The 45598-nt window shown below is 66.1% G+C and carries 39 protein-coding genes, 1 tRNA gene and 2 pseudogenes (1 of these 42 running past the window's edge); 16 read left to right on the top strand and 26 right to left on the bottom strand.

Going from position 1 to position 45598, the window contains the following annotated elements:
• Window positions 1-1058: 1058 nt before the first annotated feature.
• Both HLH35_RS12865 and HLH35_RS12860 read right to left on the bottom strand, forming a co-directional pair.
• Entirely contained in the window at window positions 1059-1553 is a 495-nt protein-coding gene (locus HLH35_RS12865; protein ID WP_408870124.1) for a DUF192 domain-containing protein, read from the bottom strand.
• 47 nt (window positions 1554-1600) lie between these two features.
• Window positions 1601-2281, bottom strand: coding sequence for an MBL fold metallo-hydrolase (locus HLH35_RS12860; RefSeq protein ID WP_182979499.1), 681 nt, complete (start codon window positions 2279-2281; stop codon window positions 1601-1603).
• Window positions 2282-2466: 185 nt separating this feature from the next.
• Here HLH35_RS12860 and HLH35_RS12855 point away from each other — a divergent pair, with 185 nt between their 5' ends.
• From HLH35_RS12855 to HLH35_RS12840, 4 genes are all read left to right on the top strand, one after another.
• Window positions 2467-3540 carry an XdhC family protein gene (locus HLH35_RS12855; RefSeq protein ID WP_182979518.1) on the top strand — a complete coding sequence of 358 codons (1074 nt, stop codon included), beginning with the start codon at window positions 2467-2469 and terminating at the stop codon, window positions 3538-3540.
• A complete protein-coding gene (locus HLH35_RS12850) occupies window positions 3537-4211 on the top strand; it encodes a nucleotidyltransferase family protein (RefSeq protein ID WP_182979498.1) in 675 nt (224 codons plus the stop codon). Before HLH35_RS12855 ends, HLH35_RS12850 begins: the two co-directional genes overlap by 4 nt.
• 70 nt (window positions 4212-4281) lie before the next feature.
• Window positions 4282-4632 (top strand): RidA family protein, encoded by a 351-nt coding sequence (locus HLH35_RS12845; RefSeq protein WP_182968635.1) that lies wholly within the window; start codon window positions 4282-4284, stop codon window positions 4630-4632.
• A 316-nt stretch (window positions 4633-4948) separates the two neighbouring features.
• Window positions 4949-5701 carry a CHAP domain-containing protein gene (locus tag HLH35_RS12840; protein ID WP_182979497.1) on the top strand — a complete coding sequence of 251 codons (753 nt, stop codon included), beginning with the start codon at window positions 4949-4951 and terminating at the stop codon, window positions 5699-5701.
• 221 nt (window positions 5702-5922) lie between these two features.
• Here the strand turns inward: HLH35_RS12840 and HLH35_RS12835 are convergent, their stop codons facing one another.
• The 14 genes and pseudogenes from HLH35_RS12835 to rfaD all read right to left on the bottom strand — a co-directional run bounded on the left by HLH35_RS12835 (window position 5923) and on the right by rfaD (window position 18165).
• Window positions 5923-6378: a 23S rRNA (pseudouridine(1915)-N(3))-methyltransferase RlmH gene (locus HLH35_RS12835; RefSeq protein WP_182979517.1), complete on the bottom strand. Its 456-nt coding sequence runs from the start codon at window positions 6376-6378 to the stop codon at window positions 5923-5925.
• 14 nt (window positions 6379-6392) lie between these two features.
• Window positions 6393-6854 carry a ribosome silencing factor gene (gene rsfS / locus HLH35_RS12830; protein WP_246385066.1) on the bottom strand — a complete coding sequence of 154 codons (462 nt, stop codon included), beginning with the start codon at window positions 6852-6854 and terminating at the stop codon, window positions 6393-6395.
• 129 nt (window positions 6855-6983) lie between these two features.
• Window positions 6984-7601, bottom strand: a pseudogene (locus tag HLH35_RS12825) (nicotinate-nucleotide adenylyltransferase); the annotation flags it as partial.
• A gap of 2 nt (window positions 7602-7603) precedes the next feature.
• Window positions 7604-8863 carry a glutamate-5-semialdehyde dehydrogenase gene (locus HLH35_RS12820; protein WP_345148406.1) on the bottom strand — a complete coding sequence of 420 codons (1260 nt, stop codon included), beginning with the start codon at window positions 8861-8863 and terminating at the stop codon, window positions 7604-7606.
• Between the two features lie 360 nt (window positions 8864-9223).
• Window positions 9224-10318: a redox-regulated ATPase YchF gene (ychF, locus tag HLH35_RS12815; protein ID WP_182979495.1), complete on the bottom strand. Its 1095-nt coding sequence runs from the start codon at window positions 10316-10318 to the stop codon at window positions 9224-9226.
• Complete coding sequence (pth, locus tag HLH35_RS12810; protein ID WP_182979494.1) at window positions 10318-10896, bottom strand: aminoacyl-tRNA hydrolase; 579 nt, start codon at window positions 10894-10896, stop codon at window positions 10318-10320. Before pth ends, ychF begins: the two co-directional genes overlap by 1 nt.
• Before the next feature lie 34 nt (window positions 10897-10930).
• On the bottom strand, window positions 10931-11572 hold the full coding sequence (locus tag HLH35_RS12805; RefSeq protein WP_182968640.1) for a 50S ribosomal protein L25/general stress protein Ctc: 642 nt from the start codon (window positions 11570-11572) through the stop codon (window positions 10931-10933).
• Between the two features lie 110 nt (window positions 11573-11682).
• Window positions 11683-12279 carry a histidine phosphatase family protein gene (locus tag HLH35_RS12800; protein WP_182979493.1) on the bottom strand — a complete coding sequence of 199 codons (597 nt, stop codon included), beginning with the start codon at window positions 12277-12279 and terminating at the stop codon, window positions 11683-11685.
• Between the two features lie 79 nt (window positions 12280-12358).
• Complete coding sequence (locus HLH35_RS12795) at window positions 12359-13339, bottom strand: ribose-phosphate pyrophosphokinase (protein WP_182979492.1); 981 nt, start codon at window positions 13337-13339, stop codon at window positions 12359-12361.
• A gap of 119 nt (window positions 13340-13458) precedes the next feature.
• Window positions 13459-14421, bottom strand: coding sequence for a hypothetical protein (locus HLH35_RS12790; protein ID WP_182979491.1), 963 nt, complete (start codon window positions 14419-14421; stop codon window positions 13459-13461).
• Entirely contained in the window at window positions 14418-15209 is a 792-nt protein-coding gene (gene pgeF, locus HLH35_RS12785; protein ID WP_182979515.1) for a peptidoglycan editing factor PgeF, read from the bottom strand. Before pgeF ends, HLH35_RS12790 begins: the two co-directional genes overlap by 4 nt.
• 35 nt (window positions 15210-15244) lie before the next feature.
• The gene (locus HLH35_RS12780) at window positions 15245-16279 is read right to left on the bottom strand and encodes a class I SAM-dependent methyltransferase (protein ID WP_182979490.1); all 1035 of its coding nucleotides are present in this window, start codon (window positions 16277-16279) and stop codon (window positions 15245-15247) included.
• 7 nt (window positions 16280-16286) lie between these two features.
• Window positions 16287-17141 carry a prolipoprotein diacylglyceryl transferase gene (gene lgt / locus HLH35_RS12775; RefSeq protein ID WP_182979489.1) on the bottom strand — a complete coding sequence of 285 codons (855 nt, stop codon included), beginning with the start codon at window positions 17139-17141 and terminating at the stop codon, window positions 16287-16289.
• 43 nt (window positions 17142-17184) lie between these two features.
• Window positions 17185-18165, bottom strand: coding sequence for an ADP-glyceromanno-heptose 6-epimerase (gene rfaD, locus HLH35_RS12770; protein WP_182979488.1), 981 nt, complete (start codon window positions 18163-18165; stop codon window positions 17185-17187).
• Between the two features lie 184 nt (window positions 18166-18349).
• On the opposite strand from rfaD, the gene HLH35_RS12765 reads away from it, so the two are divergent.
• The 5 genes from HLH35_RS12765 to HLH35_RS12745 all read left to right on the top strand — a co-directional run bounded on the left by HLH35_RS12765 (window position 18350) and on the right by HLH35_RS12745 (window position 21101).
• Window positions 18350-18673: an accessory factor UbiK family protein gene (locus HLH35_RS12765; RefSeq protein ID WP_182979487.1), complete on the top strand. Its 324-nt coding sequence runs from the start codon at window positions 18350-18352 to the stop codon at window positions 18671-18673.
• A 191-nt stretch (window positions 18674-18864) separates the two neighbouring features.
• On the top strand, window positions 18865-19368 hold the full coding sequence (locus HLH35_RS12760; protein WP_182950292.1) for a type III secretion system chaperone family protein: 504 nt from the start codon (window positions 18865-18867) through the stop codon (window positions 19366-19368).
• The gene (gene proC, locus HLH35_RS12755) at window positions 19365-20195 is read left to right on the top strand and encodes a pyrroline-5-carboxylate reductase (RefSeq protein ID WP_338029345.1); all 831 of its coding nucleotides are present in this window, start codon (window positions 19365-19367) and stop codon (window positions 20193-20195) included. The genes HLH35_RS12760 and proC overlap by 4 nt, the downstream gene beginning before the upstream one ends.
• 104 nt (window positions 20196-20299) lie before the next feature.
• On the top strand, window positions 20300-20950 hold the full coding sequence (locus HLH35_RS12750) for a TetR family transcriptional regulator (RefSeq protein ID WP_246385064.1): 651 nt from the start codon (window positions 20300-20302) through the stop codon (window positions 20948-20950).
• A gap of 76 nt (window positions 20951-21026) precedes the next feature.
• Window positions 21027-21101, top strand: a tRNA-Gln gene (locus HLH35_RS12745).
• Window positions 21102-21587: 486 nt separating this feature from the next.
• Here HLH35_RS12745 and HLH35_RS12740 read toward each other — a convergent pair.
• Window positions 21588-21857, bottom strand: a complete 270-nt coding sequence (locus tag HLH35_RS12740; protein WP_182968648.1) for an HU family DNA-binding protein — start codon at window positions 21855-21857, stop codon at window positions 21588-21590.
• A 247-nt stretch (window positions 21858-22104) separates the two neighbouring features.
• On the opposite strand from HLH35_RS12740, the gene HLH35_RS12735 reads away from it, so the two are divergent.
• Window positions 22105-23025 (top strand): rhamnan synthesis F family protein, encoded by a 921-nt coding sequence (locus HLH35_RS12735; protein WP_182979486.1) that lies wholly within the window; start codon window positions 22105-22107, stop codon window positions 23023-23025.
• Here HLH35_RS12735 and HLH35_RS12730 read toward each other — a convergent pair.
• Both HLH35_RS12730 and HLH35_RS12725 read right to left on the bottom strand, forming a co-directional pair.
• Window positions 22934-25651, bottom strand: a complete 2718-nt coding sequence (locus HLH35_RS12730; RefSeq protein ID WP_338029344.1) for a glycosyltransferase — start codon at window positions 25649-25651, stop codon at window positions 22934-22936. The two genes, HLH35_RS12735 and HLH35_RS12730, sit on opposite strands and share 92 nt — an antisense overlap.
• Before the next feature lie 9 nt (window positions 25652-25660).
• On the bottom strand, window positions 25661-27010 hold the full coding sequence (locus tag HLH35_RS12725) for a calcium-binding protein (RefSeq protein WP_182979485.1): 1350 nt from the start codon (window positions 27008-27010) through the stop codon (window positions 25661-25663).
• Window positions 27011-27209: 199 nt separating this feature from the next.
• On the opposite strand from HLH35_RS12725, the gene HLH35_RS12720 reads away from it, so the two are divergent.
• Together HLH35_RS12720 and HLH35_RS12715 are read left to right on the top strand one after the other, a co-directional pair.
• Window positions 27210-30068 (top strand): glycosyltransferase, encoded by a 2859-nt coding sequence (locus HLH35_RS12720; RefSeq protein WP_182979484.1) that lies wholly within the window; start codon window positions 27210-27212, stop codon window positions 30066-30068.
• Window positions 30069-30348: 280 nt separating this feature from the next.
• Window positions 30349-31164 carry a hypothetical protein gene (locus tag HLH35_RS12715; RefSeq protein ID WP_182979483.1) on the top strand — a complete coding sequence of 272 codons (816 nt, stop codon included), beginning with the start codon at window positions 30349-30351 and terminating at the stop codon, window positions 31162-31164.
• A 162-nt stretch (window positions 31165-31326) separates the two neighbouring features.
• On the opposite strand, the gene HLH35_RS12710 is transcribed toward HLH35_RS12715, so the two are convergent.
• The 4 genes from HLH35_RS12710 to HLH35_RS12695 all read right to left on the bottom strand — a co-directional run bounded on the left by HLH35_RS12710 (window position 31327) and on the right by HLH35_RS12695 (window position 37505).
• A complete protein-coding gene (locus tag HLH35_RS12710; RefSeq protein ID WP_220790663.1) occupies window positions 31327-32337 on the bottom strand; it encodes a YncE family protein in 1011 nt (336 codons plus the stop codon).
• A gap of 61 nt (window positions 32338-32398) precedes the next feature.
• Window positions 32399-35143: a TonB-dependent receptor gene (locus tag HLH35_RS12705; RefSeq protein WP_182979482.1), complete on the bottom strand. Its 2745-nt coding sequence runs from the start codon at window positions 35141-35143 to the stop codon at window positions 32399-32401.
• Window positions 35144-35397: 254 nt separating this feature from the next.
• Window positions 35398-36810 carry a HAMP domain-containing sensor histidine kinase gene (locus tag HLH35_RS12700; RefSeq protein ID WP_246385053.1) on the bottom strand — a complete coding sequence of 471 codons (1413 nt, stop codon included), beginning with the start codon at window positions 36808-36810 and terminating at the stop codon, window positions 35398-35400.
• On the bottom strand, window positions 36807-37505 hold the full coding sequence (locus tag HLH35_RS12695) for a response regulator transcription factor (protein ID WP_182979481.1): 699 nt from the start codon (window positions 37503-37505) through the stop codon (window positions 36807-36809). The genes HLH35_RS12700 and HLH35_RS12695 overlap by 4 nt, the downstream gene beginning before the upstream one ends.
• Window positions 37506-37590: 85 nt before the next feature.
• Here HLH35_RS12695 and HLH35_RS12690 point away from each other — a divergent pair.
• Window positions 37591-38393: pseudogene (locus HLH35_RS12690) on the top strand (IS701 family transposase); the annotation flags it as partial.
• A gap of 35 nt (window positions 38394-38428) precedes the next feature.
• Entirely contained in the window at window positions 38429-39043 is a 615-nt protein-coding gene (locus HLH35_RS12685; protein WP_182979480.1) for a cobyric acid synthase, read from the top strand.
• Between the two features lie 5 nt (window positions 39044-39048).
• On the opposite strand, the gene bluB is transcribed toward HLH35_RS12685, so the two are convergent.
• Both bluB and HLH35_RS12675 read right to left on the bottom strand, forming a co-directional pair.
• On the bottom strand, window positions 39049-39672 hold the full coding sequence (bluB, locus tag HLH35_RS12680; RefSeq protein WP_182979479.1) for a 5,6-dimethylbenzimidazole synthase: 624 nt from the start codon (window positions 39670-39672) through the stop codon (window positions 39049-39051).
• A gap of 60 nt (window positions 39673-39732) precedes the next feature.
• Entirely contained in the window at window positions 39733-39876 is a 144-nt protein-coding gene (locus tag HLH35_RS12675; protein ID WP_182979478.1) for a hypothetical protein, read from the bottom strand.
• 399 nt (window positions 39877-40275) lie between these two features.
• Between HLH35_RS12675 and HLH35_RS12670 the strand changes: the two genes are divergently transcribed.
• Entirely contained in the window at window positions 40276-42981 is a 2706-nt protein-coding gene (locus HLH35_RS12670; RefSeq protein WP_338029343.1) for a TonB-dependent receptor plug domain-containing protein, read from the top strand.
• Window positions 42982-43274: 293 nt separating this feature from the next.
• The gene (gene dacB, locus HLH35_RS12665) at window positions 43275-44819 is read left to right on the top strand and encodes a D-alanyl-D-alanine carboxypeptidase/D-alanyl-D-alanine endopeptidase (protein WP_182979477.1); all 1545 of its coding nucleotides are present in this window, start codon (window positions 43275-43277) and stop codon (window positions 44817-44819) included.
• Between the two features lie 4 nt (window positions 44820-44823).
• Here dacB and HLH35_RS12660 read toward each other — a convergent pair whose 3' ends face one another.
• Window positions 44824-45598, bottom strand: partial view of an NAD(+) synthase gene (locus HLH35_RS12660; RefSeq protein ID WP_182979476.1) — the final stretch only. 1268 nt of this gene lie beyond the right edge of the window; only the last 775 of its 2043 coding nucleotides appear in the window; its start codon lies beyond the right edge, outside the window — the gene reads right to left on this strand; the stop codon is at window positions 44824-44826.

Genomic DNA, 45598 nt, shown 5'->3' with positions numbered 1-45598 from the left:
AAACTCGAAGCTATAAAAACGCATAAATCAAAGAAATATGCATCACAGCGTCCAAGCAGGCATCAATCAAACCCAGGCTAAACCCAGATCAAAACCAATCCCTAACAACCCATTCTCACAGGCCGTCAGAACGCCGCCAACATATCCCTTCCATTCCATATTCTATTGTCAAAGAACAACTTCTAATCTCAAACACCCCAGAAGGGCCAAAGAAACTAGCAGGTCATCCCCACCAGGTCAAGAACCTCAGCCCCGGCGGTGAAGAGCGATCTACACCCCACCCCTAACACCGTCAACAGCCGACTTTCGTCCAAGGGCATAAAAAATTCATCCCGACACCTCCCAGCCCGCCGCAAGGCGCAGGAAACCGGGATTTTTCCCGATTCAAAAAAATCACGTGGATGACTCAGAACTCCCCGGATACGCCCACCCGTGATTCGCCCTGCCGCCTTTCTCCGCGACATCCTGCGGCCAGCACCCGACTCATAGCTGAAGAAAACAGCGAATCAGGCGATCAGCGGCGCCACCGTCGCCTCCCGGTCGCATCAGCCCGACAACAGGATGGCCCTCTGGCATCTTGTCGGCCAACATCCCGCCAGCACCCTCATGATAAGGGGAGGCAGGCAGCCGGACTGGATGGCCGGCGCCAACGCCACCATGATCCCAATCCGCCAGAATTGCAGGGGAACGATTACGTCAGTTCCAGGTGGTCACCGAATCTGGGGCGACCGGGCGCCGGGCCGCGATGCCATGCACAAGAGGCACGGCCCCCGATCGTCACTTGCCGCAGCATGCGCGGCCAGCCGACCGTCTTCGCAGCCCCAGGGCAGCCCATTGCGGGACGGACCACCAATCCCGCCAAAAACCATCACAACCGCATCCGAGTCTGATCACCGATCGTTACCAGACCCGGCCCCATCGGACTTTGCGGCGCCATAACAGCGATTCGGCGCATGCATCCCAACATCGGTGCGGAACGGCCTGATCGGCCGCAGCCCCTCCAGAAGCGCAGGAAACACGCGTCGAATCGCCGGCAGAACAGCCCTGTCAGCTGTCTCTCAGCCCGCTGGGGCCGCGAGCGTCTTGCTGTCCACCTTGTCACCAACGACGATGCCCAGCTTTTCGGTCAGGCCGCCCTGCAATTCCAGCGTCGCGCGCACCGGACCATGGCTGCTGATCCGCGCCAGGCTCTGCGGCACGGCATTTTCGGCAATCGCCGAAATCCGCCCATCCTCGCCGATGAAGACGATATCCAGCGAGACCAGCGTATTTTCCATCCACATGTCGCTCTGCTGCGGATAGGGCCAGACGAACAGCATGCCGCGATCGGCCGGCACCGAGGTGCGGAACATCTCGCCGATGCGCTGCTGCTCAGGAGTGGTGGCCAGCTCGACGGAGAAGACATGCTTCGCCCCCTTCCCGCCCGTGATGGTCAGCGTCTCGCGCGACAGTTCAGACTGCGCCTTGGTCGGGGCGTCATCCTGGGCCCGGGCCGTTCCGACCATCTGCCCTCCGGCCAGCGCCACGACCAGACCGCACGCAGCGGCACACATGCGCATATCCCACATCATTCATTGCTCTCTTCTGTTTGTCGGCGACATCAGCGCAGGAACGGGTTGGTACGCCGCTCGGCGCCAATCGTGGTCATGTCCCCATGGCCGGGCAGGATCGTCACCTCGTCGCCCAGCGGCAGCAGACGATCGGTGATGGCCTGAAGCAGCTGAGGACCGTTTCCATAGGGAAAATCGGTGCGCCCGACCGATCCGCGAAACAACGTATCCCCCACGAAGGCAAAGCCGGCTTTCGGGTCGTGGAACACCACATGGCCAGGCGTGTGACCGGGAACATGCAGCACCGCCAGCGACCGGCCCAGCACCGGCAGGATTTCACCGTCGGTCACATAACGGTCCACCGTCACGTTGCCCATGCCCGTCAACCCATACCGGGCCGCCTGCGCCGCGATATCGGACAGCAGGAACGCATCGCGCTCATCCGGCCCGATGATCGGCACCGTTCCACCCTGGAGACGAACCAGTTCGTTACGCAGCGCATCCGCCCCACCGGCATGGTCCAGATGGCCATGCGTCAGCAGGATGCAATCCACCGTCAGGTCACGCGCCGCGAGCGCGTGCAGCAGGACAGGAACATCCCCGCCCGGATCGACCACCACCGCATGGCGGGTGACGGGGTCCCACAGGATCGCACAATTCTGCCCGAAGGCGGTCACCGGCACGACAGCCAGTTCCAGCCCGGCCAGATCCGGCGTGGAAGACAAAGACATGATGACGACTCCTGGCCTTACGCGCCGCGAAGGCGGGTTCCGGGCTGGTTTCCGACCTCCGGCCCGCACCCGGCACCAAAGGTTTCCGTTGTGTACGAGCCGGCGGCCAGTGGAGCAAGACTGCCCTGCCCCGCAGCGGGCACCGCTGGCCTGTCTATATCCGCGCTGATAGAGTGGCCGACATGATGTCGCAGCCCCTCCTTCACGATCCGCTGGACCTGGCCGTCGCCTGGGCCGAAGCCGGGCAGCCGGCGGCGCTGGCCACCGTCATCGCCACCTGGGGCAGTTCCCCCCGCCCCCCCGGCAGCATGATGGCGGTCAGTGGCGGCGGGCGCATCGAAGGATCGGTCAGCGGCGGCTGCGTCGAGGCGTCCGTCCTCGATGCGGCCATGACCGCGATGCATGATGGCCGGCCCAACCTGCTGTCCTATGGCGTGACATCGGAACAGGCATGGACAGTCGGCCTGGCCTGCGGCGGCGAACTGGACGTGCTGGTGGAAGCGATCGGACCAGGCGGCACCCTTCCCATGGCCATATTGCGCGCGGCGGTCGATTTGCGGCACCAGCGGAAACCGGCGCTGCTGGCGACGCGCCTGTCCGACATGCACCACATCCTGATCACACGCACGGCCAGGAATGAACCCACAAGCGTCGCGGGCGGCCCGATCGATCCGCACCTGGCCCCGATGCTGGAGCAGGTGTTCCGCGATGGCCGCAGCCGCCGCGTCACCAGTGCAGACGATGAATCCTGGTTCCTGCACCTGCTGACGGCACCCTATCGGCTGCTGATCGTCGGCGCGGTCCATATCGCCCAGGTCCTGGCCCCGCTGGCGACAACGATGGGCTTCGCGGTGACCGTCATCGACCCGCGCACACAACTGGCCACCCCGGAACGCTTCCCCGGCATCGCACTGGTCACCGAATGGCCGGACGAGGCCTTGGAAACCCTTGCCATCGACACCCATACCGCGATCGTCACCCTGACCCATGACGCCAAGCTGGACGACCCCACCCTGCGGACGGCATTGGACAGTCCTGCCTTCTATATAGGTGCGCTGGGGTCGCGTAAGACGCAGGCATCGCGACTGGCCCGGCTGGCAGCCGACGGTATCGGCCCCGAACGAACGGCACGGATCCACGGACCGGTCGGGCTGGCCATCGGCGCGATCGGCGCTTCCGAGATCGCCCTGTCGATCCTGGCAGAAATCGTGGCCGTGCGCCGCGACGCAGCCCTGGGCCGCCACCCCGGCTGGACATGATTCCGGCTCCAGCCCCCATCACCGCATTGATTCTGGCCGCCGGCCAGTCGTCACGCTCGGCCCCGCACCACAAGCTGCTGGTCGCCGACGCTACGGGCACACCGATGATCGCCCGCACTGTGCAGGCCGTATGCGCCAGCACGGTCGACCATGTCGTCGTCGTGCTGGGCCACCGCGCGGCAGAGCTGCGGGCCGCGATCGACGCCCACGCACCCTATGCCCGGCCCGTAAGCATCACCGTCGCGGCCAACCATGCGACAGGCCTGTCCGCCAGCCTGCGCGCCGGCCTGCAGGCAATCGCCGACCGGCCCGCCGCAGGCGTGCTGGTCTGCCTGGGCGACATGCCGCACCTTCGCCCCGACCTGATCGACCGGCTGATCACCCGCCATCGGCGCGACACACCACCCGTCACCATCCCCGTTCACGCCGGGCGACAGGGCCATCCCGTCCTGTGGGACCGGACGATGATCCCGGAGTTGATGACCCTGGACGGCGACCGGGGCGGCGGCGCCCTGATCCGCACCCTGGACGCCCACGCGGCCACCGTGCCGGGCGACGAGACGATCCACGAGGATTTCGACACGCCCGCCCGGCTGGAACAGTTCGCCGCGTCAATGCCGTCCCTTGGGCCGCCCCCTGGGCCTTCCCCGGGGCCACCCCAGGGCGGTTGACCGCCCCCGGCCCGGTGTCGGAGAAGGGCAGGCGCGGCCCGGGTGGCCGCCAACATGAAGGACTGGCCCAATGAGCAAGATCATCCGCACGGAACCGAACGCGATCCTGTCCAAGGTCGTGGAATATCACGGCTTCCTGTTTACCCAGGGTTTCGTCGCGCGCGACCTGAAGGGCGACGTCTCCGCCCAGACGCGCGATATTCTGGAGCAGATCGACGAAGCACTGGAACTGCACGGCACGGACAAGACGCGCCTGCTCCAGGCCCAGATCTGGCTGAAGGACATCACCGACCGCGACGCCCTGAATGTCCTGTGGTCCGCCTGGCTGCCCAAGGATGGCGCCCCGGCCCGCGCCTGCGTCCAGGCCACCATGGCCAGCCCGGACGTCCTGGTCGAGATCATGCTGATCTGCACCAAGTAAGCCCTCGACCCGCTCGGGAGCGGGACCCGTCAGCCACATCGGCTGTCGCTTTTATGCAACGGGTCCCGATTCCGATTCTGCTGCCGCCTGCCTCGGGCCTTCCGTCCGCCATTCTCCCCGCAATTTCCATTTTCCATTGAAAAACTGCGGTCTGTGTTTTTTAATGAGGAATATATTCCTATTTTTTGAATCCAAACCGCCGGTTTTCTGAAAATGTCACCGATCGCGCATGAGAAATGCGGCGGCGTCTTGTCAGGGTTGCGACCTCATTGCTACGCCTGTCTGGGCAACGACAGTGCGTATGAGGTCTTGTGGGATGCGGGCAGGCGGTTTGGGACGTGCGTTCCTCTTTTCTGTAGCAGCGGCGTCCTTGGGCCTCGTCTTCTCCTCCAACGCAGATGCCCGCCAGTCGGTTCATCGCGCCACGCATATTACCCATGCCAATCATACGGCCTACGCTGCGCATCACGGACGCCACGTCGCGTTCCGCACCGGCAGGCATCATGAAGCAGGCCGGGTCATCCAGTGCGTGGCCTTCGCCAAGTCGGCATCCGATGTCATGCTGCACGGAAATGCCGTCAACTGGTGGTACAACGCCGCCGGTGTCTACGCCCGCGGTGCCGCGCCCGAAGCCGGCAGCATCCTGAATTTCCGCGCCAACCGCCGCATGCCGCTGGGTCATGTCGCGGTCGTCCGCCAGATCGTCGACAGCCGCACCATCGTGATCGACCAGTCGCATTGGGCCCAGCGCGGCATCAGCCGCAACGTGGCAGTGATCGACGTCTCGCCCAACAATGACTGGACGGCGGTTCGCGTCGCGCTGAACCAGAACGGCGCCTATGGCAGCATCTATCCGACCTACGGGTTCATCTATTCCCGTCCGGACACCAGCGGCCGCATCATGACCGCCAGCAGCGAGCGCTCGATCCCGCAGACCGTCAACAGCGCACCGAGCGACCTGCGCCACCCGATGCGGACGACCGAAGTGGCCGAAGCGCCCGAGAGCCTGCCGAGCATCACCTACGGCCACGCCTTCCGCGAAGACGCCCCGAACCGTTCCATTCGTTAAGACCTGATCGAAACACTGACGGATCACCGCCGCCGCGCATAACATTCGGGCTCCAAAAGCCTGCTTGGAAATGTGGGCTGGTAAGCGAGAGCGGCCCGGAACGGGTCGCGCCCGTCGTGTGTTTCCGAGCATCGGAGCGGAGCGGCCTCAATGGCCGTGAGCACCGAAGCACAGGAAACGCGCGTCGGATCGCCACCAGCGCGCATTTCCAAGCAGGCTTTTCAGGGGCGTCCGGCGCGGTGGTATGGGTGCCCTGACGCAATCGCCCGCGCGCGATAAAGCTGCTCGGCCAGCAACCCACGCACCAGCATATGCGGCCACGTCATGGGCCCCAGCGACAATGTATCGTCGGCACGCGCCAGCACCGGCCCGTCCAGCCCTTCCGCTCCCCCGATCAGGAAACAGACCGGCCGCGACAGGCCCAGCCAGCGCTCGACATGCCGGGCAAAATCCAGGCTGGCATGCGCCCGTCCGCCCTCGTCCATTGCAATGACGAAGGCCCGGTCAGGCAGGGCGGAGAGCAGAGCCTGCCCTTCGCGCCGCTTGATTTCCGCGGCGGCCCCCCTGCCCTCGGCAACCTCGACCATATCCAGCTTCGGCGTCAGCCGATCGGCATAACGCTGGAACAGGTCGCGTTCCACACGGTCCTTCATGCGCCCGACAGCGATCAGCCGCATCATCGGACCGCGTCCTACTCAGCCTCCGGCGCCCCGCCGGGCGGCACGTCGAGATCGGCCCCCCACATGCGTTCCAGGCCGTACTGGGCCCGCGCCTCGGTCTTGAACAGATGCACGACAATGTCGCCGGCATCGATCAGCACCCAGTCGGACCCATTCGCGCCTTCGATCAGCACCCGCTTCAGCCCCGCTTCACCCAGCTTGCGCTCCAGATGCGTCGCCATGGCCGAAATCTGGCGGTCGGCAATACCGGTCGCGATCACCATCCGGTCGGCGAACGACGCACGCCCCGTCAGGTCCAGCACCACAATATCCTCGCCCTTGTCGTCGGCCAGGCTCTCGGTGATGACCGTCAGATATTTCTCGAGCTTGCTGATTTCCGCCGGTTCGCGGTTCACCGCCTTGCCGGGGCCGGCAACGGCCGCCTTCTTGCGCGGCGTGCCCGGCGCCCGTGCGGCACCGGGTACCGCGGCCAATCCGGCCGGAGTCTTTCTGCCGGTCGTGCCGGCTGTCTTCTTGGGTGCCGTGCGACGAGTGGTACCCGTATCGGCCGGAGGCTTCCTGGCGATGACTCTTACTCCTGCTTCATCCTGTGCGGGATCATCTTGCCGCGCCATCGCACTCTTCAACGCGCCGGCACGCAATTCCGTTGCTGATATACCGATCTGCGGGGCAGGAAGAAAGGCCCAGGCGCACGGCGCGCTATCCGCCAGGGTCGGCGCCTCCCGCGCCGGCCGCCGCCAGCGGCCGAGCGCCAGCGCCGCCCGCCCCCGCAAAGCCGCCGGATTGTAAGATGGCCGGGGCAGCACCGCGAACGGAACCATCGAGACAATACGCCGCCAGCGCCGCCAACGGGGCAATTCCGCCAGCCCATCCGCCCCCATCAGCCAGACGAATTCCACATTGGGAAAACGCCTGACCAGCAACGCCAATGTGTCGACGGTATAGCGTGTTCCGAGATGCCGCTCGATATCGGTGGCGATGATGCGCCGCCCATCGACCTGTGCCGCCACCGCCGCCAGCCTGGTCGCAAGCGGCGCCATGCCCTTGGCAGGTTTCAGCGGATTGCCCGGCGAGACCATCAGCCAGACCTGATCGAGCCGCAACAGCCGCAACGCCCGCCGCGCCAGTTGCAGATGGCCGACATGCACCGGATTGAACGATCCCCCCAGGAGACCGACCCGAATACGCCGCCCGTCCCCCCACACCGGAAGCGCTGTCATGGTCAGGGACGAAGCTGGCCCGTCCCGATGACTTCGTACCGAAAAATCGTCAACTGCTCCAGCCCGACCGGGCCGCGGGCATGGATGCGCCCGGTCGCAATGCCGATTTCCGCCCCGAATCCGAACTCCCCGCCATCGCAGAACTGGGTCGAGGCATTCCACATCACCACCGCGCTGTCGGTGCCGTTCAGGAACTTGGCCGCGACCTCGGCATCCTCGGTCACGATCGCCTCGGTATGCGCGCTGCCGAACCGCGCGATATGCGCCAGCGCGTCGTCCACATCATCGACCACCGCGATCGACAGGATCGCATCCAGCCATTCGGTACCGAAATCGGCGTCGCTGGCGGCCGGCAGATCGGGCAGAATCGCCCGCGCCCGCGCATCCGCCCTGAAGGCACATCCCTTGGCCGTCAGATCCGCAACAATGCCCGGCAACAGCGCCGGCGCCACCGAGGCATCGATCAGCAGCGTCTCGGTCGCACCGCAGATCCCCGTCCGACGCATCTTGGCATTGATCACCAGCCCCCGCGCCATCTCCGGATCGGCGGCTTCATGGACATAGGTGTGGCACAGCCCCTCGGCATGCGCGAGCACGGGCACCCGCGCCTCGCGCTGCACGCGCTCGACCAGCGACTTGCCGCCACGGGGAATGATCAGGTCGATCTGCCCGGCCGCCCCCAGCATGTCCGCCACATGCCGCCGGTCGGCATCGGGCGCGATCTGCACCGCCGCCTCCGGCAGACCGGCAGCGCGCAGGCCGGCCGCCATCGCCCCATGAATGGCCCGCGCGCTATGCAGGCTTTCCGACCCGCCGCGCAGGATCACCGCATTGCCCGACTTGATGCACAGGCCCGCCGCATCGGCCCCGACATTGGGCCGGCTTTCATAGATCATGCCGATCACGCCCACCGGCGTGGCCACCCGGCGGATCTGCAATCCGTTGGGCCGCGTCCAGTCCGCCAGCACCCGCCCGACCGGATCAGGCAGCTGCGCAATATCTTCCAGCCCCGCCGCCATCGCCTCCACCCGCGCCGGGGTCAGGGTCAGCCGATCACGGAACGCGGCGGTCGCGGTAGATGCGGCAAGATCAAGCGCATTCGCCGCCAGGATCTCGTCCTGCCGCTCCCGCAGGGCAGCCGCCGCATAGCGCAGGGCGGCGTTGCGCGTCTCGGACGAACTCTGCGCCAGAACCCGGGCAGCGGCACGGGCCCGCGCGGCCAGCTCCGGCATGGCCGGGACCCACTGGCCCTCTGCTTCCATGACGGACGTGACTGCGTTCATAGCCGGCCTCCCTGCCTCGATAACGGCTCATTTTCGAACCGCACGCCCGGCATGGGCAAGGGAGAAAAAAGCCGGGCGATCGTTTCTCGTTCTTTTTTGCAAAAAAGAACCAAAAAACTCTGATTCGTTCAGGAGCCTTGCGCTTGCACCGTGCAAAGCTCCTGAACGGAAAAAGTCTTTTTGCTTCTTTTTCTCCAGAAAAAGAAGCAGACACCGACACCCCTCAGAGCCAGACCGAAAATGTGGGCTGGTGAGCGAGAGCGGCCTTATCGGCCGTGAGCACCGAAGCGCAGAAAACGCGCGTCGGATCGCCACCAGCGCGCATTTTCGATCAGGCTCTCACACATTAAAGCGGAACAGCAGGACATCCCCATCCTGCACCACATAATCACGGCCTTCGATCCGCAGCTTGCCTGCTTCCTTGGCCCCGGCCTCGCCCTGATACCGGACATAATCCTCATAGGCGACGGTCTCGCAGGCAATGAAGCCCCGCTCGAAATCGTTATGGATCACCGCGGCGGCCTGCGGCGCGCGGGTGCCGGCCGTAATCGTCCAGGCACGGGTTTCCTTCGGCCCGACCGTGAAATAGGTCCGCAGCCCCAGCAGCCCGTACCCGGCGGCGATCACGCGATCCAGCCCGCTATCGGTCAGGCCCAGCCCTTCAAGGAATTCCTTGCGGTCCTCGGCGCCCAACTGGCTCACCTCGGCCTCGATCGCCGCCGAAACGACGACCGTGGCAGCACCTTCGGCCTCGGCCCGGGCGCGCACGCGCTCGGAGAACGCATTGCCGGTGGCCGCCGAAGCCTCCTCGACATTGCACACATACAGGACCGGCTTGCTGGTCATCAGCTGCAGGCGGCGCACGGCCTCCTCCTGCCCGGCCGGGATCGCCTTGCGCGCCGGCTGTCCCTCGCGCAGGGCCGCGATCAGCGGCTCCATCAGCGCGACCTGGGCGGCGGCCTCGCGGTCATTGCCCTTGGCCTTCTTCTGCAGCGCGACGATCCGCTTTTCCAGCGACTCCAGGTCGGCCAGCATCAGCTCGGTCTCGATAATCTCCGCATCGCGGATCGGATCGACCCCGCCTTCGACATGCGTGATGTCGTCATCCTCGAAACAGCGCAGCACATGGATGATCGCATCCACCTCGCGGATATTGGCCAGGAACTGGTTGCCCAGCCCCTCCCCGCGCGAGGCGCCGCGCACCAGGCCCGCGATATCGACGAATTCCAGGCTGGTCGGCAGAATTTTCTGCGACTTGCCGATCGCCGCCAGCGCCGACAGGCGCGGGTCAGGCACCGCCACCCGGCCGACATTCGGCTCAATGGTGCAGAAAGGATAGTTCGCGGCCTGGGCCGAAGCCGTCTCGGTCAGGGCGTTGAACAGGGTCGACTTGCCGACATTCGGCAGGCCCACGATACCGCAATTGAACCCCATCAGCCCTTCTCCCCGGCCAGCATGGCCATTTTGGTCATGAACAGTTCGGGCTTCCCGTCCGCAAGGACCGGCGCCGTGTCGGACAGGCCGTCGAGCATCGGCTCCAGCCAGTCCTGATCGCTTTTCGAGAAATCACCCAGCACATGGCCCGTCACACGCTCGCGCGCGCCGGGGTGCCCGATGCCGAGGCGTACCCGCCAGTAATCCTGGCTGCCCAGCATCCTGTCCATCGACCGCAGGCCGTTATGGCCCGCCGCCCCACCGCCCCGCTTCACCCGCACCCGCCCGGGCGCCAGATCCAGCTCGTCATGGAAGGCAGTGATGGACTCGACCGGTATCTTGTAGAAGGCAGCCGCCTGCTGAACGCTTTCGCCCGAAAGGTTCATATAGGTCATGGGCTTGAGCAGCAGCACCTTGTGCGTGCCCACCCGCCCCTCGGCGACCTCGCCGCGAAAGCGTTTCCGCCATGGCGTGAAGCCATGGCGGGACGCGATGCGGTCGACGGCCATGAAACCGACATTGTGCCGATGCCGGCTCATTCCCGGCTCAGGATTACCGAGCCCGGTCCAGAGCAGCATTACGCGTTCCTGTCGTCTGGCCGTCTGGCCGTTCTTACTTCTTCGCCGCGCCCTTGCCCGGAGCCGCCTTGGCCGGGGCCGCCGCTGCTTCGGCAGGAGCCGTGTCGTCGACGCTCGGCGCCGCGACGGTGGCGATGACGAAGTTCGGGATCTGCAGAAGCGGCGTCACATCCGCGGTGCCCTGCAGATCGTCCCAGCGCACGTTGTCGTGGATGTCGAGCTGCGACAGATCGACCGTGAACGAGGACGGAATGTTCGCCGGATCGACGCTGACTTCCACGCTGTGGCGGACGATGTTCAGCACGCCGCCGCGCTTGATGCCGGGGGACTTGTCTTCACCGGTGAAGATGATGCGCACTTCGACATGCACATGCTCGCCGGCGGCCAGACGCTGGAAGTCGACATGGACCGGCTGGTCGGTCACCGGGTGAAGCTGCACTTCACGCATCAGCGCGGTGGACGACACACCATCGACGGTGATGTCATACACGCGCGAACGCCAGCCGCCCTTGTGCATCTCGCGCAGCACCAGACGCGGGTCCAGCGCGATCAGCGTCGGTTCCTGCTTCGCACCATAGACAACGGCCGGCACCTGACCGGCACGCCTCGTCGCGCGCGCTGCCCCCTTACCAGCCTTCGCGCGCGAAGAAGCCTCGAGTTTCGTAAATTGGGTCACTGTAATGCTCCTGAAAACCTGTTCACGCAGGCCTCCAGGGGTGCCCGCGCGTGGGGGCGTTTAACGGAAAAGCCCGACCGAGGCAAATATTTCGGCACCAACCGGCGCCCTCAGCCCATCACGTCCAGGCTCCACACCGCAGCTCCTGCCGTCGGCGGCTGAACCCACAGGGGCGTGGCATTGGGCAGGCGCACATTGGCCGGCAGCCCCATCGCCGATCGCAGGGCACGGAACATCGCCCCATGGCAGACGATCAGCACCGTCCCCTCGCCATCCAGCGCCCGGTTCACGGCCGCCACCGCCCGGGCACGCAGCTCGGCGAACGGTTCGGCACCCTTCGGCGTATACTCTCCGGCAATCCAGCTATCGTACCAGTCGCCCATGGGCTGACCTTCCTGATCGCCGAAGCAGACCTCCTGAAGCCCGTCATCCACCGCAACCGGCAGGGCTTCCGCCCCTGGTGCCGCCATCGCCCGCGCCACGATCTGCGCCGTACGCAGGGCCCGGCAGAGCGGCGAGGACACGATCCGCGCCACCGGCGCATAGGCGGCCTCATCCCGGGCCAGCAGCGCACCCGCCGCCTCGGCCTGGGCGATCCCGCGCGCGTTCAGGGGAATATCGGACCGCCCCTGAGAGCGCCCCTCGGCGTTCCAGTCCGTCTCGCCATGACGCAGATACCAGTAAGGCCGGGCGATCATCCGGGTCATGTCCGGGGGCTCCTATTATCGATCCACCCATCCCGGATAGGTCGCCGGCACCCCACCGGTCAATCCGATGCGCGTCCCCTCAATCGAACAGAGAGGAAACCGAGCTTTCATCCGACACCGCCCGCATGGCGCGCGACAGCAGGTTGGCGGTGCTGATCTGGCGGATATTCTCCGCCTTCGCCACGGCTTCGGTCTCGGCGATGCTGTCGGTCAGCGTCAGCATGCGGATCGGCGACTGGGCGACGCGCGACACCGCACTGCCGGTCAGCACGCCATGGGTCACATAGGCCTCGACCGCCGCCGCGCCCTGGTTCATCAGCGCCACGGCGGCGTTGCACAGCGAACCGCCGCTATCGACGATATCGTCGACCAGGATGCAGTAGCGGCCGCGCACATCGCCGATCACATTCATCACCTCGGACACACCGGCCCGCTCGCGCCGCTTGTCGATAATCGCCAGGTCCACATTCAACCGCTGGGCCAGTTGCCGGGCGCGCACCACGCCGCCGACATCGGGCGAGACGATCATCAGATTCTCGAACCCGCCGGGAATATCCAGCGCCGGCGCCGCATAGGGCAGCGAACCGGGCTCGATCCGCCCCTTGATGTCGCGCGTGAACAGCGGCGCGGCATAGAGATTGTCCACCGGAATATCGAAGAAGCCCTGGATCTGCATCGCATGCAGGTCCATCGTCAGGATACGGTTCGCTCCGGCCTCGACCAGCAGGTTCGCCACCAGCTTGGCGCTGATCGGCGTGCGGGGGCCGGATTTGCGATCCTGCCGCGCATAGCCGAAATAGGGCATCACCGCCGTGACCCGACGCGCCGACCCGCGACGCAGTGCGTCGAGCATGATCAGCAGCTCCATCAGATTGTCATTGGTCGGCGAGCAGGTGCTCTGAATGACGAAGACGTCCTCGCCACGCACATTCTCGTGGATCTCGACGAACACTTCCATGTCCGCGAAACGCCGGACCGAGACATTGCACAGCGGCATCCGCAATTCCGCCGCGACCTTCTCGGCCAGGGGCAAATTGCTGTTACAGGCGACGATCTTCATCTGGCAACGCTCCCGGACGGCGCACTCATGGCTGGCGCGCGGGTTCTAGCAATCGCGCCCCGTCCTGTCATCCGTCTCGCGTATCGATCGCGCATGTCGGCCATGCCGCGAACGCGGGATCATCCCTGGCGTTGCGCCTTCGCCACAGCAGGCACCCCGGCCGGCGGCGGCAGAGGCGCGTTATCACGCCCCGAATAGCGCGAAATCACCTGTCGGACCCCACCCGCTGCCTCCTGCGCAGCGGCAAGGGCCACCTCGCCCCAATGCCCGTCCAGCGAATGGGCATCGATGTCATGCAACTGCGTGGCAGCCCCCGATTCCTTGCCCTGCGCGTCCACCACCCGCCAGACCAGTTGCAGATGCTGCTGCGGATGGCCGGAGCCCCCGGGAATGACCTCGCTGACGCTCACCGCGCAGGCGACGGTGAAATCCGCCTCGCGCGGACTCTCCTGCACCGCATCCTCGGCATCGCGCAGCGACGCCACAAACGCCTGGGCCAGTGCCACGTTGCCATCGCCCGGCGCGCCCTTCACCCCGGCGAAATAGATCCGCGCGGCACGATGTTTCAGACTGTGCGGGTCCTGCGCCATCTGATCGGCCTGGATGCCCGTCAGGGCACCCGCGATCGCCAGTGCGAGCTGGCGCGCGGACTGGCGCAGCGCCTCCGCATCGCCGGCCGCCCAGGCGGCAGCGGGAACACCCACCCCTTCCCCGGACCCGCGCACCACGCCGGCCGGCGTCATGATGCTGTAGGTCGGGATCACCTGCCCGCCACGCGTCTCCGCGCCCAGCCGCAGCCACCAGTCGCCGGGGCGCACCGGCTGAGCCAGGGCCGGCACCGTCTGCTCCAGCAGGGCGGCCGCCATGTCGCGGCTCCATTCCCGTGCGGCATCGTCACCCAGCAAGGCCGCCGCCGGCAGCGGAATCGCCAGCCGCGCGGGCGGCGCATTGCGGGCCAGCGACCGCCCCACCTGCCCCGGATCACGGAACGGATGCGGCACGTCCAGACATCCGGACAGAAGCAGCAGGCTGGCAGCACCGGTCAGGCCAGCGAGACGACGAACAGGAAGCACGCGAATCATGCCAGACCTGTAGCACCAGCCGGCGCAATGACCGAAATCTGATGCCCGATCGGCCCACCCCCGGCCAGAGTCCGCCGCCGATGGCTGAAAAAGCGCACCTCGTCGCCCAGCGTGTCGACACCCAGCGCCACCGCCTGCCCCACGCCCGCACGGCGCAGGCGCGCCACGCAATACCCCGCCAGATCGAACTGGAAATGATCCGCCCGCCGGCCAGCGGCAAAGAACGATGCCGCCGCCGGATCGGCCGCCAGCGCCTGGGCGCGCATATCGCCCCCGACCTCGTAACTGTCCTGCGCAATGCACGGACCGACGACCGCCCGCACCGAAGACGCCGCCGCCCCCAGCGCCACCATGGCCGCCAGCGTCGCCTCCAGCACACCGCCGACGGCCCCACGCCAGCCGGCATGCGCCGCCCCCACCACCCGACCGTCCGCCGAGGCGAACAGCACAGGCCCGCAATCGGCGGTAATCACCCCGAGCGCCAGCCCCGGCCGGTCGGTCACCATCGCGTCGGCGGCCGGCCCCTGCCCCACCGGCCAGGGCACCGTCACCGTTGCCACCCCGTCGCCATGAACCTGCGTCACCCCCAGCAGATGCTCCGGCGCCACACCCATGGCCAGCGCCACCCGCCGCCGGTTTTCCGCCAGCGCCGCCGGGTCGTCGCCCGAGCGGGTCGAACAGTTGAGGCTCGCATAAGGCCCCTCCGACACGCCGCCCAGCCGGGTAAAGAACCCGTGCGGCACACCGCCCAGCAGGTCATGATGCAGGATCGCATCCGAGGGAATCATCCCCCCGACATCGTCACGGATCATGGCATCCTCCCTCATCGCACATCGCCCCCGGCCGGCTCGACAGCAAAGCCGGGGGGCGCGGGCAGACCCGGCGACGTGATCGCCAGAGCCTTGAACAGGCGCCCCATCCGGTCCGGCGCCGCCAGCCGCTGGGCGGCGTCATGTATGGCATGGGCTTCCACCGGCGGCCGGTTGCGGGCCAGTTGCTCCGCCCGCGCGAACAGGCCCAGCCCGGCCAGCAGCGCCCCCTGCGTCACGCTGCCATGGCAGGCCGCCCCCGCCGCCGCACGGGCAAGGGCCGCGAAATCGACATGCGCCGTCAAGTCGGCCAGCCCGGGATCGGCCAGCGGCCAGGCCGGCTGGCCATCCCGCAGGGCCTGCAACGTGTCGCCCCACAGCGCGCCGTCATACCCGTAATCGATGAACAGGGCCGTGCCGGGCGACCGGGCAAACCGCGCCGCCAGCCCCCGCGCCACCGCCAGCGCCTCCGGGCAGCATTCCAGGATCTCGCCCTCGGGCACGGGCCGGTCGAACGGCCCCTCCGGCAGGTCGCCCGCCGGCAGGGCCACAAACCCCACCCCGTCCACAAAGCGTTCGCTCCACCCCGCCCCGGTCCTCACGAACTGCCGGATCGGCAACGCATCGAGAAATTCATTGGCCAGCAGGATCACCGGCCCGTCCGACAGCGCCTCGATCCGATCATGCCACGCCACGGGCTGCGCCGTCCGCCCCGCCAGCGCCGCGCGCTGCACCTCCCGCAGCCGGGGCGAGGTCTCGACCAGATGCACCCGCGCAGCCGCATGGCAATCCGGGGCAACCCGCGCCAGCAGCCGCGTCATGTCGGCCATCAGCGTACCGCGCCCCGGCCCCGCCTCGGCCAGGATGAACGGGTCCGGCCGCCCCATCCCCTGCCAGGTGATGGCCACCCACGCACCGAGGATCTCACCGAACATCTGCGAGATCTCGGGCGCGGTGACAAAATCGGCGAACGGGTCGCGCCCAGCATAATAGGCCGCATTGGCCCGCGCCATGAACCGGTCCAGCCGCTCCGGCATGGTGCCGCTCATGGGCCGCTCACGGGCGCTCCGCCTCTTCCGTCCCGATTGCGGCCGGCATCAGCACCGGACGCGGCGGCCTCATCATCGCCTGCGCCATCAGTCCCGCCCCCGCGATCGCCATCGGAATGCACAGGATCTGCCCCATCGTGGTCCCGAAGGGCAGGAACCCGATAAAGGCGTCGGGCTCGCGGAAGAACTCGCAGAAACTGCGCGCCACCGCATAGCCGAACAGGAACAGCCCGGCGAGGAAGCCCGGCCGTTCGCGAATCCGCTCGCTGCGCGCCACCAGCCACATCACGGTGAACAGTACCGCACCTTCCAGCAGCGCCTCATACAGTTCCGAAGGATGGCGCGGCTCCGGCCCCGCCTGCGGAAAGACCATCGCCCAGGGCAGGTCCGCCGACGCGGCACGGCCCCACAATTCCCCGTTGATGAAATTCGCGACCCGGCCCAGCCCCAGCCCCATCGGCACCACGACGGTCACCCGGTCGGAAAAGGCCAGAAAACTCAGACCGTTGCGCCAGGAAAACAGCGCCAGCGCCAACACCACCCCCAGCGCGCCGCCATGAAAGGACATCCCGCCATGCCATACCTGCAAGGCAGACAGCGGATGCTCCAGGTAAAGCTGGGGCTGATAGAACAGGATATAGCCCAGCCGCCCCCCCAGCACGACGCCGAGCGTGGCCCAGGTCAGGAAGTCGTCGACCTGCTCCGGCGTGGCGGCCCGGGGCGCCAGGGTCACCAGATGGCGCACCAGCCGCCAGCCGACCAGCAGCGCGGTGATATAGGCCATGGCATACCAGCGGATCGCCAGCGGCCCGACATGCACCATGACCGGATCGAATTGCGGAAAGATCAGTACAGGCAGCATGCGGCGTCCTTCGACGTCGAAAGGGGCAGAGACCGGGCGGGCGTCACAGATACGCGTCGTCGGTGGCGAGATAATCGTGAACGTAACGGCGGATGCCATCCTCCAGCGACGTGAAGGGCCTGGTGTATCCCGCCGCCCGCAGCCGCGTCATGTCGGCGCAGGTATAGGATTGATATTGCCCGCGCAGCGCCTCGGGCATGTCGACGAAGGAGACCTGCCGGGGCAGCCCGGCGGCATCGCAGACCGCATGGGCCAGGTCCAGATAGGTCCGCGCGACGCCGGTGCCGCAATTGAACAGCCCGCTGACCTGCGGATTGTCCAGCAGCCACAGCATGACGTTCACCACGTCTCCCACCCAGATGAAGTCGCGCGCCTGCGCCCCATCGGCCAGCCCCGGCACGTTCGAGCGGAACAGCGTGGCCGGCTGGCCACGACGCACCTCGTCGTACTTCACCTTCACGACCGAGATCATGCCGCCCTTGTGGTACTCGTTGGGGCCGTAGACGTTGAAGAATTTCAGCCCCGCCCATTGCGCGGGCGCCGGCTCCCCCGCGGCGACCCAACCCTGCACATGGCGGTCGAACACATGTTTCGACCAGCCATACAGGTTCAGCGGCCGCAATGCCTCCAGCCGCGCCGGATCGTCGGAAAACAGCTCCGGCCGGTCGGCGCCGCCATAGGTCGCGGCCGAGGACGCATAGATGAACCGCGCCCCTTCCCGCGCGCACCACTGCCACAGGCGCGCCGACAGATCGACATTCGTGCGCCAGACCAGGTCGCCATCCCGGGCGGTCGTCTCGCTGATCGCGCCCATATGCAGCACGGCCGACACGTCCGGCCGACTGTCCAGGAACGCTTCCAGCGCCTCGGGGGCCACCAGCCGGTCGGGCGCATGGCGCGCCACGTTGCGCCATTTGTCGCCCGTCCCCAGCCAGTCGACGACCACCGTCTCCTCGCCCCGCGCCCGCAGCGCCGCCTGTAGACATGAGCCGATGAAACCGGCCCCTCCGGTGATGATGATCATGCCCTACTCTATAAAACAGATCGCAGCAGGTTCGAAGAGGCGCCACGTCAGCCACCCACCCATCCGCATTGGCGGATGGCCTTGCGGCGCCGGACTGTCTATATGCTGCGCATGCAATTCCCTGGTCCGTGCCGCCCCGGCGGGTGCGGGCACAGACCCGGCAGTGAACACAGGAGGACCCGCCATGTCCGACAGGCCACGTTTTTTTGACGATCTCGCCGGTGTCGCCGGCGGCGCGCTCTCGGCCCTGGCCGGCGTGCGCGAGGAGGTCGGCGCCATCGTCCGCGTGCGGGTCGACGAAGTGCTGTCGACGCTGAACCTGGTCCGGCGCGAGGAATTCGAGGTCGTGCGCGAACTCGCCGCCCGCGCCCGCGCGGCCCAGGAGGATTCCGACGCCCGCCTGGCGGCGCTGGAAGCACGAGTCGCGACGCTGGAAGCCGTCATCACCCCGGACCAGCCCTTCCCGGCCCCTGAACCGCCGGGCGGCCCGTTCGGCAATTACGCCTGAAAAATAAATTTTTCGTCTCCATTGTCCGCACGCATGCGCGTGCGCTTGCCAGCATGGCAAGACCGCCCATAGGGTTGGGGTGTGACCGCGTTCCCACCCGTGGCGGGAACGGCACACGGTCCGTTCTGCAGACGTACGGGGTCCGACGCACGACGCCGGCCCCCTCCCTCCACGGCCTAGGGGAGTCCCACATGCCTGCCCTCTCCATCTCCTCTCCCAAGCACGACGCCAACCCGCTCGACCTGATGGAACAGATCGTCGGCGGGTACGAATGGGCGTTCGAACGCCGCAACGATTCGGAAATGGCCGCCGAAGCCCCCGGGAAATGGTGCGACTACGGTCTGTACTTCTCCTGGTCGCGCGAAGTCAGCGCCATGCATTTCACCTGCACGTTCGACCTCAAGGTCCCGCCCCAGCAGCGCCGGGCCCTGTTCGAACTGGTGGCCCTGGCCAACGAGCGGTTGTGGATCGGTCATTTCGGGATGGACCTGGAAAGCGGGATGCCACTGTTTCGCCACGCCGTCCTGCTGCGCGGCGCGCCCGGCGCGTCGATGGAAAGCCTGGAAGACATGATCGACATCGCCATCACCGAGTGCGAACGCTTCTACCCCGCCTTCCAGTTCGTGCTGTGGGGCGGCAAGACCCCGACCGAGGCGCTCGAGGCCGCCATGCTCGACTGCGCGGGCGAGGCGTGACCGAGGGAAAGACCCCGGCAGGTTCGCTTCCCCCGCTGCTGCTCGTCGGATGCGGGCAGATGGGCGGGGCGATGCTGGCCGGCTGGCTGGCGGACGGGCTGGCCCCGTCCGTCATTCTCGACCGGCACCGCGACGATATCCCGGCACCGCACAGCGTGGTCCGGCAGGCCTCCGACCTGCCGGACGATTTCACGCCCGCCCTGATCATCCTGGCAACGAAACCGCAGAAGGCGGCCGAGATCCTGCCCTCCATCGCGCGTTTCGCCCGCCATGCGCCCATCCTGTCGGTCATGGCCGGCAAGACGGTCGGCGGCCTCACCGCAGCCCTTGCCGAAGCCGGCACTCCGGGCGCGACCGTCATCCGCGCCATGCCCAACACGCCCAGCGCCGTCGGCCAGGGCATGACCGTCTGCTTCGCCCCCCCTGCCGCGACCGAGGCCGACCGCGCGCTGTGCACCCGCCTCCTCTCGGCGGTGGGCGACGTGGCCTGGGTGGCGGACGAGGCGCAGATGGACGCCGTCACCGCCGTATCCGGCAGCGGCCCGGCCTATGTCTTCCTGCTGGCCGAACTGATGGAGCAGGCCGGCATCGCCCAGGGCCTGCCCGCCGACCTGGCCCGGCGGATCGCCCGGCGCACCGTCTCGGGCGCCGGCGCACTGATGGAGCAGTCCGGCATCGACGCGGCCGAACTGCGCCGCCGCGTCACCAGCCCCGGCGGCACGACCCAGCAGGCGCTGGAGGTGCTGATGGCCGCGCGGGCCTGGCCGGCGACGATGGAGCAGGCCATCGCCGCGGCGGCGCGGCGCGCGCACGAACTCGCATCCTGAGCGGCGAACTTGCACGCGCCTGCGCCGTAATTTAACCGCAATGAAGACCAAGCCTCCCGGATCGGCCGGACCAGGCCACAGACCAGATGACCGTCAGAAAGCTTATGGATAACGATCAGTTCGACGATGCCCTGCTTCGCGCCGCCATGGAGCGTGCCGCCCTTTACGGTTGGGGACGGCTGACCGTCGTCGATGCCGCGCGCGATGCCGGCGTGCCGCTGGACGAGGCCCGGCGCCGCTTTCCGGTCAAGACCGCCATCCTGCTGAAGCTGGGACGGCTGGCCGACGAGTCCGCCCTGGTCGATGACGGCAGCACCGGGGACGTGCGGGAACGGCTGTTCGACGTGCTGATGCGCCGCTTCGACGTCCTGCAGCAATATCGCGAGGGCGTGCGCGCGGTCATGCGCGCCCTGCCGTTCGACCCCGCGCTGGCCCTGTTCCTGGCCGCCACCACGGCCGAGAGCATGCGCTGGATGGCGGGCGCCGCCGGCCTCGACATCTCCGGCCCCGCGGGCGCGCTGCGCATCCAGGGCCTGATCGGCGTCTGGGCCTATACGATGCGCGCGTGGGAACGCGATGACAGCGAGGACATGTCCCGCACCATGGCGGCCCTGGACCAGGCGCTGGACCGCGCCGCCCGCCTGGGCAGCATGCTGACCCGCCGCCGCGCGGCCACGCCGGAGATCACGCAGCCCATGGAGCCGATCGATCCGTCGATCGACCTGCCGCTCGACCCGCTGCCCGACCAGTTCTAAACCCGCGATACAGAACCCCCTTTACGCGGCCCCGTCCTTCCCTCTAGAAGGGCGTGGCCGACATGATCGGGTCCAATGGGGCGTAGCCAAGCGGTAAGGCAGCGGATTTTGATTCCGCCATGCGGAGGTTCGAATCCTCCCGCCCCAGCCAATCCGACAACGCGATGACACGCTCCCCCGCCGATGCCCCCTCGAAAGAAGAGGTCGGGAACGGCAGGCCGTGCATACGCAACGGCACCCATTCCCATCGCCGCCGCGGCGGCCTCTTCATATTGATTTCGAAAAGAAATATGGTATTGAAGCATTCCGTTGCACGATCGCATCGTCAGCCGGTCATGACAATTGTCCCCGGCGCGCGGCCGGCCGCATGCAGCCCGTCCGCAACAGGTGACCAGTGGACCCGGATGTCGGGATTTCACAATCAGAAAGACATGCGCAGGATATTTCCGGCCTCGATCCTGACAGACCGAAATCGCGGCCACTCCTGGCGCTGACGACGCCATAATCGCGTCAAGACCGGGCATCCGAAGAACAGAACCGGCACGCCCTCTCCGACCGAGCAGAGAAAGCGGATCTTTCTACGCCCGTCTTGCGGGCGTGGGCCACGGCCGACAGGCGGCCGTGGCGGGAAGGCTGTTCAGACCGCCTTCTTCAGGTTCGGACTGGCCTTGAAACGAACGGTCTTGCCGGCCTTCACCTTCACCGGCTCGCCGGTGCGCGGGTTCAGCGCCTTGCGCGCCTTGGTCTTCTTGACCGTAAAGGTCCCGAAAGACGGCAGCGTGAACCCGCCTTCCTTCTTCAGTTCCTTGACGATCGCGGCAATCAGATCGGACGCGGCCTGGTTGGCGGCGACCCCCGTGCAGTCGATCGAATCCTGGATGACGGCTGCAATGAAGGCTTTGCTCATGTGTTCTCTCTTCTCCTGCCAGGTCCTGGAAATACATTCGCGACGGGGTGGACCGTCGCGACGCTCTGAATCAGCGGTCGCGGCTTTTAGCGCGCTGTTAAATATTATGCCACAAAATTCTTTGATGCATACGAATTCTTGCTGACACGCACTACGAAATAGCCACCCCTTCCCGAAACTGCCCGATTTCGCGGAAAACTGGACAAGAGACGATGAAAGATAACGGACTCGCACCACTTTTCGTCCGATGACCCGGCCGCGCGTCACCTGCCTGTTCGCCCAATACGACCCGGCAGGCCTGCTGCGCCCACATGTCCGCCATTACCTGGGCGAGCTCGCCGCCAGCGGCATGACGGTCCATCTCGCACTTTCGGGGGCCTGCGACCTGTCGGCGGATATCGCCCGCTTCTGCGCGGAGCGGGGCATCACGCCGCATCTCCGGCCCAATCGCGGCATGGATTTCGGCGCATGGCAGGATCTCCTGGCCGCCGGCTGCGCCAGGGGCGCCGAACGGATCGTCCTCGCCAATGACAGCGTGTTCGGCCCGCTGCGTCCCCTGGCACCGATCCTGGACCGCATGATGGCGCGCCCCGCCGATGTCTGGGGCCTCGTCGAATCCCGCTTTCCGGTCTGGCATCTGCAATCCTGGTTCCTGTGCTTCGGCGCCGATGCACTCGCCCACCCGGCCATCCGGCGCGTCCTCACCCTGCCATTCGCCGAGATGAACAAGGACGAGATCATCCTGCACGGCGAAATGGGCCTGGGCACCGCCATCCGCGCGGCGGGCCTGCACGCCGCCTCGGCCTGGGCCGACACTGCACGGGGGCCGCGCCGCCTCGTTCCCGTCAATCCGATGCATATCGACTGGCTGTCGATCGCGCGCGCGCCCGACACCCCCTTCATCAAGATCGAGCTTCTGCGCGACAATCCATGTGGAATCGGCTGGACAAACGCCTGGCGCGACCTGCTGGCAAAACGCGATCATTTCCCCGCCGCCTGGATCGACGACATGCTGCGTGGCCGGCCCGACACCGCCTGCATGGCCGGGTGGAAAAGCCGCCTGCTGTTCCTGCTGCTCAGCCGGGACCGGCCGGCAATCCTTCGGGCCATGACCCGGCGGCCCCCCGCAGCAGTTCCAGCAATGTCTCCGCCTGCTGTTGCCAGGTAACCAGCTGGCTCTTGCAGGGATTGACATGGCCCGCCAGACGGTCCGGCCGGTCCAGCAATTCCGTCACCGCCGCCACGAGTTCGCCCGTCTCGGCCGTCAGCCCGATCAATGTGCCGTTCACGCCGGCCACGATATCCTCCGCCTGCCCCCCCGGCGCCGAGGCAACAACCCATACATCGCGGGCCAGGGCCTCGCGTACGGTCAGGCCATAGCTTTCCGGCCAGCATGACGGAAACAGCAGGACGTCGATCGAATCAAAGAAGGCATCGATCGTCCCGTCATCATAGGCCGGCACCACCTCGACCGCGCCCCGCGTCCGCCAGTCGGCGACGTCGATCGTGTTCATGCCCAGCACCGTCTTGTTATCGACCAGGCGCAGCACCCAGTCTCCCCGCTCCAGCGCCTCGAACGCGGCACGGATCAGCGGATAACCCTTCACCGCCTCCACACCCCCGACATAGCCGAAACGCAGCGGGCTGCCGGCCGGCCGCCGCGATCTGCGCCCGACCGGCCAGCGAAAGCCGTTGCGATGCACCACGATCCGCGCCGGATCGACACCATTGGCCAGATGCAGGTCGCGATGCGTGGCGCTGGGGCTGAGCAGAAGTGCTGCATCGCGCAACGCGGCCCCCGCCAGCGCCGCGCGATCCTCCAGATACCGCGCCTCCGGCCGGCAGCGCTGGCAGGCCCGAAGATCGATCCGTTTCTGGCCGCAGAAACGCCCATCCGCGCGCACCATGAACTGCCGGTCGCACAACCACCAGGAATCATGCAGCGTGATGACATAAGGAATGCCCCGCGCCCGGCACACATCCACCAGCCCCACGCCCAGCCCCTGGGTGGCATGAAGATGGACCACATCGGGACGAAACGCCGCGACATGCTGCTCGAACAGCGCGGCGGCCGCCGGATGGTGAAACATCATGATGCCATCGGCCGTCGCCGGCAGATCGACCGCCACCACCGGCACGCCGCGATGCGTATAGCGCGCCGCCGCCGCCGGACGGTCCGGATCGCCCGCATGGCCCGGCCGGGCCGTGAAGACCGACAGCTCGGCCCGCCCGCCGGCCCGCAGCCGCTCGACCATTTCCACGGCAACATGCGTCGCCCCGCCGAAAGCCCGTGGCGGGTAATAGACATTCACGCACAGCACCCTCAACCGCCCGTCCCGGACCACGGGCGGCGGCGCACCGAATGCCGCCCGCAGCTGCGCCTGCGCCACCCGCGCAGGCGCATAGCGCGCCATGACATCGGCACGCGCCCGCTCCCCCACGGCGCGCCGCAGCGCCCCATCGCCCGCCAGCGCCAGCAGCGCACGCGTCCACTCCCCCTCGCTCGCGGCCAGACAACCGGTGTGGCCATCGACAATCACATCGGCAAAAGCCCGCCGGGGCGAACAGACCAGTGGCACGCCGACGGCAGCAGCTTCCAGATATTTGATGTTGCTCTTCGCATCATTGAAGACACTGTCTTCCAGAGGCGCGATCGCGATATCCGCGCGCGCCATCAGCGCCAGATAATCCGCATAGGGCCGGCCGGGCAGCACCACGACCCGCTCACCCAGCGCCCGCATCGCAGGCGGCAATGCCAGCTCGCCCACAATCCACAGCACCAGCCTTGCATCTTCCGCCATCGCCGCGATCAGCCCAGGCGCCGCCACAAGAAAATCGGCATCATGCGTACGCGTGCCCGATCCGTAGATCACGACGACCGGTCCACCCTCGTCGTCCGCACGCGGCGGCAGAGACGCAAGCGCCGACCGCGCCGCATCCAGCGTTTCCGCATCAAGCGCATTGTCGATAACGGCCACGTCCGCCACGCCGGCATCCCGCATCGCCTGTGCCAGGACCGGGGTGGAGGCAATGCCCTTTCCGCACCCCAGCATGCAGGCACGGAACAATCCGGCCCCAAACAGCAGGCGTCCGCGCTCCTGCTTCGACAGCATCGCCAGGTTGCCGTTCCGGGCATAGAGGTCACGATCGAAGATCAGATCGTCGACTTCCCACCAGGACGGAATGGCCAGGCGGCACGCCTCGTCCAGCATCCCCTGCACGGACGCAAAGGCCGGCACGCGGTAGAACACCACGCCGGAACAGAATTGCAGCGCGCCGAGCGCCTCGGCGGTATGGCGCCAATCCACCACCCGGCATGCCCAGCCCAGAAGCCGCATCTGTTCGACGCGCTGCCAGACACGATATTTCGCGCATTGCGACAGGCTGAGTTCCGCAATGACCAGGATCAGGGGCGTCCAGTCGGCCGGCGCCACCACGGGCAGGCTCTCTCCCTGCCCCCCGCGCAATGGGGCGCCGGCCGCGCGCGGAAACAGCGCGCGCCCGACATAGCCCAATGCCGGCCCGATTCCGTCACGCCCGACCCGGGCCCACAGGCGCGCCGCCGCCTCGCTCAACGGGCGGCCGAACGGATCGCGACCACGCGTCATCGCCCGGATAATCCGTGCCACACGCAGGAGGCGACCGGACAGGGCCCGATCCTGTATCGCCATCAGATGGCGCAACTGGTCCAGTTCCGCCCGCAGATCCGCCGCCCGCGCGGCCTGCAGCCGCACGCCGGCCTGCGCAAGACCAGGATCGTCGGACAGCGACAGGCCGGAGGCGGAACCGTCCACGTGCCGCGATCAGCTCAGGGTAAAGTCGCTGGCCTTCAGGTCCGTGATCCCGACGAACGTGATCCGCGTGCTGTCGCTCAACTGGATCGTGCTGTTGCCGCCCGCAACGGTCGCGGCGGACAGAATCCCCTGCAACCCGTTATTGTTCTGGTACCCGTATTGATACAGCGCGACCAGATTCCCGGCCGAGCTTCCGAAATCGGTAATGATATCGGTACCCCCGCTGCTGGGCCCGTTGGTGAAGGCGAACAGATTGTCGCCGCTGCCACCCGTCATCGTCGCGCTGCCGGTGCCGCCCACCAGCGTATCGTTGCCTGTCCCGCCGACAAACGTCACATTGCCGCCATCCGCAAAGGCATGCAGCGGGTTGCTGGCCTGCGCGCCGTCCAGCGTCTCGTTCCCCGCATTGGCCACGAACAGGGTCGGGCCGGACGCCCCCAGCGTCATGTTCAGGCCCGCTGCGCCGAAGATGGTGGACTGGCCGGCCACCACGCTCGTCATGCCGGTGCCGTTCAGGAAGGTCAGGCTGCCGGTCACGCTGATCGTATTGCCGACACCCTGGACGACCTGCAGGTCTCCGGCTGCGGAAATCGTGTCGGAGACCCCACCGCCGATCGTGCCCGACGACCCGGTGAACGAAACCTTGTCCTGCGCCCCGCCGGTGACGGTGCTGCCCCCGCCCACCGAGACGATGCTGCCGGCGGAATTGTCGACGACGGTCGCATTCGCCCCCAGCAGGACCAGCGAACTGCCGGCATTGATGGTCACCGACTGGGTGCCGAGTGCACCGACAATGGTATCCGTCCCCATCGAGACGACATCGTTGTTGCCATCACCGAGGAAGATCCGGTTTTCACCCCCTCCCGCATTGACGGTATCATTGCCGCCGTCGGTCACGACCAGATCGTTGCCCGCGCCCATATTGATGGTGAAGTTACCTGTCCCGCCGATGAAGACATTGTCACCAGCCGTCGCCAGAAAGCTGCCGCCCGCCGGTCCGCCCAGAAAGGTCGTGCCGCCCAGCGTGCCGGAAATGACATCCACCGGGGTCGTGACCGCATGCGCGTCGATGGCCACCGGCGCCTTCAGCACGGCATCCGTCGCACCGCCCGACAGCGCGCCCGCCACGATGTTGACATAGGCGCCATCCAGCGCATAGGCGCCGCCGACCGTGATCATCCCGACCGCATTGGCGCTGCCGGCGGCGTTGAAGCCATTCTGCAGAGTGGAAAAATTCTTGCCCGCGGCACTTGCCCGCAGAGCCGCCGCATAGGCATTGGCCAGGGCAAGCGTATCGCCGCCATCGACCGTCACGTTCACATTGGTGCCCGCGGCACCCATCACGGTTACAATCGCCACAGCCCGCTCCCCGACGTTGCCTGGCCGGACGACGACATGTCATCAGCCATTCCAAACCGATCCGGAACCGCATCGCACGACGATGCCCGCCCGGAATGACGGGACCATGTAAGCGTGGAGACCTTCCCAAAATATTAACATCCTGTCGTGCAGGATCGAAAAATCATCGGCCACCGCAAGAGGGACGCACGATAATCCGATGGATGCAGACGATTGGCTCCCCATGGCCCACACGCTGCCGGACGCGCCCGGATTGCTGGGATGCGACGCGCTCGATCCCTATTTCCTGACGCCGCCGGACCTGGACCCCGATCCCGCCATCAATATGGTGCTGCCGTTCCTGGCCTGGGTGGTCACCCTCGCCCGCCCCCACAGCATCGGCCTGGCCCCCGGCCGCCCCGCCCTGCACGCGCTCCTGACGGAACAGGCCCACCGCCTGCGCCTGACGCTGACCGTCCACGCCGTCACCGACCATCCACGTCCCGGCACCTGCGACCTGCTGTGGGTGGCGTTGCCGCCGGCGGATATCGGCGACCAGACACCGGAACATCTCGCCCCGCTTCTGTCACCGCACGGTGCGCTGCTGCTGTACGGGCTGGATAACGCAACCGACCGGCATGCCGCATGGTCCCGCTGGCTGGCCGAAATCCCGCGCGCCACAATGCCGCTGGGCCATGGGCTGATATTAGCATTCCCTGGGGCATTCCCTGGAGCCTTGCCCGGGCCGGGCGCACCGCTCGCCGGCCTCTGCGACGCCCTGAACCGCGCGCAGGGGGATAGCGTGGCCGCCAACCTGGCCAGCCGCTTCGCCGCCATCGGCACGCATTGGGCAACCCGGCGCGCCCTGGCCGATGCGCGGGCGGAACTGGCCGAGACCCGCGCCTCCCTCAGCCGCGCCCGGCTGGACGCCATGGAATTGCGGCTCGAACGGAACCGGCATGCACCGCCCGCCGATCCACCGGCCCCCACCCCTCCCGACAGTCCAACGCCAGCCACCTCCGCGCCACCCCCCACACCCACACCCACCCTCCGGGCCCGGCTGGCCCGGCGGCTGGCACGCCCACAGCCCATCCCGGCGGAAACACCGCCTCCCGAACCAGCGCCCGCCCGCCGGCCCATCCGCACGGTCCTGTTCATCTCCGGCGAGCCCGCGACACCCGGCACGATCTACCGCGTCGACCGCAACGCAGCCGCCTGCCGCGCAGCCGGGTACGAGGCAAGAAGCCGCGACTGCGCCGCCGTCGGCCCCGACGACATTCTCTGGGCCGACCTGATCGTCCTGTGGCGCGTGGAATATAGCGGCCATGTCGATACGCTGATCCGGATGGCGCGCGCGCGCGGCGCCCTGCTGGCCTTCGACGCCGACGATATCGTGTTCGAACCCGAACTGGCCCGCGGCGACCTGATCGACGGCATCCGCACCAGCCCCGCCCCCGTGGCGCGGATCGAACGCATGTATGCCGACATGCAGCGGACCCTCCGCCAGTGCGATCTCGCCATCGCCACCACCGAGACCCTGGGCGACCGGATGCGCCCCTACACGCCCCTGACGGTGATCGTGCCGAACATCCACGACCAGGGCACGCTGGAGCGGTCGCGCCGGGCCGCCCGCCGCCGCGCGGCCACCCCATCCGACGGGCTGGTACGGATCGGCTACGCCACCGGATCACGCACCCACCAGCGCGATTTCGCCCGCGCCCTGCCGGGGCTGCTGGCGGTCATGGCCCGGCGGCCGGACGTGCGACTGGTCCTGTTCCGCGAACCGGGGGGCGGCCGCCCACTGCTGCTGACCGAGGAATTCCCCGCCCTGCACGCCTGCGCATCGCAGATCGAATGGCGCGACATGGTCGCGCTGGACGCCCTGCCCGGCGAGCTGGCGCGGCTGGACATCTCGATCGCCCCGCTGGAAACCGGCAATCCGTTCTGCGAAGCCAAGAGCGAGCTGAAATTCTTCGAGGCCGCCCTGGCCGGAACCTGCACCATCGCCTCGCCGACCGCCCCCTTCCGGGCGGCAATCCGCGATGGCGTCACCGGCCTGCTGGCCGACAGCGACGCGGAATGGGCAGGGGCACTGCTCCGGCTGGTGGACAATCCATCCCTGCGCGCCCGCATGGCGCGCGACGCGCTGCATACGGTCCTGTGGGAATACGGCCCCCAGCGTCAGGCCACCCTGCTGGGCCTGACGATCGCGGGCCTGGCAGGCGGCCAGGCCACCGCACAGGCCGGCGCGCTGGCGCTGGCGCTGGCACGCGGTACCACCCGCGTGCGCGCCGTGCCCACCATCCCCGACAGCGAGACATTGCTGCACCAGGACCAGTTGCAGGATGCCGCGGTCACAATCGTCATCACCGCGTACCAATACGCCGATCACATCATCGAGGCCCTGGAATCGGTCCGCCACCAGACGCTCGAACCGCTGGACCTGATCGTGGTGGACGATGCCTCGACCGACGATACGACGGCCCTGGTCAGCGGCTGGATGGCCCGGCATGGCAGGCGCTTCAACCGCCTGCTGCTGCTGCGCGCGCGCCACAATGCCGGGCTGGGCGGCGCCCGCAATATCGGCATGGCCGCCGCCGAAACCCCGTATGTCATGCAGCTCGATGCCGACAACCGCCTGCTGCCCGACGCGTGCGCCCGCCTGCTGGGCGCCATCCGGCAGGCGGATGCGGGCTTCGCCTATCCCATCATCCGCCGCTTCGGCCGGGCGGACAGCGTGATGGGCGATATCCCCTGGCATCCGGGGCGCCTGGTCGGCGGCAATGTCGTCGATGCCATGGCCATGGTGGCAAAATGGGCGTGGGCGGCGGCCGGCGGCTATTACGTGTCCCGCGACGCCATGGGGTGGGAGGATTACGATCTCTGGTGCAGCCTGGCCGAACGGGGCATCGCCGGAGCGCATGTGCCCGAAATCCTGGCCGAATATCGCGTCCATGACGCCGCCATGACCGACAGCGTGACCGAACGCGCGGCCCACAAGCAGCGCGTGGTCGCCCTGCTGCGCGCCCGCCATCCCTGGATACGCCTGACGGCGCCGGAGGCGAGAAGCCGGGCCTGACGGGCGCCCGCGCCGCGCCCCGGACCTGCGTCAGCATCATGCACCTGCCATCCCCGACCGCAACCGGCCATTCAGGCCGCTCTCGCCCGCCAGCCCGCATTTCCAGGCTCTCATCGGCGCCCCGAGGGATCGGCAGTGAACCGCCCCGGGATTGGCGGAGACGACCGGACGCCACCTTCATGAACCCCGGCGGAGACATACCAACTATTTAATTCTGGGCATCTCATTTTCATGGCCTGTTCGCGCGCGTACAGGCCATGAACTGGAAGAGGATATCTCCATGGTTGGTAGTGCATTCCCCGTCGGCAGAAGAAGCGCATGGGGCACCCGTATGGCAGCGGCCTTGCTTGCCCTGGCAACGGTAGCCACATATGATGCGGCGTATGCCGCCGAAAGCGACGTACAGTCCCAGTCCACGCAATCCCTGATCATTTCCTATCGCAGCACTCCTGCCGGGCGACCGGCCCTGCTGCACACGCTGCGCACCCAACTGGCACCACGCCTGCATGCGTTGCAGGCCCAAGGCAGCCTGGCACATTACCGCATCCTGTTCAGCCGCCTTGTCGACGCGAACACCTGGGACGCATTGCTGATCCTCGACTTACGCAACGATGCACAGCTCGCCTCCTGGCGGACGATCGATGCCAGAACCCCCGCCGGGCTGAGCGCGACTGACTTGACGAATGTCACAGCCGTGGAAAGCACGCTCTCCGATCCGGTCGGCCATGGCGGCCCTGCCGATGACGGTCCGGACGCGGTCTACATGGTGGTTCCCTACGATTATTTCGTGCCGACGAAGGACTACACTGCCTATGTCCGATCCTATGTCTTTCCGCAGACCGACGGGTGGATCGCGGCCGGCGCTCTCAATGCCTACCAACTCTATGCCGCCCGCTACGGTGCCGGCCGGAACTGGATGTCGATGCTGGTGCTGGCCTATCACGGCGATAACGGGCTGGACCAGCGCAACGACGTCATCGCCGCTACCCGCAAGACCTTGAGCGCGAACCCCGGCTGGGCGGCAACGGCTAGCGGAAAAGGCCATATCCGTACAGAGAAAGCAGCCATGATCGCGGACCTGATCGCCGGCGGCTGAACCCGGGCGCCCGGCTCGCCATTGGCTGATCCCGCACGGGCGCCATGTCTGCAAGCCGCCGCCCCATATACCGGCGCGGCCCCGCGGGGGAGCCGTGCCGGTATGGCGCCCAAGGTTCCGGCGCCAGCGACCGGCTGAACGCGGCACGCCGGCGCGCGGCGTTCAGCCGGCGCGTACGACCAGAACGTGAAAGCTGCCTGGGATCATGGCCCCGTGCGCCTGCCCGGGCGCGGGGGGCGAGAAACGCGCGGCGGGCAGATACAGCGTGCCGGTCCGGGCGTCCAGGGCGCCGGTGCGTGCGCCCGTTTCGGTCGGAATGCGCTTCACGCCCCCGGGCACGCCGGCACCCGCCAGCGAGATCTGGTCCAATTCCCCGCTGGCGCCGCATGGGATGTAGGCGCGCCGCCGCATGGCATCGAGGATGACGGCATCGGGCCCGCCGCCGATGGCGACCAGGCCTTCCAGCGTCTTCCGCCCAGCCGAGACGATTGCGGCCTTGCCATTGGCGCAGGCCGCGATCAGCCGGTCCGATGCCTTGTCGTACGCCAGGCCGCTGGGCCCGGCGCACGCGCCCAGCGCGATGGCCGGCCCCGCCGCCATGGCGGCGGTGTCGACCGTCTCGATCTCGTTGGCGTCCTCGTTATTGACGTACAGCGTCCCATCCTGGCCCAGCGCGGGGAATTCCAGCCCCGGCTTCAGCGTCACGGTGGCCGTGACCTCCCTGGATGCCAGGTCGATGACCGACACCGTGCCTCCTTTGGCGTTCATCACGAATGCCCGTCCGTGTCGCTCGTCGATGACGGCGCCATCCGGCTTGCGGCCGACGGCGACGCGGCCCGTTTCATGTCCGTCCGTCCTGTCGATGAAACGAACGGTATCGTCGTCACCGCTCGTCACCAGCAGATCCGTGCGGCCCTTCAAGGGCAGCACGGCATGGCCATGCTGGATCTGCCCGATGCTGACGGCGGCCTTCCCGTTCTTCAGGTCGTAATCCGTCACGGAGGTCGCCCGCGCGACATACAGGTGGCCCGTCCCGCGATCGAATGCCGCATAGTCGTAATTGCCGTCCGGCCCCGGCAGGTCGCCGGCCCGGGCAGCCGGCGCCGCGCAGGCGCATGCCGCGACCATGCCGGCCACGAAGCCCCATCCGATCGATTTCAATCCACGCTTCATGTCATATTCTCCAGATTTCCGATATACTGCCGTACCGTGACGCGTCGACCGACGCCCCGGCTCAGAAATGTCCGCGCACGCCGCCCAGCACGGTCTCGTAATAGACCTCGCGCTGGATGGGCCGGCTGTCGCTGGTGCCTTCGATGAACTTCAATGGCGTATTGGTCAGATTCTTGACCGAGGCATAGAGCGCCAGGTTTTTCGTGATGGAATAGGACGCCGACATGTCGACGCGCAGGCGGTCCGCCGTCCAGATATCGGTGGCCTGGGAACCGCCGATCGCGAACAGGTTGCGCGAGACATAGTTGACGCCGACGCGGATGCTGAATTTCGGGTCCTCGTAATAGAGCGCCGCATTGATATTGTTGTTCGAGGTGGATGGCAGCGGCGCGTCGATACCGGGATGGACCTGCCCGGTCGAGATGATCCAGGTATAATTTCCCTCGAACCCCGTATATTTCAGGATGCTCGGCAGGAACGTGAATTTCTGGTTATAGACGGCCTCGAAACCGTAGGCCTGGGCATGAGGAATATTTTTCCAGCTGACGACGTTCACGATGCCGGCCAGGCCGCCGTAATTCACGTAACGATCCTGCCGCGGCATGATGTAGTTGCTGATTTCCTTGTCGAAGGCACCGACGGAGATCAGCCCTCCGTTGCCGGTATAATATTCGAGCGATGCATCGAAGGCGTCGCTCGTCATGGCCGGCAGGCCGGGATTACCGCGCGAGATGGTGCCCGTGCTGGCATCGACGGTCGTGGAGGCGGTATTCTGGTTGAATCCGGGACGCGCCAACGCGGTGGAATAGGACAGCCGCCCGATCAGGCGCGGCATGAAGGTGTAACGGAATTCGACATCCGGCAGGTAATTGAAATAATTCTGCCTGACTGTCGTCGGGGAGAGCACTGTATTGCCATTGGCGTCGATCGTCGTCAGAACGCCCTGGTAATGTCCGTTCGTCGCCTCGAAACGCATGCCGGCCATGACATGTAGTGCCTCGGAGATGTTCCCTTCATACTGGAAATAGCCGGCATAGACATTTTCGTGGTCGAGCTGCGTTCCCTGCAGGCTGGAAATCGCGTCGCCCGCCGGGTCGGACTGGGGCAGGGCGGGCGTGCCGGCAAGGGCGTAAATCCCGGCGCTGTCCACGAACGGGCCGATATTATATTGGTTCTTGTAATAAAGATTGTCCGGACCGTAGGCGAAGCTGGACAGCGGGATCGTGCCGTCGCCGGTCCAGTTCCTGTTATCCTGGGACGTGGTGCGACGACGCAGACGGACCAGGACGCCGACCTTCAACGAACTCTGATTGCGCAGGACGTCCAGCGGGATCAGGGCGTTGGCACCGCCCGACCATTCATTGTCGGAATTTTTCTGCATATTGTCCGCGAGGCTGGTCAGCCTGTAATCGCGGTTCGCGTAGCCTGTGCCATCCAGTGCGGCAAGCGTCGGTTGGTTGGGAGTGGCCATATTGTTGTAGGCGACGGCGGTCGGGCCGGACATGTCGGTGAAGGTCGCCGTCCGGGCCAGCGGGAAATTGCCGTCGCCATGCGACCAGGCTCCATGATAGTCGATCCTGACCCGGCCGATCGTGTTCCGCCCGCCCCAGGTCGCCATGTCGTTCTGGACCGTGTTCAGGCGTTCGACAGCCTGTTTCTGAAAGGTCGCCTGCGGGGCGACGAATCCGGCCTGGTTCGTACCGGCAAGACAATTATAGGGCGCGGGACAATTGCCGTCCCCGGCGCCTGAATCCAGGCCGTTCGCGATCAGGCTGTACCGGTGATAACCTTCGTGATAGCCCGATTCCGCGAACCGGACGAAGAAATGATTGTCTCGGTTCGGATCGAAATCCAGTTCGCCGCCCCGATTGTAGCGGCGGCGAAAATACTGATAGCGCCGCATGTCGATCGTCGAGAGCAGCTTGTCCGGATAGCCCAAGGATTGCTGGTCGGAATAGGCCTCTTCCACATCGTCGACGCCGCGCTGGTCGTTATACATGCCGGCCGTGGCGAAGATGGAAAACGGCCGCGGGTTGGAAACCCAGCCCCCACCCACGCCCGACCCGGCCTGGCCATAGGGGCCCGGATGCCCGCCGAAGCCGAAGCTGGCTCCGGCGGTGATCTGGCCGTTGACCACCGGCGTGCCGCGCAGGGGTTCGGCGCCGCCGCCGATGTCAAATTCGACGAACGGCTTGCCGTTGGGTTCCTGCGTGCGGGGCACGAGGTCGATCGTACCGCCCATGGCCTCGCCATCCTGGTCCGGACGCATCGTCTTGGTCAGGACGACCGAGGCCACCATGCCGGCCGGAATCGCGTCCAGCGCGACCGCGCGGGCACCGCCGAAGACCGAAGCTTGGTTCGACGGCATCACGCGCACGCCGCCGAACGTGACGCCGCTCAAATCCGCGTCGAGACCGCGAATATTGACGAATCGCCCTTCGCCGGTATCGGTCTGGAGCGAGACGCCCGACATGCGCGAAATCGCCTCGGCCATGTTGATGTCAGGGAGTTTGCGGATTTCTTCCGCCGTGCGGACGGTGATCGCATTCGGCGCGTTGCGTTCGGACGCATTCGATGCCGCAATGCCGGTCAAGGCGCCGATCACGTCGAACTTCTCGCCCGCCCCCCCATTGCGGGCCAGCGCATCGTCGTGGATGGCGGCGGCCGTGGCTGGAGCAGCGGCGGCGGGTTGGGCCGTGCGGTGGGCATGGCGGGCCACCATGTGTTTGCGCGTCCCGGCCTTGCCGCCCTTCGCCTGCGGGTCCTGGTGACTGGTGCCGTCGCCGGCGCGCGCGGATGCCGGCATGGAAACTCCGGCCATCAAAGTCAAAGAAATGGCAAGACTACCGTACCGACACGCCTTGCGATGAGCAGAATACTGCATAAGACACCTTTTAACCGGTAAATATAGAGTGCGGCGCTCTCTGACGGCGCCTTACCGGTCTCCGCCAAAACCATATCCGCGAACAGCCAATTACAATTTTTTACAATATTTGCGCATGAAGATTGGGTTACAGTCCAAAGTGTAGCAATACTTAATCTATGTTGGGTATTATTAACTTACCAGCCATTCCGGTGCGCGCCTGTGGTGGCCGGCATGGTCACTTCGCAGCGCAGGCCATGCGGCGCATTGTCCAGCAGCCTGATCTCACCACAATGAAGACGGACGATCGCGCGCACCATGCTCAGCCCCAGGCCCGTTCCCGGCGTGGCACGGCTGCCGTCCAGACGGACCATCTTGCCGAACACACGCTCGCGCTCATGCGCCGGAATGCCCGGGCCGGTATCGGCGACGGCCAGGACGACCTTCCCAGCCGCCCGCCGCGCGGTGACCGTGATCCGGGTTCCCGCGGGGGAATGGTTGATCGCGTTCTCGATCAGGTTCGCCAGCACCTGGGTCAGCAGGACGCGGTTGCCGTCCAGTTCCAGTCCGCCTTCCGGAGGGACCAGGACCAGCGTTTGTCCGTGATCCTCGGCCACCGGGCCGTAGAGACCGGCGAGAGACGCCAGAAGATCGGCGACCGGCAGTCTCTGGGGGTCAGGCGCCCTGTCGTCGGCCTCGATCTGCGCCAGCTTGAGCAGCGTGGAGAAGATCTCCAGCGCCTCGTCGAGACAGGCCATCGACCGCGTGATCGCTCGCACGCGGTCCTGCGGCGCCGTGGCCTCGGCGGCCATGTCCAGTTGCTCGCCCAGGCGCGCCAGCGGACGACGCATGTCGTGCGCGATATCGTTCGTGACCTGGCGGATGCTGGCGATCTGCGCCTCATTCCTGTCGAGCATGGCGTTGAGGCTGCCGGCCAGATGTTCGAATTCGTCGTTCGTCGCGTTCAGGACGATGCGGCGCGAAATGTCGCCGCGCATGATATCGCGCGCAGTCTGGCTGATGGTCTCGATCCGCCGCAACACCAGGCGGCTCAGGACGAAGCCGCCGCCAAGGCCGATCAGGAGGAACCCCCCGCCGCTCCAGACCAGTGTGAGCCATACGTCACGCCGCATGGAGCGCAGGGACGCGCCGTCCATGCCGACGAAGAAATATCCGCCGTCGTCCAGCACCTGTCCCTGGCCAACGACCGGATGTCCGTCCGGCGGCAGCGGAAACCAGGTCCAGGACAGATGACGCGGGCCGTCGATGCGCGGCAGGTCGCGCATGTTGCCGGCCACGGTCCGCCCGTGCGCGTCCTGCAGAAGATAATAGACGGTGGGATCGGACCGGATCGCCGAGCGGATGGCGGACGTGAGATGCGCGACGTCACGGCTGGATACACCCGACAGTGCCTCATCCCGTTCATTGGCGATGGCCTCGTGGATCTGCCGGGTCAGCGAATGCAGGCTGCGATAGCCGGACAGCGCGGTGACCGTCATTCCGCAGATAAAGCAGCAAGCGGCAAACAGGGCGACGATGCGGAAGGACGAGCTGCGCAGGACGGACAGCCTCGACGGGGTTCCATCCGCCTGCCCGTCCATCCATGTCATTGGCCTCGCAGCATGTAACCCTGTCCCCGTACAGTATGGATCAGGGGCGGAGCGTCCCGGCCCAGCCGGTCCCGAAGACGGCTGACATTCGATTCCAGCAGGTTGGTGCGGATCGGGAAATCGATGTCCCAGACGGCCTGCAACAGCATCTCGTGCGACAGGACAATATTCGGATGGCGCATGAAGTATTCGAGGAGTTTCAATTCCTGATCCTGAATGAACAGTTTTTTTCCCGCGCGGTACGCCTGGCGTGCGACAAGATCGACCTCGATATCCGCGAAAATCAGCCGCATCGCCCGGGACGGGGGCCGCAACCGGCGCATCAGGACGTCCAGGCGGGCCGACAATTCGCGGATCGAGAACGGTTTGACAAGATAATCGTCAGCCCCGCGTCGCAGTCCCGTCACACGGTCCTGGATACCGTCCATGGTCGTCAGGACCAGGACGGGCACCAGCATTCCCATAGCGCGCAGGTCGGCCAGGATCGCCAGACCGTCGCCGCCAGGTAGGCGGCGATCCAGAATGATGCAGTCCCACCCGCCCGCCAGCGCCAGTGCCCGCCCGCGTTGCCCGTCCTCGGCCACAGTGATCGCGATATGGGCAAGATGCGCGGATCCAGTGACATAGGCGACGGTCTGCCGATCGTCCTCCACCCAAAGGATTTCCGGAGCGGCAGCGGCCCATTCATTGGTCATGCAGCCGATCGGCATGGGATGGTCACAATCTGATTTCCGACGTGGCCATGATTATGAACGCGAGGATAAGGGACACAAGAGGCTCCCAGAAAGATTGGGTATTGTTAATTCGTCGTCCGCGGCATCCCCCGATCGCGCTTTGATAGGATCGTGGTCGCTGGGACGCGGATGCGTTGCGTGACGTGGTGCGCGATCATGTTGTCGAGCATCTGGGGAATGCGGAGGCGGTGCTGGTGGTCGACGAGACCGGTTTCCTCAAGAAGGGTTCTGCATCGTGCGGGGTGGGACGGCAATATACCAGGTCTGCCGGCAAGATCACCAACTGCCAGATCGGGCTGTTCGTGATCCACGTTTCATCCAGAGGGCACGCTTTGCGCCCCGCGGGCAAAGGCTTCGTCCTTGGTGTCAACGCCAATCACTGGTTCCATTCCTGGCGTCCGGACATCCACTGGTCCGGCGAGGCGCGCGAAATCATCAAGACCCTGCCGGACGAGGCTTGGGTCCGCTGTTCCGCCGGACGCGGCACCAAGGGCGAGCGGCTGTATGACTGGCTGCATTGCCCCATGGCCGATCTCGAGGCCGACGAATATTCAGACACCTCAACGGGGATATGGACCCGTGGGTTGCTGGCGCGGCGCAATCCCGTCGAGGGCGTGCGCTGGCGTATTGAAGAGGGCTTCGAGACCGCCAAGAACGAATTCGGCCTCGACCACAACGAGACCCGATCCTGGCATGGCTGGCACCGTCACATCTCGCTCGTCATGCTGGCTTACGCCATGATGACCGCTGTGCGGTCTCGGGCGAACGTCATGGCGCTAAAAAAAGCCAACCGCACAAACGTGGCACTTATCCGCTAGTCGACCCAGGAAATCCGCCGCCTTGCTGTAAAGATTACCCAAAACCGCATCTCGATCGAGCATATCATGGTCGGCCCGGGGCAAGCCGTTCCCGGCGATACCGACCTGGTCATTCTGCCGGGAACCAAATCCACTATTGCGGATCTCGCTTGGGTGCGAGGCCAGGGGTGGGATATCGATATCCGGGCTCATGTGCGGCGCGGCGGCCATGTGCTGGGCATCTGCGGCGGCTATCAGATGCTGGGTCGAACAATCCGTGACCCGCTGGAGCTGGAGGGCACGGCGGGCGACGTACCCGGCCTTGGTCTGCTGGACCTTGTCACGACGATGCGGCCGGACAAGCATCTCTCGGGCGTGGAGGCGGTCCATGCGTCCAGCGGCGTGCCGATGACGGGCTATGAAATCCATATCGGGGAAACGACGGGCGAGGCTCGTTCCCGCCCGTTTGCCCATGTCGCGGGTGCGCCGGAAGGGGCCATGTCCACGGACGGGCGGGTCATGGGCAGCTATCTGCACGGCATGTTCGCTGATGACGCGTTTCGTGGGGCATTCCTGCGCCAGCTCGGCGCCGCGCCCTCGACGCTGGCCTATGGCGAGGGGGTGGAAGCGGTCCTTGACGCACTGGCCGAGCATCTTGAAGCCCATTGCGATGTCGCCGGGCTGCTGGCGGTGGCGCGATAGAAAACTCAGCGTATCTCCCATGGGTGGGCGTGGTTCTCCTGCCAGCCGACGCGGTGCAGCAAGGGCATGTCATCATCGCATTCCGAATGGCCGATACAGAGATAGGCGGAAAACCGCCATTCGGCAGGGCAATCGAAGATCTGCTCCATGACCTTGGGATCGAGAATGGACACCATGCCTAGTCCCAGATTTTCCACTCTTGCGGCCAGCCATAGGGTGTGAATCGCCATGTTCGTCGAGGCGCTCAATGTGTCCGGCATGGACCGGCGCCCCAACGAGTGGCCTTCTGCGGGATCGGACACGGTGAAGACCGCGAGTTGCAGCGGCGCATGATCCAGCCCGGCGAGCTTCAGGCGTAGATAATCCTCGTGCTGCCGTCCGTCATAGGTCCTGGCGGCTTCGGCGTTACAGCGACTGAAGTCGGTGCGCACGGCGGCACGCAATGCGGGGCTGTCGACGCGAATGACGCGCCAGGGGCGGGCGTTGCCGACCGATGGCGCCAGATCCATCGCCGCGCGCAGTCGCGCGATGACCGGCTCGTCGATCGGGTCGGGACGAAAATGGCGAACGTCCCGGCGCCAGCGCAGGATACGATTCAGGGTTGAGACGTCGGAGGCCGTGAATTCCATCGGGTCAGTCTTTCAGGCCGGCGGGCAGGTCTGTCCAGCCATGCCCGCCCTGATCGTGCATCATGGTAAGCCGTTCAGAAGGATGATGAGGGCCATGAGGGTGGCCAGCATCACCATGACCCGGCGATACAAGGCCAGTCCGCGTGCAAGGTCGGCCGGCTGCGGCTCCGGCGCGGTGCCGTTGAGCCACGGTTCGTCGGCCACGCGATCGGCATAAGTGCGCGGCCCGGCGGGCGCGGCCCCTTCGGGCCGCTCTCGCTCGCCAGCCCGCATTTTTGGTCAGGCCCTTAACCCAGGGTTATTGAGTGCATGTAATTTCGATATCGACATAATCTATCCCCGAATTTACATTTGATATGAAATCACAATGAAATGGTACGCGGTCGCTGTGCGCGTGTGGGAGATATTTTTATGATCGTCACTCGACGTCTACGTAAACTATCACTTCTCGTCGGAGCAGCCGTTATTTCCCTCAACACGGCCTCTGCCGCGCCCGTGTCGGATACGGAGAACAAAGACACCAGGACCAGGAAAAGCGGAAACGCGAATACTTCATCCAAAGCGCCCATATCGGGAAAATCGGCGAACGATGAAGTGATCACAGTGACCGGAAGCCGGATTGCCAACGCGCATGCCAAGACCCCGACACCCGTCAGCACCCTGACGCTGAGCGACATCCTGAACCAGTCGCCGACCAACAATCTCGCGGATCTCGTCAACGAGCTTCCCCAGTTCGCGGGCAGCACGACGCCGCAGAACTCCCGCCTGGCGCTCAGCGGCGGGACGGCGGGCATCAATGCCCTCAACCTGAGAAACCTCGGCGCGGTCCGCTCGCTCGTCCTGCTCGACGGCCGGCGCACCGCGCCGTCCGCCATCACGGGCATCGTCGATATCAACACGCTTCCGCAGCAGCTCGTGAAGCGGGTGGACGTCGTGACGGGCGGCGCATCCGCGCAATATGGCTCCGACGCCGTCGCGGGCGTAACCAATTTCGTGCTCGACAAGACCTATACCGGCCTGAAGGTCAACGCCGATTCGGGCGTCTCGACCTACGGCGACGGGACCAATTACTCGACCTCGATCGCGGGCGGTTTCGGCTTTGCCCACGACAAGGGGCATGTGCTGCTGAGCGGTGACTATGCCCACCAGGATGGCATCTACAGCGTGACCCGCTCGTGGAACGAGAACAACAACCGGATCATGGCCAACCCCGCCTATAAGGCAGGAAACGGCCAGCCCTACTATATCGTGCGGGGGCCCGCCGGAACCAACAATGCTCTGCCGGGCGGCATCATCAACGCGTCGACCGGAACGGTCGCCAACTCACTGAGGGGCACCTATTTCGGACAGGGCGGCAGCGTCAATCACTATGATTACGGCTCGTTCTCGACCTCCACCACATCGCTCGGCGGCGATTATGCCCTCGCGGACAATGGTCGCAACATCGGCCTGTCCCCCGGCAGCGACCGGAAGAATCTCTATGGCCGCCTCAGCTACGACGTGGCCCCGTGGATGACATTGTATGGGGAAGGCGCCTACAACGAGAGCGAGTATATCTATAACGCCGGTCCGCAATATCTCACCTCCATCAAGCTGAATGGTGACAATGCCTATCTGATGGATGCGTTGGGTGCGAACGCGCTCCAGGGTGTCTCGACCGCGACATTGGGCACGACGGCCCATGACATGCCCTATCGCAGGACCGACAACAGGCGGAACGTGCAGCGCTACACGTTCGGCGGCGAAGGCAATTTCACCATGTTCGGCAAGCGCGCCTCCTGGAGCGCCTATGCCCAGTACAGCGCCACCCGCACGCACGAACAGATCTACAACGTCATGAACACCTCCAAGATCGCGAACGCGACCGACGCCGTCCGTGCGCCTGCAGGGAATGCGGCAGGCATACCGGCCGGCACGGTCGTATGCCGTTCGACGCTGACCGATCCGGGCAATGGCTGCTCGCCGATCGACTGGCTGGGCACCGGTGTGATGTCGCAGTCGTCCATCGACTATGCGCTGGGCAACCCCTGGCGCGATGAGAAATTCGAGGAAATCGTTTCGGGCGTAAACCTGTCCATGACGCCCTTCGCCACCTGGGCCGGCGATGTGAACGTCGCCGTCGGCGGCGAATACCGGGATGAAAGAGTGTCCGGCTATGTGCCGACGCAATATCAGACGGGCTGGTCAGTCGGAAACTTCCTGCCGACCTTCGGCGGCTACAATGTCAAGGAAGCCTACCTCGAAACGAACGTTCCTCTTGCCAAGGGGCTTTCCTTCAATGGCGCGGTCCGCGGCACCGACTACTCCACGTCCGGCTACGTCACGACATGGAAAGTGGGCGCCGTCTGGCAGCCCGTTCAGGACATCCTGTTCCGTGCCACCCAATCGCGCGATATTCGCGCTCCGAACATCAACGAGCTCTACCAGGCCGGAACCTCGCGCACGACCTCCGTTCTTGACCCCTGGACCGGAAACACCGACACCGTCCTGGAAACGACGACGGGCAACAGCCAGCTCAAGCCTGAAAAGGCGGATTCCACGGTGGTCGGCTCGGTCATTACGCCGCGCTTCGTGCCTGGTCTTTCCATCTCGGTAGACTGGTTCCACACCCGGCTGAAAGACGCCATCCAGCAGTTCTACTCGCAGGATATCATCGATCAGTGCTACCAGGGCAATCAGAGCTTCTGCTCCGCTTTCCGCCCGGACCCCTCGGGACAGCGCGATCTGCTCTTCAGTGCCATCCCCTTCAACTTCAGCCAGATCACGACCAGCGGCATTGACATCGATGCGACCTACCAGGTTCCGCTCCGTCGTATTTTCCACAAGGCCGACGGAATCTTCACGCTGCACGGTCAGGCGAGCAACTATCTCAGCTACGTCGCCGATTCCGGCCTCAGCCCTGCCATCGATACGGCGGGTGACATCACCTCCGGCCCGCCGAAATGGATCTATCGTTTCTCGGCCTCGTACGACACGTCCCGCTTCAACGTAACCGCCGTCGCACGCGGAATCAGTGCCGGCAACTACTCGAACAGCTACGTGACGTGCACCACCAGCTGCCCCGCCTACAACGCCTACTTCCCGACGATCGACTACAATCGCGTCAAGGGCACCTTCTATTTCGACATGAACTTCACCTACAAGCTCCACTACAATAATCTCGGAAACATGCAGGTCTTCCTGAATGTAACCAACCTGGCCAATGCGGGTCCGGTCATCGTGCCCGAAAGCGGCCTCGCCGCCGACAGCACCTACAGCAGCCTCCTCGGACGGACCTTCCGCGGCGGAATTCGCTTCGAACTCCAGTAAGACGAGCGATACAAGACTGGTCGATATCGTTGGCCGGCAGCGGGCATCAGCCTCGCTGCCGGCCGATGTCCAGTCGGGCACAGGATGGTAGCGGCGGCGCGCTGCGAGAGCGGCTCACCGAGCCGGTCATCACGGGCACGCCCACCGGCCAGGCCGCGCACAGCCTCCTCCATATCGGCCTGTTGTCCGTTCCTGCCCTGGCAAGCATGTTTCCTGTTTCCTGCACTCCCGGATTCCTCGTGCCCCTCATCGAGGCGGCTGAGTTTCCGGTCTTCGCGCCGAGAAAGGACACCATGACCCGCGCTCCCGGATATACCCGTCACAATCCCGGACGTGTGGCATCGCCGTCCCGCCTGGCAGCATTACGGCTCTGCCTGCCGATGCTCCTCTCTGCCTGTACGCTTTCCCCTCCCGACATCCCGGCGCCAGGCGGCACAGCAGCACTCACCGGCCAGATTCACGCCATTCTCGACACACCCGCGCTCGGCGGCACGCGCTGGGGCCTGCTCGTCACGGACATGGACGGCAAGGAAATCCTGGCGATCAATCCCGACCAGCGGTTCATCCCGGCGTCCAATACCAAGATGTTCACGACAGCGGCCGCCCTTGCATCCCTGCCCGGACTGTCCGACCCCGACCGCGCGGGGGGTGCCTCGGTGCGGCTGGTGCCCCATGAAGGCGGCGCTTCGGACGTCGTACTGATCGGCGCGGGGGACGCACGTCTGTCCGACCGGCCCGATTGCCAGACCGATTGTCTGTCGGCCCTCGCCGATGCCACGGCCGCGGCGGGCATCCGGCGCGTCCATGACGTCATGGGGGACGACAGGCTCTTCCCTGACGAACGTTGGGGGCCCGGATGGAGCTGGAACACCCTGCAAACCCGTTCGGGCGCGGCGGTCTCCGCGCTCACGCTCGACGACAATGTCGCCGCCCTGTCCGTGGCGCCCGGCTCCGCCGCGGGTTCTCCGCCATCCGCCACCTGGAAGGACGGAGAAACCTATCTCAGGCTCGACAACCAGGCGGTCACCGTCGGGAAAGGCAAGACCGACCTTCGGATCGAGCGCCAGCCCGGCGCGCGCTGGGTACGGCTTTATGGAATCATCGCGGCTGGCGCGCCGCCGGAGATCCTGGGTGTCGGCATCGAAGATCCCGCCGATTTCGCGGCATGGCATTTCCGCCGCCTGCTGGAAGCGCGCGGGATCGCCGTGGAAGGCGGTAGCGGCGCATGGCACCGTCCGCTCACCCTCACCGACGACGCCCAGGCCCCACCGCCCTTCCCCGTTCCGCCTGCGCCCGTACTCACCCGCCTGACCCCCCCGCCACTGGCGGACGATATTCGTCATCTTCTCAAGGTCAGCCAGAATCTCCACGCGGAAATAATGTTGCGGCGTCTCGGGCTTGCACACGGAACAGGATCGGCCGCGCAGGGCGTCGCGCAGCGCGATGCCATTCTCGCCGCCGCCGGCGTTCCCCGCACCAGCTTCTCTCTTGCCGATGGCTCGGGCATGTCGACATACAACCGCGTGACGCCCCGTGCGGTGGCGGCCTTGCTCCTTTGGGCGAACCGGCAGCCATGGGGACAGGCATGGCGCCAGGATCTTCCGGTCGCAGGCGAAGACGGCACGCTGGCAAGACGCTTCGCCGGCACGGCACTGGCGGACAAGCTCTTCGCCAAGACCGGCACGCTCAACGCCACGCACGCGCTGTCCGGCTACATGATTGCCGCCAGCGGGCGCATGTTGATCGTCTCTTTCTTCGCCAACGACGTACCGCCGGATGTCGGCCGGTCCACGGCGGCGATGGACAAGGCGCTCCTGACCGTGGCGGCGGCGGAGTGAAGGATCAGGCCCGGGGAACGTTGCGCTCCAGCTCCTCCAGCCACAGAAGCGCATTGCCGTCCGACGGCGCGCGCCAGTCGCCGCGCGGCGACAAGGCGCCACCGGCCACCACTTTCGGCCCGTTCGGCACCGCCGAACGCTTGAACTGGCTGAAGCCGAAGAAACGGCTCAGGAACACCGACAGCCAATGCCGGATGGCAGGCAGGTCATAGGCCACGCGCCGGTCGGCCGGGAACCCCGGCGGCCATGTGCCCGCCGCCGGGTCGCGCCAGGCGATTTCCGCCATATAGGCAATGCGCGACGGCCGAAAACCATGGCGCAGCACATGGTACAGCGTGAAATCCTGCAACGCGTAGGGCCCGATCTTCTCCTCGGTGCTCTGCAACGCCTGGCCGGAACCAGCCGGGATCAGCTCGGGCGAAATCTCGGTTTCCAGAATCGCCTCCAGCACCCGCGCCGCGTTATCCTCAACCCGGCGCGAGGCGACGACCCAGCGGATCAGATGCTGGATCAGCGTCTTGGGCAGGCCGGCATTGACGTTGTAGTGCGACATCTGGTCGCCCACGCCATAGGTACACCACCCCAGCGCCAGTTCCGACAGATCCCCGGTACCGATCACGATCCCGCCATGCTGGTTGGCCAGCCGGAACAGGAAATCGGTCCGCAACCCGGCCTGCACATTCTCGAACGTCACGTCATATTGCGGCACACCGCTGGCAAAAGGGTGCCCCATCTGTTCCAGCATCATCCGCGCCGTCGGGCGGATATCCAGCTCGGCC

Source organism: Gluconacetobacter asukensis (genome assembly GCF_014174375.1).
In the GTDB taxonomy this organism is placed as follows: domain Bacteria; phylum Pseudomonadota; class Alphaproteobacteria; order Acetobacterales; family Acetobacteraceae; genus Gluconacetobacter; species Gluconacetobacter asukensis.
Note: the sequence above shows the minus strand (reverse complement) of the source record. Positions and strands in the feature narration are given on the sequence as shown.

Coding starts and splice junctions, on each gene's coding strand:
- HLH35_RS12865 (WP_408870124.1), bottom strand. CDS start 1,553: ATGTGTGCCGCTGCGTGCGGTCTGGTCGTGGCGCTGGCCGGAGGGCAG.
- HLH35_RS12860 (WP_182979499.1), bottom strand. CDS start 2,281: ATGTCTTTGTCTTCCACGCCGGATCTGGCCGGGCTGGAACTGGCTGTC.
- HLH35_RS12855 (WP_182979518.1), top strand. CDS start 2,467: ATGTCGCAGCCCCTCCTTCACGATCCGCTGGACCTGGCCGTCGCCTGG.
- HLH35_RS12850 (WP_182979498.1), top strand. CDS start 3,537: ATGATTCCGGCTCCAGCCCCCATCACCGCATTGATTCTGGCCGCCGGC.
- HLH35_RS12845 (WP_182968635.1), top strand. CDS start 4,282: ATGAGCAAGATCATCCGCACGGAACCGAACGCGATCCTGTCCAAGGTC.
- HLH35_RS12840 (WP_182979497.1), top strand. CDS start 4,949: ATGCGGGCAGGCGGTTTGGGACGTGCGTTCCTCTTTTCTGTAGCAGCG.
- HLH35_RS12835 (WP_182979517.1), bottom strand. CDS start 6,378: ATGCGGCTGATCGCTGTCGGGCGCATGAAGGACCGTGTGGAACGCGAC.
- HLH35_RS12820 (WP_345148406.1), bottom strand. CDS start 8,863: ATGGAAGCAGAGGGCCAGTGGGTCCCGGCCATGCCGGAGCTGGCCGCG.
- ychF (WP_182979495.1), bottom strand. CDS start 10,318: ATGGGGTTCAATTGCGGTATCGTGGGCCTGCCGAATGTCGGCAAGTCG.
- pth (WP_182979494.1), bottom strand. CDS start 10,896: ATGCTGCTCTGGACCGGGCTCGGTAATCCTGAGCCGGGAATGAGCCGG.
- HLH35_RS12800 (WP_182979493.1), bottom strand. CDS start 12,279: ATGACCCGGATGATCGCCCGGCCTTACTGGTATCTGCGTCATGGCGAG.
- HLH35_RS12795 (WP_182979492.1), bottom strand. CDS start 13,339: ATGAAGATCGTCGCCTGTAACAGCAATTTGCCCCTGGCCGAGAAGGTC.
- HLH35_RS12790 (WP_182979491.1), bottom strand. CDS start 14,421: ATGATTCGCGTGCTTCCTGTTCGTCGTCTCGCTGGCCTGACCGGTGCT.
- pgeF (WP_182979515.1), bottom strand. CDS start 15,209: ATGATTCCCTCGGATGCGATCCTGCATCATGACCTGCTGGGCGGTGTG.
- HLH35_RS12780 (WP_182979490.1), bottom strand. CDS start 16,279: ATGAGCGGCACCATGCCGGAGCGGCTGGACCGGTTCATGGCGCGGGCC.
- lgt (WP_182979489.1), bottom strand. CDS start 17,141: ATGCTGCCTGTACTGATCTTTCCGCAATTCGATCCGGTCATGGTGCAT.
- rfaD (WP_182979488.1), bottom strand. CDS start 18,165: ATGATCATCATCACCGGAGGGGCCGGTTTCATCGGCTCATGTCTACAG.
- HLH35_RS12765 (WP_182979487.1), top strand. CDS start 18,350: ATGTCCGACAGGCCACGTTTTTTTGACGATCTCGCCGGTGTCGCCGGC.
- HLH35_RS12760 (WP_182950292.1), top strand. CDS start 18,865: ATGCCTGCCCTCTCCATCTCCTCTCCCAAGCACGACGCCAACCCGCTC.
- HLH35_RS12750 (WP_246385064.1), top strand. CDS start 20,300: ATGGATAACGATCAGTTCGACGATGCCCTGCTTCGCGCCGCCATGGAG.
- HLH35_RS12740 (WP_182968648.1), bottom strand. CDS start 21,857: ATGAGCAAAGCCTTCATTGCAGCCGTCATCCAGGATTCGATCGACTGC.
- HLH35_RS12735 (WP_182979486.1), top strand. CDS start 22,105: ATGACCCGGCCGCGCGTCACCTGCCTGTTCGCCCAATACGACCCGGCA.
- HLH35_RS12720 (WP_182979484.1), top strand. CDS start 27,210: ATGGATGCAGACGATTGGCTCCCCATGGCCCACACGCTGCCGGACGCG.
- HLH35_RS12715 (WP_182979483.1), top strand. CDS start 30,349: ATGGTTGGTAGTGCATTCCCCGTCGGCAGAAGAAGCGCATGGGGCACC.
- HLH35_RS12710 (WP_220790663.1), bottom strand. CDS start 32,337: ATGAAGCGTGGATTGAAATCGATCGGATGGGGCTTCGTGGCCGGCATG.
- HLH35_RS12705 (WP_182979482.1), bottom strand. CDS start 35,143: ATGCCGGCATCCGCGCGCGCCGGCGACGGCACCAGTCACCAGGACCCG.
- HLH35_RS12700 (WP_246385053.1), bottom strand. CDS start 36,810: ATGACATGGATGGACGGGCAGGCGGATGGAACCCCGTCGAGGCTGTCC.
- HLH35_RS12695 (WP_182979481.1), bottom strand. CDS start 37,505: ATGACCAATGAATGGGCCGCTGCCGCTCCGGAAATCCTTTGGGTGGAG.
- HLH35_RS12685 (WP_182979480.1), top strand. CDS start 38,429: ATGGTCGGCCCGGGGCAAGCCGTTCCCGGCGATACCGACCTGGTCATT.
- bluB (WP_182979479.1), bottom strand. CDS start 39,672: ATGGAATTCACGGCCTCCGACGTCTCAACCCTGAATCGTATCCTGCGC.
- dacB (WP_182979477.1), top strand. CDS start 43,275: ATGACCCGCGCTCCCGGATATACCCGTCACAATCCCGGACGTGTGGCA.